The sequence below is a fragment of the Streptomyces sp. NPDC058464 genome, from assembly GCF_042721035.1.
Taxonomy (GTDB): Bacteria; Actinomycetota; Actinomycetes; order Streptomycetales; family Streptomycetaceae; genus Streptomyces.
On the sequence record NZ_JBHXMA010000053.1, the window covers coordinates 1 to 54,679 of the forward strand.

Sequence of the window (54,679 nt, forward strand, 5' to 3'; positions counted from 1 at the left end):
GAACCCCACCCCCAACATCGCCCGCCACCCGCACCCCCACACGGACACGCCGGTGGGGCCGGGGGCCGTGGGCACGCGCCGGGCACACGGTCCTGACCCGAGGGACGGGCCACGGCCCGCGCACGGCAAGGGTCTCGGAGGGCCGCTCCGGCCCCAGGGCGCCGACCAGGGATCCAGGGTGTCGGCCCGGGGTGCGGAGCGTCGGCCCCGGGCACCCGGTGCGGCCGGCAGGGCTCACTCGCCCCGCCGGGCCAGCCACTCCTTCTCCTCGCCCGGTTCGGGCAGGACCAGGCCGCCTTCCACGGCGGAGCGGGCGGGGCCGTCCTGGAGCACGACCATGACGTGGCTCTCCGGTACTCCCGTGACGCGGGCGGCGGCCGAGGACAGCTCCAGCGCCAGCCGCGTCGCCTCCTCCTGGGGGTGTCCGCGCCGGACCCAGCCGGAGACGATCAGCGGGGCTCCGGGCTCTCCTCCGGCGAAGACGCTGTCCGGTGGCGGCTCGGAGAAGATCACGTTGACGTAGGCCGGCGGCACATGGTTGATCGCCACATGGATCCGGGTGATCTCGGAGGCCAGCGCGGCCTTCGACGCACCGGTCAGCGTTCCTTGTGCCGCGGTGCAGGTGTAGACGGGCATTTCGGCTCCTCATCGGGCGGGGGCGGAATCGGAATCGCTCACGGCGACGACGGAAGGGCGGCGAGGGCCGTGATGGAAGCGGTGGTCCTGGGTACGGACCGGAAGATCGTGCTGGAGTCGAGGCCCGAGCCGGGACTCCGGCCCGATCAGGTGATCGTGGAGGTCGACCTGTGCGGCATCTGCGGCAGTGACCTGCACGCGCCGCACCTGCCGCAGGTCTACCGCGGCGGCTTCGTCATGGGCCACGAACCCTCGGGCCGTATCACCCGCGTGGGCGATGAGGTCGAGGACTGGAAGGTGGGCCAGCGGGTCGCCGTCAACCCGAACGGCAACGTGTGCGGCCACTGCGCGTACTGCCTCTCGGGGCGGCCCAACTTCTGCCGACAGGCGACCATGGAGACCGCGCTCGGGCTGCAGACGGACGGCGCCCTCGCCCCCTGGATGGCGGTCTTCCCGGGCACCCTGCGGGCACTGCCCGCGTCGATGGGGCGCCTGGCGGCCGCCTGGGTCGAGCCGACGGCCACCGCGCTGCGGGCCGCGGTCCTCGCCGGTGACTTCGCGGGCGCCACCGTGGCGGTGTTCGGCGGCGGCCCGATCGGCCAGCTGGCCTGCCGGATCTCCGTCCGCCGGGGCGCGGGCCGGGTCGTCCTGGTGGAGCCGGCCCCGGAGCGCCGCCGCTTCGGCCCGGCCTCCGGCGCCGAGCTGACCCTGAGCCCGGCCGAGTCGGGCGCCGGACTCCCCGACTCCACGGTGGACGTGGTGTTCGAGTGCTCGGGCAACGCGGCGGCCCGGGCGGAGGCCCTGCGGCTGCTGGCCCCCGGCGGGGTGCTGGTCAACGTGGGGGCGGGGCCCGGCGGCGGCTTCGACCCCGATGTCGTCCTGCTCAAGGAGATCACCATCCGTGGGTCGTTCGTGTACGGCTCCGAGTTCGACGACGCCGTCGGCCTGCTCGCCCGCGGCGACATCCGCGTCGACGACCTCACCACGGAGATCGTCCCGGTCGGCGAGGCCCTGCGGGCGATCGACACCCTGCGCTCCGCCGAGGTCATGAAGGTGTTGGTCGCACCCAACGGCTGACACCACACTCCGACGGCCCGGGGTGTTCCGGCTTCGGTCATCCGACCGACGCCGGAACCGAGGTGTGCCGTCAGCCGGCCGTCCCCGGCCCGGACCCGTCGTTTCAGCAGGCCCTTCAGTCATCGGACGGAAGGCGTGGCGGCCGAGGTCGGGTCAGGATGGGACGGTTCATCCCGATATCGGGCCCGGCACGACAGCTGGCAGGCCGCCATGACCGCACAAGCCACCGTCCGAAGCGTGACCTACGATCTGCTGCGTTCCCTCGGACTCACCACCGTCTTCGGCAATCCGGGGTCCACCGAACAGCCGTTCCTGCAGGAGTTCCCGGCGGACTTCACCTACGTACTCGCCCTGCAGGAGGCCTCCGTCATCGCGATGGCGGACACCTTCGCCCAGGTCACAGGGCGACCCGCGCTGGTCAACGTGCACTCCTCGGCCGGGCTGGGCAACGCCGTCGGCAACCTGGTCGCCGCCTATCACGGCAACACCCCGCTGATCGTCACCTCCGGCCAGCAGCACCGGGAACTGCTGATCGGCGAGCCCTACCTGGGCAACCGGGAGGCCACCACGCTGCCCAAGCCGTGGGTGAAGTGGTCGTACGAACCCGCACGCGCCGAGGACGTGCCCGAGGCGTTCCTGCGGGCCTACGCGATGGCCCTGCAGCCGCCCGCCGGTCCCGTCTACCTGTCCGTGCCGATGGACGACTGGAAGCGGCCGCTGTCCGGCTTCACCCGTATGCGGACCTTCAGCGACCGGGTGGTGCCCGACCCGGACCGGCTGCGCGCGTTCGCCGACCGCATCTCGGCCAGCAGCCGTCCGGCGCTGGTCTTCGGGCCCGAGGTCGACAAGGCCGGCGGCTGGGACGTGGCCGTCGCGCTCGCGGAGAGGCTGCGCGCGGCCGTCTACGGCTCCCCGCTCCTCGACCGCGCCTCCTTCCCCGAGGACCACCCGCTCTTCCGCGGGCCACTCGGCATGTCGGTCAAGACCATCAGCGACCGTCTGGAGGGGCACGACCTGGTGGTCGTGATCGGCGCGGAGGTCTTCCGCTACTACCCCTACGTCCCGGGCCCCTACCTGCCCGACGGCACCGAGCTCCTCCAGATCACCGGCAACCCCGACGTGGCCGCCGCCGCCCGCGTGGGCGACAGCCTGCTGGGCGACCCCAAGACGGCGATCGAGCTGCTCCTTGCCACCGTCGAGGACGGATCGGCCCGGACCGCCCCGCAGCCGATGGAGCGCCCCCGGGTGCTGCCGGAGGCGCCGAACAGCCCGCTGACCCCGCCGGAGGTGTACGCCGCCCTGAGCAGCGTCAAGCCGGCCGACGCGGTCATCGTCAACGAGTCGACGTCCACGATGGCCCAGCAGATCGAGTGGCTGCCCACCACCCGGACCGGCTCCTTCTTCGCCACCGCGAGCGGCGGCATCGGATGGGGCGCGCCGGCCGCCGTCGGGGTGGCCCTGGCCGACCGGGAACGGGGTGTGCCCCGGCCGGTCGTCGGGCTGATCGGCGACGGCTCCTTCCAGTACTCCGTGCAGTCCGTCTGGACGGCGGCGCAACACCGGCTGCCGATCGTCTACGTCGTGATGCGCAACCAGGAGTACTCGATCCTCAAGTCGTTCGCGGTCCTGGAGGAGACGCCGGGCGTGCCCGGCCTCGACCTGCCCGGCCTGGACATCGCCGGGGTGGCCCGCGGTTTCGGCTGCCGTGCGGTCGACGTCGACACGACCGAGGACCTGCAGCGCGAGTTCAAGGCGGCCCTGACCGCGGACACGACGACCGTCATCGTGGTGGCCACCCAGCCGCAGAAGGCCATGCTGTGACGGGCGCACGGGACTAGCGCGGGAATCGGGGAGCCTCGGGAACCGGGGAGCCTCGGGAACTGGGGAGCAGAGATGGATCTCGGACTGAAGGACCGCGTCTACATCGTCACCGGCGGCACCCGTGGTCTGGGCCTGGCCGCCGCCCGCGAACTGACCTCGGGCGGCGCCAGGGTGGTGGTCAGCGGGCGCAGCACGCACTCGCCGGCCGCGGCCGAGGCGGAGCTGGGCGGCCCCGGGCAGGCCGTCGGGGTGGTCGCGGACAACGCCGACGCCGGGACGCCGGACCGGCTGATCGCTGCGGCGCACCAGGCGTTCGCAAGGCTGGACGGTGTGCTGATCAGCGTCGGCGGCCCGCCGACGGGCACCACCGACAGCATCGACGACGACCAGTGGCGGGCCTCCTTCGAATCGGGCTTCCTGGGCGCGGTACGGCTGTCGCGGGCCGTCGCCGCGCGGCTCGGCGAGGGCGGGGTGATCGGTTTCGTCCTGTCGACCTCGGTGTACGAGCCGATCCCCGGCCTCGTCGTCTCCAACGCCCTGCGGCCGGCGCTGGCCGGCTACGCGAAGACCCTCGCCGGGGAGGTGGGCCCGCGGGGCATCCGGGTGGTCGGGCTGGTGCCGGCCCACATCGGGACCGACCGGACGCTCGAACTCCAGTCGATCACCGGCGACGCCGGCACCACCGCCGCCGGCATCCCGCTGCGCCGCCTCGGCACTCCGGAGGAGTTCGGCCGCACCGCCGCGTTCCTGATGTCGCCGGCCGCGGCCTACGTCACGGGCGCGATGGTGACGGTCGACGGCGGAACACGGGCCAGTTTCTAGCATCCACTGCCTCCGAACTCTCCTTGACAGTCCCCCACTTGACCGTAATGCTTGCCGATAATATTTGCCGAAGAAAGCAACATTCTCAAGCGGGAGACCTCGATGACCACACAGACCCCGGGCGGCGAGGGCGCCGCGCTGCGGACCGTACTGGAGGGGTCCGCGTTCCGGGCGGACCCGCACGCGGTACTGCGGCCGCTGACGGAGTCGGGGGTCGCACACCGCTGTGAACCGGCCGGTGCACCGCGGCAGTTGCTGGTCACGGGATACGAGGCGGCACGCCGGGTGCTCACCGATCCGCGGGTGTCCAAGCGCAGCGAACGCGCGGGCCTGGAGCCCGGCTGGCTGATGAGCGGGGTCCGCGACGAGGTCGGGGTCGACTACATGCTGACCATGGACCCGCCCGACCACACCCGGCTGCGCAAGGTGGTGGCACGCGCCTTCACCCCGCAGCGGGTGGAGGCGCTGCGGCCGCGGACCCGGGAGATCGCGTCCCGGCTGGCGGACGACGTCCTGGCCGCGGAGACACCGGACCTGGTCGACGGCTTCGCCGCCCGCGTGCCCATCTCGGTGATCTGCGAACTGCTCGGTGTGCCGCTGGGCGACTGGGACCGGTTCCGCTGGGCCTCGGAGCAGATCGTGGCCCCGGTCGCCGGTTCGGACCGGGAGGAGGCCTACGTATGGATGAGCGGGTATCTGGCGGAGCTGATCGCCGGCAAGCGGGCCGAGCCCGGACCGGACCTGCTGAGCGCGCTGGCCGGTGACACCGGCGAGGACCGGCTCACCGACCCGGAGCTGGTCGGCATGGCCTTCCTGCTGCTGATCGCCGGGTACGAGACGACCGCGAACCTCATCGGCGCCGTGCTCCTCGGCCTCGCCCGGCAGCCTGACCTCCTCAAGGCGCTCCGCGCCGACCCGGGGCTGATCCCCGCGGCGGTCGAGGAGTTCCTCCGGATCGACGGGCCGGTGGTGACGGCGACCGAGCGTTTCGCCACCGAGGACCTGCTGGTGGGCGAGGTGCCGGTGCGGCGCGGCGACATGCTGCTGGTGTCCCTGGCGGCGGCCAACCGGGACCCGGCCCGGTTCGAGGACCCGGACACCTTCCGCCCGGACCGTCCGGCCGGCGGCCATCTCGCCTTCGGCCACGGCGTCCACCACTGCCTGGGCGCCCCGCTGGCCCGGATGGAGGCCGAGGTCGCGGTCGCCGCGTTCGTACGGCGGGTGGCGGGCCTGAGCCTGACCGTGGCCGAGGCGGACCTGGAGTGGGCGCCGGGCCTGCTGATGCACGGGGTACGGCGACTGCCTGTGTCGCTCGTGGCCGCCGAGAAGGACTCGGGCCATTCCGGGGGCACCGGGGATTCCTGGGGCACCGGGGACACCCGGGATTCCGTCTAGAAGGACACCGGGGATGCCGTCTAAAGGGACACCGCAGGCACCAGCCGGCCCCGGGAGATGAGGGATGCCGCCTTCTTGAGGGGGCGGGCCCGCATGCTGACGCTGTAGCCGTCGATGCCCGAGGTCGCGGCCACGCGCGTGGTCAGGTAGCGGTAGAAGTCGTCGGGGTCCCGGGCGACGACGCTGACCAGCAGGTTGTACTCACCGGTGACGGCCCCGGCGAACGGGACCTCCTCGTGGCGGGCGAACTCCTCGCCGACCCGCTCCAGATGGGCGGGGGCCACGCGCAGCCAGACGGTGGCGTTGAGGGGGTACCCCAGGTGCTCCGGCAGCAGTTCGACCTCGTACTCCAGGGTGCCGGAGCCCTCCAGCGCCTCCAGCCGACGGGCCACCCGGGCCGACGACCAGCCGGTGCGCTCGGCGAGGCGGGTGTGGGTGGTACGGCCGTCCTCGGCGAGGGCGTCGAGCAGCGGGGCGTCCTCCTCCGCGGGAGGCGGCGGGGGCACGGCGGCGGGCGGTGGCCGTTCCGCCGTGAGCAGCCGTACCTGCTCGGCGTCGAGACTGTGGCCGTAGCCGGTCCACTCGGCGGTGCCGGGGGCGCCGTACTCGTGCAGGAGCAGGTCGACGCTGACGTCCAGGACCGAGGCGGACTTCGGCAGCTGCCGGAACAGGGCGTCGTCGCGCTCGGTGTCGAGCGGCGAGCGGATCACGCAGAAGATCTCCGAACCGCCCGAGGCCAGATGGGCGTAGGAGATGTCGGGGCGCCGGGCCAGGGCGTCGGCGAGCGGGGCGACGCGGTCGGGGCGGCAGCGGACCCGGGCCACCCACTGCGCGGAGCCGTACACCCGGGGGTTGACGAGTCCCAGCACGCGCAACGTGCCGCTGCGGCGCAGCGCCTGGTAGCGGCGGGCCGCGGTCTGCTCGGAGACACCGGCCACCTCGCCGATCCGGCGGAAGGGCAGCCGGGGCGCGCACTGCAGGGCGCGGAGGATCTTTCTGTCCACGATGTCGAGCATGGCGGAAGTCTGTCACGGAGGCGCGGGGTGAATGGAGGTTTCTGCAGCCGCAGGGCCCCTTGGTTGGTGGTTGCGGGGGTGCAGACCGGATGCTGTGGCGGCGGGTTTCCCCTCGGACACCCGTACGACACAGGTCGCCGGACCCGCCGGTGGCCCTCGACCGCGGTGCGGTGCGCCGCGAAGGAGTATCTCCGTGAACGTCACGACACCGGCGAGCGGGCCGGTCGAGCGACGGGCGGCCACCATCGTGATGGCCTGCCTGGGCGTCTTCGTCGCCTATCTTCCGGTCACCACCGTCGCCGTGAGCCTGCCCGCCCTGCAGGCCGCGCTCAATGCCTCGACCGCCCAACTGTCGTGGGTGCAGGACGCGTTCGTGCTGCCGATGGCCGCCTTCATCCTGACCGCCGGCGTCTTCGGGGACGTCCACGGGCGCAAGAAGGTCTTCCTGGCGGGCCTGCTGTTCTCGGCGGCGGGCGCGGTCACCGCCCTGTGCGCGCACTCGATCGAGGTCGTCTGGGCCGGACAGGCCCTGGCCGGCGTCGGCGCGGCCGCGCTGCTGCCGACCACGCTCGCGCTGATCAGCCACGCCGTGCCGGACCACCGGGAGCGCGGCAAGTTCATCGGTATCTGGGCCACCTGCCTGATGGCGGCCCTGGCCGTCGGTCCGCTGATCGCCGGGGTGATCGTCCAGCACTTCTCCTGGCGCTGGGTCTATCTGCCGAGCGTTCCCGTCGCGCTGCTGGCCGTCGCCGTCGCGGCCCTGCGGCTGCCCGACTCACGGGCGCCGCACGGGCGCCGCCTGGACTGGCCCGGCCAGCTCACCGCCACGCTCGCGGTCACGGCGCTGGTGTACGGCGTGATCGAGGGCGGGGCGGGCTCGTTCACCGACGTCAAGGTGATGGTGGCGCTGTTCACGGCCGTGGTCGCCGGCGCCGGGTTCGTGCTGGCGGAGCGGCGCAGCGACAGCCCGATGCTGGACCTGAGCCTGTTCCGCAGCCCCGCCTTCACCGCCACCACGCTGGTCGCGATGACCAGCTTCCTGGCGCTCATCGGGTTCTTCTTCGTGCTCAGCCTCTACTTCGGCATGGTGCAGCGGCTCGACACCATGGACGCCGCCTGGCGGCTGCTGACGGTCACCGGGGCGGCCCTGCTGGTCGGCGGGCCGGCCGGGCGGCTGATGCACCGGATATCGGCGCGGGTGATGATCACCGGCGGTCTGCTGCTGGTTGCCGCCGCCCAGTTCGCGCTGACCGGTCTGGCGGCCGACACCTCGTTCGGCTCGGCGGCCTGGCGGCTCGCCCTGCTGGGCCTCGGCATCGGCTTCGTCATGACGCCGATGACCGCGACCGCGGTGGCCGCCGTGCCGTACCACCTGGCCGGCATGGCCGCCGCGGGCAACAACGCCTTCCGGCAGGTCGGCGGCGCCCTCGGCCCGGCCGTCCTGGGCGCGCTGCTCACCACCCGGGCCCTCGACGCGCTGCCGGGTCACCTCACCGACGCGGGGATCACCGGCGCGGCGCAGGACCGGATCGTCACGACCGCGCAGTCGGAGGGTCTCGGCGCGGTCGCCGGGCTGGACCTGGGCGCGCGGACCGGGCAGACGATGGGTGCGCTCGGCGACTCCTTCCTGGACGGCATGCGCCTGTGCCTGATCACGGCGGGCAGCCTGACGCTGCTGGCCGCCCTGGTCTCGGTCGTCCTGCTGCGTACGCCCCGGCAGCAGGGAACGCTCAGGGCGGCGGGACACACCACGGCCCCGGCCGAGCAGGCCCCGGCGGCGCGGGGCGCCTGACGGCGGGACAGCCGGGGACCGCGGGGACGGTTCTACCGGCGCTGACGGCGCTGACGGCGCTGACGGCTCACCGCACCAGGCAGGGCCGTTTGGCGTCGAAGGTCCAGTCCTCCACCAGGTAGCGCATCCCGGCCGCGTCGTCCCGGCCCGCGCCGAGGTTCTGCTCCTCGTGGAGGGCGTGGGCCGCGAGCAGCCGGTCCATGTCGAGCCGGACGCCGAGGCCGGGGGCGTCGGTGACGGCGACCTCCCCGCCGGTGATCGTCGGCGGTTCCTCGGTGAGGCGCTCCTGTCCCTCCTGCCAGATCCAGTGCGTGTCCAGGGCGTTGTAGTCGCCGGGGGCCGCGGCACCGCAGTGGGCCATCATGGCCAGTGAGATGTCGAAGTGGTTGTTGGAGTGGCAGCCCCAGGTCAGCCCCGTCTCGTGGCAGAGCTGGGCCACCCGGACCGACCCGCGCATGGTCCAGAAGTGCGGGTCCGCGAGGGGGATCGACACCGACTGCAGGGCGAGGGCGTGGGTGAGCTGCCGCCAGTCGGTGGCGATCATGTTGGTCGCGGTGGGCAACCCGGTGGCCCGGCGGAACTCGGCGAGGATCTCGCGCCCGGAGTAGCCGCCCTCGGCACCGCAGGGGTCCTCGGCGTAGGCGAGCGTGCCGAGCAGCGGACGGCACAGCTCGACGGCCTCGCGCAGGGACCAGGCGCCGTTGGGGTCGAGGGTGATGCGGGCCTCGGGGAAGCGCTGCTTGAGCGCCTGTACGGCCTTGACCTCCTCGGCGCCGGCCAGGACTCCGCCCTTGAGCTTGAAGTCGCGGAAGCCGTAGCGGTCGTAGGCCGCCTCGGCCTGCCGGACGATGGACTCCGGGGTGAGGGCCTCCTCACGGCGGATCCGGTACCACTCCACGTCGGCGTCGGGTTCGCGGAGGTAGTCCAGGTCGGTGCGGTCGGGGTCGCCCACGTAGAAGAGGTAGCCGAGGACGCGTACCGAGTCGCGCTGCTTGCCGTCGCCGAGCAGGGCGGCGACCGGCACCTCCAGGTGCTGGCCGAGCAGGTCGAGCAGGGCGGACTCGACGGCGGTGACGGCGTGCACGGTGGTGCGCAGGTCGAAGGTCTGCTCCCCGCGGCCGCCGGCGTCCCGCCCCGCGAACCGCTCCCCCATGACCCGCAGCACCCGCTGGTGGTCGCCCAGCCGGGAGCCGACGACCAGCGGCTCGGCATCCCGCAGGGTCCGGGTGATCGCCTCCCCGCCGGGCACCTCGCCGAGCCCGGTCCGGCCCTCGGAGTCCTCGACGACCACGATGTTGCGGGTGAAGTACGGGGCGTGCGCACCGGAGAGGTTGAGCAGCATGGAGTCCCGGCCGGCCACCGGATACACGGAGAAACGAGTGACGAAGGGCTGTCTCATACAGAGACAGTATCTACATATGAAGACGCGCACCAGGGACGTGGGCCCGCCGGACAGAGCCCCTCAGCGGCCGCCCGGGGTGACCAGTCCCGTCTCGTAGGCGACGACCACCGCCTGGGCGCGGTCGCGCAGGGAGAGTTTGCCGAGGACGCGGGAGACGTGGGTCTTGACGGTGGCCTCGGAGAGGTGGAGGCGGGCTGCCAGGCCGGCGTTGGACAGGCCCTCGGCCAGCAGGCGCAGGACGTCGAGTTCCCGGGGGGTGAGGTGGGCGAGGTCGCGGTGCAGGGCGGCGCCGTCGGTACCGGCCCGGGCGAACCGTTCGACGAGGCGGCGGGTGATGGCGGGTGCCAGCAGCGCGTCGCCGGACCGGACCGTGCGGACGGCGGCCGTCAGGTGCTCGGGCGTGACGTCCTTGAGCAGAAAGCCGCTGGCTCCGGCGGACAGCGCCGCGTACACGTACCGGTCGAGGTCGAAGGTGGTCAGCATGAGGATGCGCGGCGGGTCGGGGGTGGCGAGGATCCGGCGGGTCGCCTCCAGGCCGTCCAGCTCGGGCATCCGGATGTCCATCAGGACGACGTCCGGCCGGGTGCGCCGTACCGCGTCCACGGCCTCGTGGCCGTCGGTGGCCTCGGCGACGACCTCGATGCCGTCGGCCGCGAGGATCAGCCGGAAGCCGGTGCGCACCAGTGCCTGGTCGTCCGCGACGACGACCCGCGGCGGGTTCGCCGGCGAACTCACGCGCGCTCCAGGGGTATCCGGGCCCGAACCCGGTAACCGCCCAGCGGACGCGGTCCGTTGCTCAGGGTGCCGCCGTGCACGGCGAGCCGCTCGCGCAGCCCGATCAGTCCGCGTCCGTTGCCCGTCGCGGCGGCCGGTCCGGGGGTGCCGCCGGAGTCGGCGACCTCGACGCGCAGTTCGTCCTCGCCGTAGTCCACGCGCACGACGGCCCGCGAACCGGACGCGTGCTTCAGGGCGTTGGTCAGCGCTTCCTGGACCACACGGTAGGCGGCCAGCTCGACCCCGCCGGGCAGCGGCCGGACCGTTCCGGAGACGGACAGCTCGACGGGGGTGCCGGTGCCCCGGGTCCGGTCGACCAGCGGGCCGAGCCGCTCCAGACCGGGCTGCGGCTCCAGTTCCGTCTCCTCGGGGTCGTCCATCGTGAGCAGCCCCATCACCTGCCGCAGCTCCCCCATCGCCGTACGGCCGCCCGCCTCCACCGCGAGCAGCGCCTCGCGTGCCTGCTCGGGCGAACTGTCCATGATCTTACGGGCGGCGCCGGCCTGGATGACCATCACGCTGACGTTGTGCGTCACGACGTCGTGCAACTCCCGGGCGATCCGGGCCCGTTCGTGCTCGACGGCACTGCGCAGCGCCTCGGCCTGGCGCCGTTCCACCTCCGCAAGCCGCATCCGGCTCTCGGCCGCCCGGATCTTCCACGTGCGCAGTCCGAGGGTGGCCACGACCAGCGGGGCGGCGATGAAGAGGGGCACGTACTGGGTGGGGACGGTGGGTTCGGCGCCGAAGGGGGTGTGCGGGACCGACCGCCCGATCGTGAAGGTCAGCAGCACGGCCAGCGCGAGCGTGCTCGTGGCCGCCACCCGGTGGGGGCTGTACGCGGCCGCGCTGTAGGCGGCGATGACACAGGCGTAGAAGGTGAGCCGGGTGACGTCGTCGGGGGTGAGCACGTTCGCCGCCAGCACGATCCAGAGCACCGCCAGCGGGTAGCGGCGGCGCCAGGCGAGCGGCACGGAGGAGAGGAACGCCAGGCAGACCAGGCCCGCCATGCGGTGCCGCCCGGTCGGCCCGTCCGGGTCCACCGCGTACTGGATCTCGGACACGAGGATCAGCAGGGCGAGGCCGGCGTCGAAGAGCCGGCCTCGCGCGGTGAGCTCGGGCGCGGGACCGCCCGGCCCGGCGAGCGCGCGCAGTCGTGCCAGCGGGCCGGACGCCCGTCTCGTCGTCATCGCCTCATTCTGGGCGGCCTTCGCCCGCCGGGCATCCCTCTTCCGACTACATCTCCAGGATGACCTCGCGCCCCGTACTCCCGACACGGTACGGCGATTACCCCCGGCGGCCGTCGTGCCCGCCCCGGCCCGTTCCCTAGCGTCGGCGGCCACCGAGGGACGGAGGCCCACCGATGACGGCACCGCTGATCGAACTGCGGGACGTGACCCGGCGTTACGACGCCGGACCGCCCGCGCTGCTGGACGTGACCCTGACCGTGGCACCCGGGGAGGCCGTCGCCGTGCTGGGGCCTTCCGGCAGCGGCAAGTCGACGCTGCTCAACCTGATCGCGGGCCTGGACCGGCCGGACGAGGGCACGGTCACCGTGGACGGCGTGCGGGTGGACGGGCTGGGCGAGGCGGGCGCGGCCCGCTACCGGCGGGCGAGCGTCGGGATGGTGTTCCAGTTCTTCAACCTGCTGGACGACCTGACCGTCGCCGACAACGTGGCGCTGGCCGCCCGACTCGCCGGAACGGGACGGCGGGAGGCCGCCCGCCGGGCCGGGGAGCTGCTCGAGTCGCTGGGCATCGCGGCCCAGGCGACCGCCTACCCCGGCCGGCTCTCCGGCGGTCAACGCCAACGCGTCGCGGTGGCCCGGGCGTTGATGAACCGGCCCGCGCTGCTGCTGGCCGACGAACCGACGGGAGCCCTGGACTCCGCGTCCGGTGCCGACGTCGCCCGTCTCCTGCGGGAACTGAACGCCGACGGCCAGACCCTCGTCCTGGTCACCCACGACCAGGACCTGGCCAAGGCCTGCACCCGGCGCACGATCCGGCTGGCCGACGGCCGGATCACCGCCGACGTCGCGGCGGAGACGGTCCGATGAGCGGCCTCGGCCGGGTCGTCCGGTCGGGCATGACCCGGCGCCGTACGCAGACCCTGGTCATCGCCCTTGCCGCGCTGCTGGCGGTGACGGCGTCGGTGCTGGCCGGTGCGCTGCTGATGGCCTCGCGGGCTCCCTTCGACCGGGCGTTCGGGCGCCAGCACGGCGCTCAGCTCACCGCGCAGTTCGACGCGCGCCTGGCCACACCGGCCCGGATCGCCGCCTCCGCCCGGTCCTCCGGGGTGACGGCGTCGTCCGGCCCGTTCCCGACGGCGACCGCCGCACCGGACCACTCGGGCGCGTTGTCGGTCGTCGGCCGCGCGGACCCCGGCGGGGCGGTGGACCGGGTCACGCTGACCGCGGGCCGCTGGGCCCGGCGGACCGGCGAGATCGTGCTCGCGACGGACCCGGACGCGCCGCCCGTGCGCCTCGGGGAGGCGCTGGAGTTCCCCGGAGTGCCCGGCGACCCGACGCTCAGGGTGGTCGGCACGGCCCGCTCGGTGAGCCGTACCGCCGACGCCTGGGTGGTGCCCGCCCAGATCTCGGCCCTCACCGGGTCCGGCCGCCCCGACGGCTATCAGATGCTGTACCGCTTCGCCCACGCGGCCACCGACGCCCAGGTCGCCCGGGACCGCGCGGCGGTGGCGGCGGCCGTACCGAAGGGCGCGCTCACCGACGCCCGGTCCTGGCTCTCCGTCAGGCTGTTCGCGACCCGCGAGACCGCCCTGTACGTGCCGTTCCTGGTCGCCTTCGGGGTGCTGGGCCTGGCCATGTCGGCGCTGGTCGTCGGGAACGTGGTCGCCGGTGCGGTGGGCACCGGGCTGCGGCGGATCGGCGTCCTGAAGGCGGTCGGCTGCACTCCGGCACAGGTCGTCCGCGCCTACGTCGCGCAGGCGCTGCTCCCGGCCGCGACCGGCGCCGGGCTCGGTGTGGTCGTCGGGCAGTTGCTCGCGGCGCCGCTGCTGGCGGACACCGCGGCCGTGTACGGCTCGGTCGGGCTCGGGGTCTCCGCCGGCGTCGATCTGGCCGTCGTGGGCGGGGTACTGGGCGTGGTGTCCGGCACGGCGTGGCTGAGCGCCTGGCGGGCCGGGCGACTGCGCACGGTCGACGCGCTGGCCGTGGGCCGGACCCCGGCGGCGGGCCGGGGCCGTACGGCGGCCCGGCTGGCGGCCCGGCTGCCGGTGCCGCGGCCGGTGGGCCTCGGCCTGGCCCGGCCCTTCCACCGGCCCGCCCGCGCCGCCTCGATGGTCGCGGCGGTCGTCTTCGGCACGGCGGCGGTCACCTTCGCCACCGGGATGGCCGCATCGCTGGGAGAGGTGGTGGCCGCCAAGAACCACAACGCGGCGGACGTGACCGTGGGCGCCGGTCGCACGGCCGGCCCGGTACCCGTAGGGCCGGACGCGCCACGGGTCACGGCCGCACAGGCCGCCGCCGTCGAGGCCGCGATCGCCGCTCAGCCCGGCACCCGCGACCAGTACGGCAGCGTCAGGACCGAGGCCAAGGTCGCCGGGGTGACGGACGGCGTGCCGGTGGTCGCCTACGACGGCGACGCCTCCTGGGGCGGGTTCGTGATGGTGTCCGGGCGCTGGGTCCGGGCGGCCGGTGAGGCGGTGGTGGCGACCCCGTTCCTGACCGCGAGCGGAGCCGAGGTGGGCGACACCGTCACCTTCACCGTGAACGGCTCGCCGGTGCGGATCCGGATCGTCGGCGAGGTCTTCGACATCGGAGAGCAGGGCCTGCGGGTGTTCACGGACCTCGCGACGCTCCGGACCGCCGCCCCGGACCTGCACCCGGCCGACCACGCCGTACGGCTCACCCCGGGCACCGACGCCGACGCCTACGTGAAACACCTGAACGCGGCCCTGAAGCCGCTCGGCGTCTCGGCCACCGACACCAAGTCGGTCAACGGCAGCGACGGCGCGGTCGCCCTCGACACGCTGGCGGCGGCGCTCACCCTGATCCTGATGACGGTGGCCGGACTCGGGGTGCTGGGCGGGGTCGTCCTCGACACCCATGAGCGCATCCGCGACCTGGGCATCCACAAGGCGCTCGGGATGACGCCCCGGCAGACGGTGACGCTGGTGATCGCCTCGGTCGTCCTGCCGGGGCTGGCGGGTGGGGCGCTCGGCGTCCCGCTGGGTCTCGCCGTGCACCGCGTCGTCATGCCCGCCATGGGCGACAGCGCCGGACTGCGCCTGCCCGACGTGGTCCTCGACGTCTACCGGACGTCCGGCCTGCTCCTCCTCGCCCTGAGCGGCACGGCGATCGCGGTCCTCGGCGCGCTGCTCCCGGCGGGCTGGGCGGCCCGGGTCCGGACGGCGACGGCACTGCGCACCGAGTAGATCAACGCCCGGTTCTGGACGCGCCGGTGACACAGCGGTGAGACTGAGGGGTCCGCCGCCCCGGCCCCAGGAGGGTGACCATGGCCGACACGACAGCGACGCCGCCGCGCGTCGAACTCACCCCGCAGGCCGCCGAACTGGTGCGCCGGCTGCACGCCGAGCACGGCCCGCTGATGTTCCACCAGTCCGGCGGCTGCTGCGACGGCAGTGCGCCCATGTGCTACCCGGACGGCGAGTTCCGCACCGGCGGCTCGGACGTACTGCTGGCCGAGCTGGCGGTGGACGGTGTCGAGCAGCCGGTCACCTTCTGGATGTCCCGCAGCCAGTACGAGGTGTGGAGCCACACCCGGCTGATCGTGGACGTGGTACCCGGACGGGGGAGCGGCTTCTCCCTGGAGGCACCCGAGGGGGTGCGTTTCCTCACCCGTTCTCGCGTAGTCGACGCCTAGCAGCCCTGCCGGTCACTCTCGTCTGCTGCACTTCCCCGGAGTCCTGAGGAACTTGACGAGACATCAGGGGGTGCGGTGACGCATCGTCGGAGACGACTTGCAGCGACGACCCGAACTCTGTGCACGCTTCTCACCACGTCCGGCATGCTGGCCGGTGCGGCCCTCGCGGGGGCGGCACCGGCCGGCGCCGTGTCGGGCGCCGGACGCATCGCGTCCGGCGTCACCTACCGGCAGTTCGACCTCCCGGCGGCCAAGGGCACGGTCCACGCCCATCTGCTGACCGTCGACCTGACCGACCCGCACGTCCACGTGGACCTGCTCTCCCCGGGCGCCGTGGCCGCACGGTCGCCGGTGTCCGCGATGGCGGACGCGGCGGGCGCGGTCGCGGGCGTGAACGGCGACTTCTTCAACATCACCGAGGCCCAGCACCCCGGCGTCGAGGCGACCGGCGCGAGCGTCGGACCGGCGATCGCACACGGCAGGGTGCTCAAGGCGGCGGTGCCGACGGCCCAGCGGTTCGGCCCGTCGCTGCCGCCCGGCACCGACACCACCGACGTCTTCGGCGTCGGCGTGGACCGCCGGGCCCGGCTCGACCGGCTGACGCTCGCCGGCACGGTCCGCACCCCCGACGCCACCCTCACCCTGCGCGGCCTCAACCAGTACGCGCTGGCACAGGGGTCCGTCGGGGCCTACACCGCCGCCTGGGGCGCGGCCTCCCGCAAGCGCGCCACCTGCGGCTCGGACACCGACCGGGCCGCCGGGTGCAGCACGGACACCTACGAGGTGAAGATCCGCGCCGGCAAGGTCGTCGCCACGTCCGCCACCCCGGGCAGCGGCGCGATCGCCCCGGGGACGACCGTCCTGGTGGGCCGGGAGGCGGGCGCGGACAAGCTGCGCGCCCTCACCAAGGGCGAACGGGTCACGGTGCGCGAGCGCATGATGGCGTCCGCCACCTGGATCCGGTACCGCTTCGCGGTCGGCGGCTACCCCGTGCTGCGCGACGGCCGACCGCTGGCCGGGCTGAACGACACCACCTCGGCCGTACGCACGGCCGTCGGCCACGCGAACGGCGGACGGAGGCTCCTGCTGCTGGCACTGGACGGCGCGGCGGCCTACCGCAGCGGCATGACCATCGCCGAAGTCGCCGACGAGATGCGGCAGTTGGGAGCGGACGACGCGTTCAGCCTGGACGGCGGCGGCTCCACGACGATGGTGGCCCGCACCCCGGGGGCGAAGACGGTGAGCGTGCTCAACCACCCGACCGACACCCCGGAACGCGCCGTGGCGAACGGGATCGGGGTCTTCTGGAAACCCTGACCGGGTGGCTCAGGGTTTCAGACTGCTGACCAGATCGGCGGTCGCGGTGAGCCCGCTGGTGATGGTCGGCGCCATGCTGGTGCTGGCCAGGAAGAACCCGAACAGCATGCAGACCAGGGCGTGTGAGATCTTCAGCGCGCCCTGGCGCATGAAGATCACGGCCAGCAACAGGAGCAGCAGCACCACAGAGATGGAAACGGCCATCGCGAACCTCCTCCGCCACGCCCGTTTCGGGGCGTTCGGCCGCAAGTGTGGCGTAGCGGAGGGGTGGCCCGTGCCGTTGACACGGCCCCCGTTCGAGTGGTCTTAGGACGCCGCGTGGGCGTCCAGGAAGGCCTCCAGGCCGGCCAGGTCGTCGGTGTTGAAGTAGTCGACACCGGCGGCCAACAGCTCCCCCCACAGCGCGTCGCGGGCGGGCCCGGCCACGTCGGGGGTGTTCCAGAAGCGCACCGTCTGACCGTGCGCGTGCGCCTGGCCGATGATGCCGAGCAGCTTCTGCCGCTCGGCGTCGGGGAACGCGCCCTCGCCGAGCCAGGTGAAGTTGAGCTGCCAGTTGTCGCTGATCAGCGGAACGAAGGAGGCGGGCGCCGAGGTGCCGAGGTCGGTCAGCCGGCCGTCGTAGAAGGCCCGGCGCACGGTCTGCGCCTCCATGGGCGTACGGGCGGCGCGGTCACCGGAGATCACGTTGGTGACCGCGCCGGGGATCACCCGGCCGTGGGCGTACGTCGTGAACAGGTGCGGGTAGCGCCGCAGATGCCGGTCGAGCTCCAGGTACGTCGAGGAGCCCTCGGTCTTGATGTCGATGAGCAGCTGCAGCGGCCTGCGCCAACCGCGGTACACCGAACCGTGGTCGGCCTTGACGATCGCCGCCAGCGGGTCGAGGTAGAGGGATTCGAGGGTGCGGCTCGGGTCGAGGTCGTCCACGGTGTGACCGATGAGGAGCTGGTCGCCGACGAGGAAGATGTCGGCCTCGACGCTGCCGAAGCGGTGGTCGAGGGCGTCGTAGAGGGGGCGGGTGTGCTCGTAGTCGTTGTGCGCGTGGGCACGCCACAGCGGCCGCCGGCCGCGGTGACCACCGCCCGCCCACGCCTGCGCGCCGGGCAACGCGACGCCGCCGACGAGGGCGGCACCGAGGGTGGTGAGGGCTCTGCGGCGGGTGGTGAGGGCCATGCTCTGCCTCCCTTGTAGGGCCATGAGGGACCGAAGGGAGTATGCGTGCGAACAGAGCCCAATTGGTGTATCTGCGCAGGGAGTTGGCTGGACTGCCACCCCTGGTTCACTTCATTCGAGCCGCAACGGCAGCGCCCCGGAAGGGGCGCGGGTCTGTATCGCATTTGCGGCTCCGCCGCGGGTGCGCGACCAGCCCCCACGCACCCGCAGTCGACAACCGAGACTCACGGCGCCTGAAGATCGACCAGTCCGGCCAAGGCTTCTCGATGCACCCCCGCCGTACCGAAGGCGATCGAATCCGCCTTGGCCCGCTTCAGATACAGATGGATCGGATGTTCCCAGGTCATCCCGATCCCCGCATGCAACTGCAGCGCCTCCTCGGCAGCGTGCACCGCGACCGGCGCCGCATAGGCCTGGGCGACGGCCACCAGCACATCGGCGTCCTCGCCGGAGGCCAGCGCGTCGGCCGCCCCGCGCGCCGCCGCGCGGAGGTTGACGACCTCCAGCCACAGCTGCGCCAGCCGGTGCTTGATCGCCTGGAACCCGCCCACCGGCCGGTTGAACTGCTTGCGCTCCTTGAGGTACCGCACGGTCTCGGTCAACGCCCACTCGGCGACGCCGAACTGCTCGGAGGCCAGCAGCCCGGCCCCGGCCCGCAGCGCCCGCCGTACCGCCGGCTCCGCGTCGCCCACGCGGCGCCCGGCCGCCCCGTCCAGGGTCACCGTGCCGAGCGGCCGGGTCAGGTCGAAGGCGACCTGCGGGGTGACCGTCACGGCACCCGCCCCTACCGCGTACAGCCCGCCGTCGTCCCCGGGCACCAGCAGCACGTCCGCGGCGACCGCGTCCGCGATCCCGGTCAACTCGCCGTACAGGCGCCCGTCCTCGACGCGTACGGTCTTGAAACCCGCGCCCGGAGCGACGTGCAGCCCCACGGCCAGTGCCCCGACGGTCCGCCCGGACGCCAGCTTCCCGAGCAGCTCCTCCTCACCGCAGGCCAGCAGCGCCTCGGTCGCCACCACGGCACTGGTCAGATACGGCACCGGCGCCACCGCCCGCCCCAACTCCTCCAGGACGACGGCGACTTCGCGGTGCGAGGCACCCTGGCCGCCGAGCTTCTCCGGTACCAGCAGCCCGGCGAGCCCCATGCCCTCGGTGAGGGCCTTCCAGGCGGCCGCGTCGTGCGGGACGTCCGACTCGGTGCGGGCGATGACGCCCGGCGCGTCGCAGTGGTCGGCGAGCAGATCCCGCACCGCGGCCCGCAGCGCCTCTTCCTCCTCCGAGTACAAAAGGTCGGTCATCGGGCGAGGTCCTTCCAGGCGACGTCCTTGTCGGTGCGCGGCTCCGAGGGCAGGCCCAGGACGCGTTCGGCGACGATGTTCAGCAGGACCTCGCTGGTCCCGCCCTCGATGCTGTTGCCCTTGGCACGGAGGTAGCGGTAGCCGGCGTCGCGGCCGACGAAGTCCACCAGTTCGGGCCGGCGCATGGTCCAGTCGTCGTACAACAGGCCTTCCTCGCCCCGGAGTTCGACCTCTAGGCCGCTGATCTCCTGGTTGAGGCGGGCGAAGGCGAGCTTCATTCCGGCGCCCTCCGGGCCGGGCTGTCCTGCGACCAGCTGCTGGCGCAACCGCTCGGCGGTGAGGCGGGCGACCTCGGACTCGACCCACAGCTTCAGCAGCCGCTGGTGCAGGTCGTGGGTGCGCAGCTCGGGGCGTTCGCGCCAGGTCTTCGCGACCGGGCCGATCATGCCGCCCTCGCGGGGCAGCCGCATGCCGCCGATCGCGACGCGCTCGTTGTTGAGGGTGGTCTGCGCGACCCGCCAGCCGTCGCCGATCTCACCGAGGCGGCGGGAGTCGGGGATGCGCACGTCGGTGAGGAAGACCTCGTTGAACTCGGCCTCGCCGGTGACCTGCCGCAGCGGCCGGACGTCCACGCCCGGGTCGGTCATGTCGCAGATGAAGTAGGTGATGCCCGCGTGCTTGGGCACGTTCGGGTCGGTGCGGGCGATGAGGATGGCCCAGCGGGAGTTGTGCGCGCCGGAGGTCCACACCTTCTGCCCGTTGACGACCCAGTCGTCGCCCTCACGGACGGCCCGGGTGCCCAGCGCGGCCAGGTCGGAGCCGGCGCCCGGCTCGCTGAACAGCTGGCACCAGACCTCCTCGCCGATCCACAGCGGCCGCAGATAGCGCTGCTTCTGCTCCTCCGTGCCGTACTTGAGGATGGTCGGCGCGGCCATGCCGAGCCCGATGCCGTTGCGGCGCGAGTCGTTGTCGGGGGCGCCGGCGGCCTCCAGCTCGGCGTCCACGACGACCTGGAGGGAGCGCGGGGCACCGAGGCCGCCGAGGCCCTCCGGGTAGTGCACCCAGGCCAGCCCCGCGTCGAAGCGGGCCTTGAGGAAGTCGAGCTTCTCGGTCGTGGCGGGCGGGTGTGCGGCCAGCAACTCGGCGGTGCGGCGCGTGAGTTCGGCAGCATCGGTCATGCTGCGGCTCCCTTCGGTACGACGGTGACCCGGCCGGTGGTGACGCCGTCGCCGACCCGCTGCACGGCCGCCGCGGCCTCGGACAGCGGGACCCGCTCGCTCACCAGGGGCTTGATGGCGCCCTTGGCGGCCAGCTCGGTGAGCTGGCGGTGGCAGTCCAGGATCAGCCTGGGGTTCTTGGTGGCGTACAGGCCCCAGTGCAGGCCCAGGATGGAGTAGTTCTTCACCAGGGCGTGGTTGAGCCCCGGGCTCGGGATGGTGCCGCTGGCGAAGCCGACGACCACGATCCGGCCCTCGAAGGCGACCACCTTGGTGGACTGGGTGTATGCGTCGCCGCCGACCGGGTCGTAGATCACGTCGGCGCCGCGGCCACCGGTGGCCTCCTTGACGGCGGCGACGACGTCCTCGGCACGCCGGTCGATGACGACGTCACAGCCCTGCTCGCGGGCCACGGCGGCCTTGTCGGCGCCGCCGACCACGCCGATCACCCGGGCCCCGGCCGCCTTGCCGAGCTGAACGGCGGCACTGCCGACCCCGCCCGCGGCGGCGTGTACGAGCAGCGTCTCGCCCGCCTGCAGGGCCGCCCGGCGGTGCAGGCCGAACCAGCCCGTCTGGTAGCCGATGTGCAGCGCGGCGGCCTCGGAGTCGTCCAGCGCGTCCGGGGCCGGCAGCAGCGCGGCGGCGTCCGCTACCGCGTACTCGGCGAAACCGCCGTGCGGCAGGGTGGGGTTGGCGAGCACCCGGCGGCCGTCCTCGGTCTCGCCGCAGATCTCCACCCCGGGGGTGAACGGCAGCGGCGGGCGCACCTGGTAGTGCCCCCGGCACATCAGGACATCGGGAAAGTTGATGTTGGCGGCACGCACCCTGAGCAGCACCTGGCCGTCGCCGGGCGTGGGCAGCTCCACCTCCTGGAGCCGCATCACCTCGCTCGGCTCGCCGTTCTCGTGCACTTGCCATGCCTGCATGCGGTGCCTCCACGGGACTGCGTCGACTGCGTCGTCCGACCGTCGTCTGACCGGGTCCACCGCATACTAAGCGGTCGCTTGCCATGGAGGGAACAGCCGCCCGGGGGAACGCCGGATTCGTCACGCCCGCTTCGGACGCGCCCGTACATGCATCCGCTCCCCCTGCGGCCCGAACAGGCTGAGGAACTCCACCGGCCCCTCCCCCGTCGACCCGAACCAGTGCGGCACCCGGGTGTCGAACTCGGCCGCCTCCCCCGGCCCCAGCACGACGTCATGGTCGCCGAGCACCAGCCGCAGCTTCCCGGACAGCACGTACAACCACTCGTAGCCCTCATGGGTACGCGGTTCGGGTTCGAGTTTCCGCTTCGGTTCGACCACCTTGAAGGCCTGCAGACCGCCGGGCTGCCGGGTGAGCGGCAGGAAGGTCCGGCCGAACCGCTCCATCGGCTTCGCCCGCACCCGGGGGTCGCCGGCCGGCGGGGCGCCGACCAGTTCGTCCAGGGGCACCTGGTGGGCCTGCGCGATCGGCAGCAGCAGCTCCAGGCTGGGCTTGCGCAGCCCGGACTCCAGCCGGGAGAGGGTGCTGACCGAGATGCCGGTGGTCTCGGAGAGGGCGGCGAGGGTGACCTCCCGCTCCTTGCGGAGCCGGCGCAGCCGGGGTCCCACACCTGCGAGGACGTCGTCCGTAGTCATGCCTGCATTGCAGTTTCGGCAAAGACGTTTGTCAATCCGGCAGCGGCCGGGCAACCCTCGGCGGCGGAGGTGGTCACCATGACCGATACATACGAAGTGGTCGTCGTCGGGGGCGGCGCGGCCGGGCTGTCCGCGGCGCTGGTCCTGGGCCGGGCCCGGCGCCGCACCCTGGTCGTCGACGCGGGCGAGCCGCGCAACGCCCCGGCTGCGCACATGCAGGGCTTCCTGTCCCGGGACGGCATGCCGCCCGCGGAGTTCCTGGCCGTGGGCCGGGAGGAGATCGCCCGGTACGGCGTGGAGCTGGTCCGGGACCGGGCGGTGGACGCGGCGAAGGATGACCCAGACGGCCCGAACGGCCCGAACGGCTCGGACGGCTCGGACGGCTCCGACGGATTCGTGGTGTCGCTGGCGAGCGGCCGTACCGTCCGGGCGCGGCACCTGGTCGTCGCCACCGGCCTCAAGGACGAACTCCCGGCCGTCCCCGGGGTGGCCGAGCGCTTCGGCCGGGACGTGGTGCACTGCCCGTACTGCCACGGCTGGGAGGTACGCGACCAGGCGTTCGGCGTGCTGGCCACGAGCCCGATGAGCGCGCACCAGGCGCTCATGGTCACCCAGTGGTCGAAGGACGTGACCCTCTTCCTGCACCAGGTCGAGGAGGCCGAGCTGGCCGACGAGGACCTGCGCCGGCTGGCCGCGGCCGGGGTCCGGGTGGTGCCGGGCGAGGTCGCGGTGCTGCGCGTCGAGGACGACCGGCTGACCGGGTTGGAGCTCGTCGACGGGAGCGTGCACGCGCGGGAGGCACTGTTCGTCGCCCCGCGCCCGGTCCCGCAGAACGACCTGCTGATCGCGCTGGGCGCGGAGCTGGCGGAGACCCCCTTCGGCGCCTACCCCGTGATCGACGAGCGGGGCCTGACGACCGTGCCCGGGCTGTGGGCGGCCGGCAACGCGAGCGGCTTCGCCGAGCAGGTGGTCAACGCGGCGAGCCGCGGCTACCGGGCGGGCGCGGCCATCAACGGCGAGCTGCTCTTCGCGGACCTGGACGCGGCCGTGCGGGTGTAGTCCGGGCGCGCACGTTGTGGTGTGGTCCGGGCACACCCGTTGCACCATGGCTGCATGCTGCTGACCCGGCTCGCCGAAGTGTCCCGGGAGGTCGCCGCCACCGCGGCCAGGTCCCGCAAGACCGCCCTGCTCGCCCAGCTCTTCCGGGAGACGGCCCCCGACGACGTCCCGGTCGTCATCCCCTTACCTGGCCGGCCGGCTCCCGCAGGGCAGGCTCGGCGTCGGCTGGAAGGTGCTGAGCCGGCCCGTCCCGCCGGCCGCCGCCCCGTCCCTCACCGTGCGCGAGGTCGACGCCCGGCTCAGCGAGCTGGGCAAGGTCTCCGGAACCGGATCTCAGGCCGAACGGGCCCGGATCGTGGGCGAGTTGATGGGCGCGGCGACCGCGGACGAACAGCGCTTCCTGCTGGGGCTGATCACCGGGGAGGTGCGGCAGGGCGCCCTGGACGCGGTCGCCGTCGAAGGGCTCGCGCAGGCGACCGGCGCGGACCCGGCCGCCGTCCGCCGGGCGGTGATGCTCGCCGGTTCCCTCCAGACGGTGGCCGAGTCGCTGTTGGCGGACGGCCCGGCCGCCCTGGACCGCTTCCGGCTCACCGTCGGCCGTCCCGTGCTGCCCATGCTGGCGCACACCGCGTCCTCGGTCGCGGAGGCGGTGGAGAAGCTGGGCGGCTGCGCGGTCGAGGAGAAGCTGGACGGCATCCGGGTCCAGGTCCACCGGGACGGCGACACGGTACGAATCTTCACCAGGACGCTCGACGACATCACCGAACGCCTCCCCGAAGTGGTCTCCGCCGCACGGGAGTTGCGGGGCGACCGGTTCATCCTGGACGGCGAGGTGATCTCCTTCGACACGGACGGGCGGCCCCGCTCCTTCCAGGAGACGGCGGGACGGGTCGGCTCCCGGACGGACGTGGCGAAGGCGGCGCGGGAGGTCCCGGTCTCCCCCGTCTTCTTCGACGTGCTCTCGGCCGACGGCCACGACCTGCTCGACCTCCCCTTCGCCGAACGGCACGCGGAGCTGGCCCGGCTGGTCCCCGAACCGATGCGGGTGCGCCGGGCACTGGTCTCCGGGCCGGACGACGCGACGGCCGCCGAGGAGTTCCTCGCGGCCACCCTCGCCCGCGGCCACGAGGGCGTGGTCGTCAAGGCCCTGGACGCCCCCTACAGCGCCGGCCGCCGGGGCGCCTCCTGGCTGAAGGTGAAGCCCGTCCACACCCTCGACCTGGTCGTCCTGGCCGCCGAATGGGGCCACGGCCGCCGCACCGGCAGGCTCTCCAACCTCCACCTCGGCGCCCGCAACCCGGACGGCACCTTCGCCATGCTCGGCAAGACGTTCAAGGGCCTGACCGATGCCGTGCTGGAGTGGCAGACCGCCCGGCTCAAGGAGCTGGCGGTCTCGGACGACGGCTGGGTGGTGACCGTACGCCCCGAACTCGTCGTCGAGATCGCCTACGACGGACTGCAGCGGTCCACCCGCTACCCGGCCGGTGTCACCCTGCGCTTCGCCCGGGTGGTCCGCTATCGCGAGGACAAGCGGCCGGAGGAGGCCGATACGGTGGAGACCCTGCTGGCCGCGCACCCGGAGGTACGGCGTTGACCGAGCCGAAGCGAAGCGCCGGACTGCTGTTGTTCCGGCATACCGGCGAAGGCCTTGAGGTGTTGCTCGGCCATATGGGCGGCCCGTTCTTCGCGAAGAAGGACGCGGGCGCCTGGACCGTCCCCAAGGGCGAGTACGAGCCCGACGAGACGGCCTGGGCGGCGGCCCGGCGCGAGTTCCAGGAGGAGCTGGGCCTGCCGCCGCCGGACGGCGAGGCGATCGGGCTGGGCGAGGTCCGGCAGACCAACGGCAAGATCGTGACGGCGTGGGCGATCGAGGCGGACCTGGACCCGGCCACGATCGAACCCGGCGTCTTCGTGATGGAGTGGCCGCCGCGGTCGGGCCGGATCCAGGAGTTCCCGGAGCTGGACCGGGTGGCCTGGCTGACCCCCGACCGGGCCCGCGAGGTGATCGTCAAGGCCCAGGCCGCGTTCCTCGACCGGCTGGCGGAGCACACGGGCTGAACAGAGCCCCCTACGTTGCGGTCCGCCCGGCCGCGCGGGAAGGTCGTACCAAGCCCGCTCCCAGGGAGGTCAGCCATGCCCATCGCGACGGTCAACCCGGCGAACGGCGAGACGCTCGAAACGTTCGAAGCCATGGACGAGGACGAGCTCGAACGCCGGCTCGAACTCGCCGAGGCGACGTTCCGCACGTACCGCACGAGCTCCTTCGCCGAGCGCGCCCGGCTGCTGCACCGGGCAGCCGACCTGCTGGACGCGGACCCGGACGAGATCGCGCGCACCATGACCACCGAGATGGGCAAGCCGCTGAAGCAGGCCCGTGCGGAGGCCGCCAAGTGCGCGAAGGCGATGCGCTGGTACGCCGACCACGCGCAGGCCCTGCTGGCCGACGAGGAGCCGGCGGAGACGGACGTGAAGGACTCGGGCGCGTCCCGGGTGCGGGTGCGGTACCGCCCCATCGGTCCGGTGCTCGCCGTGATGCCGTGGAACTTCCCGCTCTGGCAGGTGGTCCGCTTCGCCGCCCCGGCGCTGATGGCGGGCAACGTGGGCCTGCTCAAGCACGCGTCCAACGTCCCGCAGACCGCCCTGTACCTGGAGGACCTGTTCCACCGGGCCGGCTTCACCGAGGGCTGCTTCCAGACCCTGCTGATCGGCTCCGGCGCGGTCGACGACGTCCTGCGCGACGAGCGGGTGAAGGCGGCGACGCTCACCGGCAGCGAGCCCGCGGGCCGCGCGGTCGCCGCCACCGCCGGCGAGATGATCAAGAAGACGGTCCTGGAGCTGGGCGGCAGCGACCCCTACGTGGTGATGCCCTCGGCGGACATCGACCGCGCCGCGCGGATCGCGGTGACGGCGCGCGTCCAGAACAACGGGCAGTCGTGCATCGCCGCGAAGCGGTTCATCGTGCACACGGCCGTCTACGACGCGTTCGCCGAGCGGTTCGTGGCGGGCATGGCGGCCCTGCGCATGGGCGACCCGATGGACGAGGAGACGGACGTCGGGCCACTCGCGAGCGAGCAGGGGCGCAAGGACCTGGAGGAGCTGGTCGAGGACGCCAAGCGGTCGGGTGCCGAGGTGCTGTGCGGCGGGCAGCGGCCGGACGGGCCCGGCTGGTTCTACCCGCCGACCGTGCTGGCCGGGATCCACCGCGACATGCGCATCCACCGCGAGGAGGCGTTCGGGCCGGTGGCCACGCTGTACCGGGCGGGGGACCTGGACGAGGCGATCCTCATCGCCAACGACTCGCCCTTCGGGCTGAGTTCGAACGTGTGGACGCGCGACGAGGCCGAGGTGGACCGGTTCGTACGGGACCTGGAGGCCGGCGGCGTGTTCGTCAACGGCATGACCGCCTCCCACCCGGCGTTCCCCTTCGGCGGGGTGAAGCGGTCCGGATACGGCCGTGAGCTGTCCGGGCACGGAATCCGGGAGTTCTGCAACATCACCACCGTTTGGCAGGGTGCGTGACGGTTGCACGGCTACGATCCCGGGTGTGAACCGCGAAGTGACCCTGCCTCTGATCGTCGACGACCGCGGTACCTTGCAGGTGGCCGCGGCCGACGTGAGTAAGTTGTTGCGGACGTTGGGGGCACGGTGGCTGCGTCTGGTGGAGGCCGACGAGGGTGGGCTGGACGAGGACACGGTGGCTGCGCTGACCATTGAGCTCGCGAAGCTCGCCGATCGGATCGACGTGGCTTGTATCGCCCATAGCAGTGGGGAGTAGCGGCGTTCGGCGGGTGCGGGTGCGTCGTGGCTGGTCGCGCAGTTCCTCGCGCCCCTAAAAGCAATCAGCTGAGCGTCGTCCAGAACATCTCCTCGTATGCCTGGAGCAGGCGGCCGTAGGTGTACACACGCTTCTCGTCCAGGCGGCCCGAGTCCAGTCCCGCCTGCACCGCTGCCGTCGCCTGTACGTCGAGTGCCGGAGCCGGTGTCGCGAAGAAGTCGAAGAAGGCGCAGGCCTTGTCGGTGAAGCCGTAGTGCGTGCGCAGCCCCTCTGCGATGCGGGCGCAATACGTGCCCCACGTCGCGAAGTTGGCCGTGATGGCGAGGACGGCGTCCGTCGGGGTTGCGTTGAGGGCGAGCCAGGAGATGTACGCCTGGCAGCCCGGTAGGGGCTCGTACGCTTGCATGCGCTCTTCATCCACTTCGCACGCCTCGGTGAACGCGCCCAGCCGCTCTGCCGCCAGTTCCTCGCCCTCGGCCAGCATGGTGAAGAACCCGGCGGCCGCAGGCTCCTCGGTGGCGCGCTGCGCCAGATGCAGGAACGCGCGTCGGTCGGCGGGGATCACTTGGTGTTGTTCCAGGGCAAGTGCGGCGAGTGTCTCCAGACTCGCCCGGCCGCTGGCGACGAGGGGGACCAATGGATTGGCGTTCGGGTTCGGGGCAAGCTCTGACCTGGTCGTTTTCATCATTTCCGCGGCCGTGCCGGGCATCGCGTCCTCCACGTGCGGATAGCTCTGTGCTGCTCCGACCCTGACACGGGGTCACCGGTTCGGAGTAGTCCGGCGAGAGATCATCGCCCTCACGGGTGATCGTGAGGGAACCACCTCCTGAGGTGAACCACCTCTCTGACCGGTCGGGCCCAAACCCACCGGAAGGCTGAAAGCAGGCACGGTTCATGGCGACTTTGTGCAAACCCTCAGTGTCGGTCCCGGAGTACGTGATCACGATGGAGGAGACGCTGGAACTGGCGCGCTCCCACCACGAGAACCACCCGCAGCTGCCGCTGGCGCTGAGACTGATCGAGAACACGGGCGTTCGCACCCGGCACATCGTGCAGCCGATCGAGGAAACCCTGAAGCACCCCGGCTTCGAGGAGCGCAACAAGCTCTACGAGGTCGAGGCCAAGGCCCGGGTCCCCGCAGTCATCCAGCGGGCGCTCGACGACGCCGAGCTGCTCACCACCGACATCGACGTGATCATCTACGTCTCGTGCACGGGCTTCATGATGCCCTCGCTCACGGCGTGGCTGATCAACGAGATGGACTTCGACTCCACGACCCGCCAGATCCCCATCGCGCAGCTCGGCTGCGCGGCCGGCGGAGCGGCGATCAACCGGGCGCACGACTTCTGCTCGGCGTACCCGGACGCCAACGCCCTCATCGTGGCCTGCGAGTTCTGCTCGCTGTGCTACCAGCCGACCGACCTCGGCGTCGGCTCGCTGCTCTCCAACGGGCTCTTCGGTGACGGCATCGCCGCCGCCGTGGTCCGCGGCAAGGGCGGCACGGGCGTCGAGCTCGAACGCAACGGCTCGTACCTGATCCCGAAGACCGAGGAGTGGATCATGTACGACGTGCGGGCCACCGGGTTCCACTTCCTGCTGGACAAGCGGGTCCCGGCGACCATGGAGCCGCTGGCACCGGCTCTCCAGGACCTGGCCGGACTGCACGGCTGGGACGCGTCCGACCTGGACTTCTACATAGTCCACGCGGGCGGGCCGCGCATCCTGGACGACCTGAGCAAGTTCCTCCAGGTCGAACCGCACGCCTTCCGGTTCAGCCGGGCCACGCTCACCGAGTACGGCAACATCGCGAGCGCCGTCGTCCTGGACGCACTGCGCCGGATGTTCGACGAGGGCGGTGCCGAACACCAGGCGCGCGGCCTGCTGGCCGGCTTCGGTCCCGGCATCACCGCGGAAATGTCGCTGGGTCGCTGGCGGCGTTCGGACGAAGAGGCGGACTGACCTCGATGACACTCACCGAACCACTCGACCCCGCCGACGAGGCACCCGGCGAGGCACCCGGTGAGGCCGCCTGTCCGGTCCGGCACTGGGAGGTGCCGGACCTGACGGGGGTGGACTTCGACCCCACCCTGGCCGAGCTGATGCGGGAGGGTCCGGTCACCCGGATCCAGCTCCCCAACGGAGAAGGCTGGGCGTGGCTGGTCACCCGGTACGAGGACGTACGGATGGTGGCCAACGACCCCCGGTTCAGCCGCGAGGCGGTGATGGAGCAGCCGGTCACCCGGCTCGCCCCGCACTTCATCCCGGACCGCGGCGCGGTCGGCTTCCTGGACCCGCCCGACCACACGCGGCTGCGCCGCACGGTGGCCTCCGCGCTCACCTCCAAGGGCGTGGAGCGGGTCCGGGAGAAGGCCCGCCGGATGCTGGACGAGATCGTCGACGAGCTCGTCCAGGACGGCCCGCCCGCCGATCTCACGGCGGCGGTCCTGAGCCCGTTCCCCATCGCGGTGATCTGCGAGGTGATGGGGGTGCCGGCCGCCGACCGGCACAGCATGCACGTCTGGACCCAGCTGATCCTGTCCTCCAGTCACGGCAAGGAGGTCAGCGAGAAGGCCAAACGTGAGATGAGCGCCTGCTTCGGCGATCTCATCGCCCTGCGCGAGGGCAGTACGGGCGAGGACGTGGCCTCCCTGCTGGGCGCGGCCGTGGGCCGCGGCGAGGTCACCCTGGAGGAGGCCGTCGGTCTCGCCGTCCTCCTCCAGATCGGCGGCGAGGCGGTCACCAACAACAGCGGGCAGATGTTCTACCTGCTGCTGACCCGCCCCGACCTCCTGGACCGGCTGCGCACCGAGCCGGCGATCCGCCCCCGGGCGATCGACGAGCTCCTGCGCTACATCCCCCATCGCAGCGCGGTCGGCCTGTCCCGGATCGCCCTGCAGGACGTGGACATCAAGGGCGTACGGATCCGCGCGGGCGACCCGATCTACGTCTCGTACCTGGCCGCCAACCGTGACCCGCTGGTCTTCCCGGACCCCGAGACGATCGACTTCACCCGCAGCCCCAACCCGCACGTCTCCTTCGGGTTCGGCCCGCACTACTGTCCCGGCGGCCAGCTCGGCAGGCTGGAGGAGGAGCTGCTGGTGGACGCCCTCCTCGACCGGCTGCCCGGGCTGCGGCTCGCCGTGCCCCCGGAGCAGGTGCCCTTCAGGAAGGGTGCGTTGATCCGGGGACCCGAAGCGCTTCCGGTGACGTGGTGAGTGGCCCATGACGACTACCGAGGGACTCGCGGAGGGACTCGGGGAGGGACTCCTCGTGCCACCAGGCCAGGGACGCGTGGTCCACACGCCGGCTCAGCGCGTCACGTTCAAAGTGACGGGCACACACTCGCGGATCGCCTCCACCTTCGAGGTGGAGGTCCCGCCGGGGTTCGACGTGGGCGCCCATGTGCACACCCGCAGCGAGGAGTTGTTCTACGTCCTCGAAGGCGAGCTGGACGTCCTCGCCTTCGAGCCCCGCATCCGGACCCCCGACAACTGGCAGAAGTGGGAGTCGAGTTCGGGCACGAGGGTGGTGCGGGCGACTCCAGGTACGGTCATCGTCGTACCACCGGGGTGCCCGCACGCTTTCGCCAACCCGACGGAGACTCCGGCGAAGATGTTCTTCCAGGCATCGCCGCCGCCCGATCACGAGCACTACTTCGAGGAGTTGCTGGAGATCCTGGGGAGCGGTGGTCCGACGGACCACGAGGCGATCGAGGAACTCCGCAAGCGCTACGACATCGAGCAACTCACGCCCTTGAAGCACCGGTGACTGTGCCCACCTGTCTGCGGGCGCGGGGAACTGCGCGAGCGACCACGACGCACCCGCGGACCGCGTCGCGCAGCGCCCCGAACGGCGCTACCGAATCGGCATCCCCGACAGAGTGCGAGCGATGACCAACCGCTGGATCTCGCTCGTCCCCTCGAAGATCGTGTAGATCGCCGCATCGCGATGCATCCGCTCCACCGGATACTCCCGCGTGTACCCGTTGCCGCCCAGGATCTGGATCGCCTGGGCGGTCACCTTCTTCGCCGTCTCGCTGGCGAACAGCTTCGACATCGACCCCTCGGCCGCGTCGAACGGCTTCCCGTTGATCGCCATCCAGGACGCCCGCCACACCAGCAGCCGGGCCGCGTCGATGGACGTCCGCATGTCCGCGAGCGCGAAGGCCACCCCCTGGTTGTCGATGATCGGCCGCCCGAACTGCTCACGGGTCATGGCGTAGTCGAGGGCGACCTCGTACGCGGCGCGTGCCGTACCGACGGCCATCGCACCGACGGCGGGCCGCGAGGCCTCGAACGTGGCCATCGCCGCGTTCTTCACCCGCTCTCCGCCCGACTTCGCCCGCTCCCGGGCCCGGGCCAGGCGCTCGTCCAGCTTCTGCTTGCCGCCGAGCAGGCAGGAACCGGGCACCCGGACGCCGTCCAGGACGACCTCGGCGGTGTGCGAGGCGCGGATCCCGTGCTTCTTGAACTTCTGGCCCTGGGAGAGCCCGGGCGTCCCCGGCGGGACGATGAAGGACGCGTGGCCCTTGGAGCCGAGTTCCGGGTCGACGACCGCGACGACGACGTGGACGTTGGCGATGCCGCCGTTGGTCGCCCAGGTCTTCGTGCCGTTGATCACCCACTCGTCCTTGGCCTCGTCGTAGACGGCCCGGGTGCGCATGGAGGCCACGTCGGAGCCGGCGTCGGGCTCGGAGGAGCAGAACGCGGCGACCTTGACGTCGTTGGTGTCGCCGTACATCTGGGGGATCCAGGTGCCGATCTGCTCCTCGGTGCCGTTGGCGAGGACGCCGACGGCGGCGAGGCCCGTGCCCACGATGGACAGGGCGATGCCCGCGTCGCCCCAGAACAGCTCCTCCATGGCCATCGGGATGCCGAGCCCGGTGGGGTCGAAGTACTGCTGGGCGTAGAAGTCGAGGGAGTAGATGCCGACCTTCGCGGCCTCCTGGATGACCGGCCAGGGAGTCTCCTCACGCTCGTCCCATTCGGCGGCCGCGGGACGGATGACGTCGGCGGCGAAACCGTGCAGCCAGTCCCGGACCTCCTTCTGTTCGTCGTTGAGTTCCATGGTGAACTCGGCCATGACTCCTCCAGCGGCGGCGCATAATGTGTTACTAGCGGTAACCCGAGTCTGTTACTCGTCGGTAGGAAAAGTCAACTCCCAAGGTCACCTCGGCAGCCAGTTCGAGAGCGGATGGCCGTCAGGTGTTAGTTTGCGCAGGCGTCACCGAAACAGCACGGGGTGGGGAGAGCACATGGACACCACGCAGCGGACCGAACAGCAGCGGTCCGCCGACCGCCGACGGCGCGAGCTGTTGGAGGCCGCGGACCGGGTGGTGCTACGGGACGGCCCACAGGCTTCCATGAACGCCATCGCGGCGGAGGCGGGCATCACCAAACCCATCCTCTACCGCCACTTCGGCGACAAGAGCGGGCTGTACGCGGCGCTGGCCAAGCGGCACACGGACGCGCTGCTGAACTCGTTGCGGGCTGCGCTGGACGCTCCCGCGGAGCGCCGTGAGCGGGTCGAGGCAACGCTGGACACCTACCTCACGGCGATCGAGGCGCGGCCTCAGGTGTACCGGTTCCTGATGCATCCCGCGGAGGGCGGCACGGGGGCCGACCAGGGGTTCGACGTCGGGTTGCACTCGGCTCCGCTGTTGCGGCGGATGGGTGAGGAGCTGGCGCAGGTCATCGAGGACCGGCTGGATCTGGGGCCGAACAGTCAGCAGCTGGCGCGGGTGTGGGGGCACGGGATCGTCGGGATGATGCATGCCGCAGGGGACTGGTGGCTGGGGGAACGGCCCTGTTCTCGTGCGGAACTGGTGAAGAGTTTGGCCGACCTGCTGTGGGGTCGCTTGGCGGCTGCGGGGGACAAAGTGGGGGGTCCGGGGTTCTGAGGGGTTCGGTTTCGGCTACCCGCCCGGTGGGGCTTCTCGCGCCCGCGCGGCGGCAGCCGCAAATCAGACACAGCCCCGCGCCCCTTTGGGGCGCGTCCGCTCACCGGTGCCAAGAAGATTTCGCCACCTGGCGCATCAGCTTGCGCCTGCGCCAGCCTGTGACGTGGTCGGCGTAGACGTGACCTTCCAGGTGGTCGGTCTCGTGCTGGAGGCATCGCGCGAAGAAGCCGGTGCCGTGGATCGTGATCGGCTCCCCCGTCGCCGTGAAGCCCTCGACCACCGCGTGGTCGTACCGTTCCGTGCCCGCCTCCAGGCCCGGCAGGGACAGGCAGCCCTCGGGGCCGCGGAGTGTGATGCCGTCCGCCGCCACCAGGCGCGGGTTCACCACATGGCCCAGGTGGCGGACGTCCTCGTCGTCGGGGCAGTCGAAGACGAACACCCGCAGCGGCTCCCCCACCTGGTTCGCCGCCAGGCCCACGCCCTCCGCCGCGTACATCGTCGCGAACAAGTCCTCCACCAGCCGGGAGAGTTCGGGGCCGAAGTCGGTGACCTCCGCACAACGGGCGTGCAGAACGGGGTCGCCGAGCAGGGTGAGAGGCCGGACCCGCCCGTGGGCGCCCGGAATGGAACCGTGTCGCATGGCCGCAAGGGTACGGTTCGGATCGGCCCCTGCTCGCCGCGCAGGCACGGGCCGGAATTCGGGTGTGCGAATGGATCTCGATAGGCTGACCTCACACCACGTTGCCGGATGGCTCAGGCGCGGCGCGTACGCAAGGAGGATCGAGAACTGATGGCAGGCAACTCGGACCCGCTCACGCCGCGGGCCAAGCTGGCCGTGACCGCGGGCAAGGCGGTCGCGGCGGCGTCCCGGGCGGCGGGTCGCGGCAGCGGCTCCGTGATCGGTGGCCGGGTCGCGCTCAAACTCGACCCCGACCTTCTCGCCCGGCTCGCCCAGAATCTGGACGTCACCCTGGTCTCGGCGACCAACGGCAAGACGACGACCACCCGGCTCATCGCCGAGGCGCTGAAGGCCGCCGGGCCGGTCGTGTCCAACGCGCTCGGGGCCAACATGCCGGCCGGCATCACGTCGGCGCTGGCGGGCGGCTCGGAGTCCAAGTTCGGCGTCATCGAGGTCGACGAGAAGTACCTGGCCGGGGTGGCCCGGGACACCGACCCCAAGTGCATCGCACTGCTCAACCTCTCCCGCGACCAGCTCGACCGCGCCGCCGAGACCCGGATGCTCGCCGAGAACTGGCGGGAGGGCCTGGCCGGCACCAAGGCCGTCATCGTGGCGAACTGCGACGACCCGCTGGTGGTGTGGGCCGCGTCCTCCTCCCCCAACGTGATCTGGGTCGCCGCGGGCCAGATGTGGAAGGACGACGCCTGGTCCTGCCCGTCCTGCGGTGGCGTGATGCAGCGGCCCGGCGACGACTGGTTCTGCGGTGAGTGCGGGTTCCGCCGCCCGACGCCGAGCTGGGTGCTCTCCGGGGACCACGTCCTCGACCCGCACGGGTCCGCCTGGCCGATCCACCTGCAGCTGCCGGGGCGCGCCAACAAGGCGAACGCCGCCTCCTCGGCCGCCGTCGCCGCCGTCTTCGGGGTGCCGCCGCAGGTCGCCCTGGAGCGGATGTACCAGGTGCAGGCCGTCGCGGGACGCTACGACGTCGTCCAGTTCCAGAACCGCGACCTGCGTCTGCTCCTGGCCAAGAACCCGGCCGGCTGGCTGGAGACGTTCTCGCTCATCGACCCGCCGCCGGCGCCGGTGATCCTCTCGGTGAACGCGCGCGGCGCGGACGGCACCGACACCTCCTGGCTGTGGGACGTGGACTACACGCGCCTGACCGGCCACCCGATCTTCGTGCTGGGCGACCGCAAGCTGGACCTCGCGGTGCGCCTGGAGGTCGCGAACCAGCACTTCCAGGTCTGCGACTCCCTCGACCAGGCCGTGCAGATGTGCCCGCCGGGCCGGATCGAGGTCATCGCGAACTACACCGCGTTCCAGGACCTGCGCCGCCGCGTCGGCAACTGACCACGAAGGACGAAGAGTTCATGAGCGACAACCAACTGCGGCTGGTGTGGATCTACCCCGACCTGCTCAGCACCTACGGCGACCAGGGCAACGCGCTCGTCGTGGAGCGGCGGGCCCGGCAGCGCGGTCTCGACGTGGCCCGGCTCGACGTGCGCAGCGACCAGCCGATCCCGACCTCCGGCGACATCTACCTGATCGGCGGCGGTGAGGACCGTCCGCAGCGACTCGCCGCCGAGCGGCTGCGCCGAGACGGGCACCTGTACCGGGCGGTGGAGAACGGCGCGATCGTGTTCTCCGTCTGCGCCGGCTACCAGATCCTCGGGCACGAGTTCATCAACGACCTCGGGCAGCGGGAGCCGGGTCTCGGCCTGCTCGACGTGACGACCGTGCGCGGCACCGGCGAGCGGTGTGTCGGTGACGTCCTCGCCGACATCGACCCGCGCCTCGGGCTGCCCCCGCTCACCGGGTTCGAGAACCACCAGGGCGTCACCCAGCTCGGCCCGACCGCCCGCCCGCTCGCCCGGGTCCAGCTGGGCAAGGGCAACGGCACCGGGGACGGCACGGAGGGCGCGTACAACGACACCGTCTTCGGCACGTACATGCACGGGCCCGTCCTCGCCCGCAACCCGCTCATCGCGGACCTGCTGCTGAAGCTGGCGCTCGACGTGAACGCGCTGCCGCCGATCGACGACCGCTGGTACGAGGCGCTCCGCAACGAGCGCATCGCCGCCGCTCAGCAGCCCGCGTAGACCTTCTGGAACGGCCGGTTCCGGGGCCCGCCTGACAGGCTGTCCGCTCACATGTGCGGGCACGTCCAGCAGGCGGACGCCCGGTGCGGAATGACCCCCTTGCGCCGGTAGGGTGGCCGCGATGTCAGCCGGACAGCGTGGTCCGGTCTCCGGCCCACGTGGAGAAGGTTGTTTCGGGCTATGCGCATTGGTGTCCTCACGTCCGGCGGCGACTGCCCCGGCCTGAACGCCGTCATCCGGTCCGTCGTGCACCGTGCCGTCGCCGACCACGGCGACGAGGTCATCGGCTTCCGGGACGGCTGGAAGGGCCTCCTGGAGTGCGACTACCTCAAGCTCGACCTCGACGCCGTGGCCGGCATCCTGGCCCGCGGCGGCACCATCCTCGGATCGTCCCGGGTCCAGCCCTCCCATCTGCGGGACGGTGTGGAGCGGGCCAGGGGCCATGTCGCCGAGCTCGGGCTCGACGCGATCATCCCGATCGGCGGCGAGGGCACCCTCAAGGCGGCCCGGCTGATGTCGGACGCCGGCCTGCCGATCGTGGGCGTCCCGAAGACCATCGACAACGACATCGCCGTCACTGACGTCACCTTCGGCTTCGACACGGCCGTGGGCGTGGCCACCGAAGCGCTCGACCGGCTGAAGACCACCGCCGAGTCCCACCAGCGGGTGCTCGTCGTCGAGGTCATGGGCCGGCACACCGGCTGGATCGCCCTCCACTCCGGCATGGCGGCCGGCGCCCACGCCATCGTCGTACCGGAACGGCCCTTCGACATCGAGGAGCTGGCCCGCCGGGTCGGCGAGCGGTTCGAGGCGGGCAAGCGGTTCGCGATCGTCGTCGCGGCGGAGGGGGCCAAGCCGAAGGCGGGCACGATGGCCTTCGACGAGGGCGGCAAGGACATCTACGGCCATGAGCGGTTCGCCGGGATCGCCCGGCAGCTCTCCGTCGAGCTGGAGCAGCGGCTCGGCAAGGAGGCGCGGCCGGTCATCCTCGGGCATGTACAGCGGGGTGGCACGCCGACCGCGTACGACCGCGTCCTGGCGACGCGGTTCGGGTGGCATGCGGTGGAGGCGGTGCACCGGGGGGAGTTCGGCCACATGACCGCGCTGCGGGGGACCGACATCGTGATGGTGCCGCTGGCGGAGGCGGTGGAGACGTTGAAGACGGTTCCTGCGGAGCGGTACGACGAGGCGGAGACGGTTCTCTAGGGGTTGTGCGGTTGTGTGTTGTCCGCGGGTGCGTGGGGGCTGGTCGCGCAGTTCCCCGCGCCTCTGGGTGGGGATCGTGGGCCCCAGTCACAAGTGCGGTCGGGGGCGGTTCTAGGCTGGGGGCGGCTGTAAACGTACAACCCCCCACGAATCAGGAGCCGGCGGATGGATCACAGCGGGCATGGCATGACCATGGATCTGCCGCCGTTCACGCTGGGGCGCGGACTGGAGTGGTCGGCTGATCCCTTCTTCCTCGTCGCCTGTGTCGCCGGGCTCGCCCTGTACGGGTGGGGTGTGGTGCGGTTGCGGCGGCGCGGGGACTCGTGGTCCGTGGGGCGGACCGTGTCGTTCGTCATCGGCGTGCTGACCATCATGCTCGTGATGTGCACCAGGCTGAACGAGTACGGGATGGTCATGTTCAGCGTGCACATGGTGCAGCACATGATCATCAGCATGCTGTCGCCCATCCTGATCCTGCTGGGCGCCCCGGTGACCCTGGCGCTGCGCGCACTGCCCGTCGCCGGGCGGGGCCGGAAGGGGCCGCGTGAGCTGCTGCTGGCCCTGCTGCACAGCCGGTACATGCGGATCATCACCCATCCCGCCTTCACCATCCCGCTGTTCATCGCCAGCCTGTACGCGCTCTACTTCACCCCGCTGTTCGACTTCCTGATGGGCTCGAAGGCCGGGCACATCGCGATGATGGTGCACTTCCTCGCCGTCGGTGTCGTCTTCTTCTGGCCGATCATCGGCGTCGACCCGGGACCGCACCGGCCGGGGTACCTCATGCGCATGCTGGAGCTGTTCGCGGGCATGCCGTTCCACGCGTTCTTCGGCATCGCGTTGATGATGGCGTCGGAGCCGATGGTCGAGACGTTCAAGCATCCGCCCGCCTCGCTCGGCATCGACGCGCTCTCCGACCAGACCGCGGCCGGCGGCATCGCCTGGGCGTTCAGTGAGGTCCCGTCCGTACTGGTGCTGATCGCCCTGCTGTTCCAGTGGTACGGCTCCGAGCAGCGCCAGGCCCGGCGCCTGGACCGGGCCGCCGACCGGGACGGCGACAAGGAACTCGAGGCATACAACGCCTATTTGGCCTCACTGCACGCACGCAAGGGCTGAAAGGCTTTTCATTCAGTAGCATAAAGCGCGACGGAATAACCGCCGGGGGGAGCGGTCATGGCACTGCGCGCTTTCTTGCACCGGGCATGCGTACTCGTGGTTCTGGTTCCGGTACTGATACTCAGCGGTTGCGGGCGGGGCCCGATCGCCGTCAAGGCGGTCGCCGCCGGTGTACCGGCACTCGACCCGTTCTTCGACGAGGACCAGGGGCTCGGCCACGACGAACAGGTCCGTTCACTGCCGGTGCGCGGCAACCTGCAGCAAGGGAACTCGCCCGGCCTCTACGGGGGCACCCGGCAGCCGACCATCTGCGACGTCGAGAAACTCAGGAAATTCCTCACCGATCCCGCGAATCACCGCAAGGCACAGGCATGGGCCAGTGTCTTCGGCATCTCGACCGAACATATTCCTGATTTCCTCGACCGGCTCACTCCCGTATTGCTGCGTCACGACACCCTCGTGAAAAACCACGATTACAAAAAGGGAAGTGCCGTCCCCTACGACTCCCTGCTCCAGGCCGGAATCGCCGTTCTCGTCGATCGGCAGGGACAGCCCGCCGTGAAGTGCTCGTGCGGAAATCCCCTGCGGCCCTTCGAGGGCGATGCCGGCCGTGTCAAGGTCGGGTTCGAGCACGGCAACAAGGAGTGGCCGGGGTACGACCGGACCGAGGTGACGGCCGTACGACCCGCCGCGCGGCCGCTGAAGCGACTCACGCTCGTCGATGTCACCGACCCCGACCGGGGCTTCGAGCGGCCGGTGGGGACGACGGGCACGCACGACACCGTGTTCCGTACCGGCGAGCTGCACTCTGTGCCCGACGTCATCGGCATGTCCTTCGGGGCGGCGAGCGGACGGCTCTCCGACGCGGGGCTGGCCGTCGCCTCCGACGGTGCCGAGCTGCCGTCCGACGACGCCCGGGTGGTGGGCTCGGACCCGGTGGCGGGGACGGAGCTGGCGTTCGGGGAGTACGTCACCCTGCGGGTGGGCGGCGAGTCCGGGGCGGAGAACCAGTCCCCGGGTGGGGACTCGGGCTCGGACTCGTCTCCGTCGGCGTCTTCGTCACCGTCCGCCTCCTCCTCTTCCGCTTCCTCGTCCTACTCCTCGTCCTCGTCCTCGTCCTCGGGGGATTCCGGTACGGCCGTGTCGCCCTCGTCCGGCGATCCCGCGTCGGGGTCCGCGTCGCCTTCGTCGTCCGCCCCGGACGCGTCGTGGGACGCCGGTTCGCCGTCCGTCGGGTCCACACCGCCCGTCTCCTCCTTCGAGCCGGTCCCGAGTACCCACGCGGCGGACACCACCCCGCCGGCATCATCCGCCTCTCCCCCGCCGGTCACCGCATCCGTCCCGGCCGACACCCCGGCCGACAGCGATCCCCCGGCCTCCGACGTACCGGAGGACGGCGCGCCGGCGTCGGGCGGCGAGTCCAGCGCGAGTACGACGTGACACCGAACCCGGGAGTGGCCGGATGCCTCAAGATTCGCCGTCGTCGGGAGCGGGCCGGGTCATCGCCGACCGGTATGTGCTGCTGAGCCGGCTGGGCAGCGGCGGTATGGGCCATGTCTGGCTCGCCCACGACCCGAAGCTCACGTGCCGGGTCGCGCTGAAGGAGCTGGTGCTGTGGGGTACGGACGAGGAGGAACGGGCCGGCCGGGCGGCCCGCGCCCTGGCCGAGGCGCGGCACGCGGCCGGGTTGCGCGGGCATCCGCATGTGGTGACCGTGCACGACGTGCTGGAGCACGAGGGGCTGCCGTGGATCGTCATGGAGTACGTGCAGGGCGCGGTCGATCTGCGGGCACTGGTGGAGCGGGCCGGGCCGCTACCGCCCGCGGAGTGCGCCCGGATCGGCCTCGCCGTCCTCGACGCGCTGACCGCCGGACATGAGCAGGGCGTGCTGCACCGGGACGTGAAACCGGCGAACATCCTGCTCGCGCCCGACCGCATGGGCGCGCCGTACGGCCGGGTACTGCTGACGGACTACGGCATCTCGGTGCAGCCGGACGGCGGGGAGCCCCGGTACACGCAGTCCGGGGCGCTGGTGGGGACGGCCGGATATCTGGCGCCGGAGCGGATCTCCGGCCGACCACCGACACCGGCCGCCGATCTCTTCTCCCTGGGGTGCACGCTGTACCACGCGGTGGAGGGGCGACGGCCGTTCGAACGGGGTTCGGACACCGCGGAGATCTCCGCCACGGTCACGGACGAGCCCGGTCCGCCGGTGCTGGCGGGTGCCCTGGCGCCCGCGGTGCTCGCGCTGCTCGTCAAGGATCCGGCGCTTCGGATGTCGGCGGTGGCCGCCGAGGCCGCGCTGTCGCTGGTCGTGTCGTCGCGGGCGGAGGCGTACGTCCGTCCCCGCACCGATCCCGGTTCCGTACCGCCCTGGGGCGCTCCCCCGGTGGTGCCCGACTTCGGAGCCCCCGTCGTCGTGTCGGGCCCGGACCCGTCGCCCGCTCCCCCGCCCGGACACCGGCGCGGTCCGCTTCCGCACGCCCTGCGGGCCGCTGTCGCCGCCGCCCTGGGGCTGGTGCTGGCCCTGACCGGAGTCTGGTGGGCGGTCGCGCATCAGAGCGGTGGCTCCGCGGCCGGGCCGTACGGCAGCGTGGTCGGCCTGGCGCAGCCCCTCGATGGTGGTGACTGTGTCGTCGCCGAGTGGTCCAGCGGGACGCGATTCGTGGGCACCCCCACGCTCACCGTCGACCCGACCTGCGCGGACAAGGCGCCGGACGGCCAGGTGATGACGTTCGTGCCGGTGGCGTCCGCCTCGGAGGCGCGGGCGAAGGGGCCCGCCGGGTGCGCGGAGCGGACCGAGGACCTGCGCGGGACACTCCCGGATGTGCGGTCCGTCGCCGTCGTGCCGAGCGGGGACGGGTTCGAGGTGACCGGGGGCCGGGTCGCCTGTCTGGTGCTGGGGGCGCACGGTCCCGTCTACGGGCCGCTCGACGGGTATCGCAGGTTGGGGTCCGCGTTCGTGGGCAACGCCACCATGCAGAAGCGGGACTGTCTCAGGCTGCCGCCCGCGCGGACCGTGCTGCTCGTCTCCTGCTCGGGGCCCCACGACGAGGAGGTGCTCGGATTCACCCGGCTGGCGGCCGACCTGACGCTGGCCGAGGCGGCGAAACAGCAGGACAGGGCGTGTGCCCGGGACGTACCGCCGGAGCAGTTCGGATTCGATCCTTCCGTGTACGAGGCGGACTCCTGGACCAGTGAGGCCACATGGACGGCCGGCTTTCATTTCGCCGTGTGCGCCGTCAGGAAGCAGAACGGGGGCACCATGGAGGGAGACGGACCATGAGGAGGGTGTCGCGATGCCCGGTTCTGCGAACGGCTCGAACGGTGCCACCAAGGCGATGGGGGTGCTCACCGTCGGCGGACTCGTCGTGGTGACGGCCTACACGGTGGCGCTCGGCAGCAACGGCTGGCTCTGGTTCGGCTGGGTGGTGCTGGGCCTGCTGACACTGGCGATGGTGGTGACCCAGAGCAATTGACGCCGGTCGGCTGAAGCGCCGCAGACGACGGCGCACCTCAGAGCGCTAGTGCACTCCGGCCTGGTACTTGGGCAACCGCGCGGTGATCTTCATCCCCGCACCAGGCGCGGTCTCGATGACGAGCCCGTGGTCGTCCCCGTACACCTGGCGGAGCCGGTCGTCGACGTTGGACAGGCCGATGCCCCCGGAGGGACTGGTCTCGCCGGCGAGGATGCGGCGCAGCAGGACCGGGTCCATGCCTGCGCCGTCGTCCTCGATGACGACCAGGGCCTCGGCGCCCTCGTCCTGGGCGGTGATCTGGATGTGGCAGGTGCCGGTCTTGCCCTCCAGACCGTGCTTGACGGCGTTCTCGACCAGGGGCTGGAGGCAGAGGAAGGGCAGGGTGACCGGGAGTACCTCGGGGGCGATCTGCAGGGTGACCGTGAGGCGGTCGCCGAAGCGGGCCCGGACCAGCGCCAGGTAGTGGTCGATGGCGTGGAGTTCGTCGGCGAGGGTGGTGAAGTCGCCGTGCCTGCGGAACGAGTAGCGGGTGAAGTCGGCGAATTCGAGGAGCAGTTCGCGGGCGCGCTCGGGGTCGGTGCGGACGAACGAGGCGATCACCGCGAGCGAGTTGAAGATGAAGTGCGGGGAGATCTGGGCGCGCAGGGCGCGGATCTCGGCCTCGATGAGGCGGGTCCGGGAGCGGTCCAGGTCGGCCAGTTCCAGCTGGACGCTGACCCAGCGGGCGACCTCGCCGGCCGCCCGGACCAGGACGGCGGACTCGCGCGGGGCGCAGGCGACCAGGGTGCCGTGGACGCGGTCGTCGACGGTGAGGGGCGCGACCACCGCCCAGCGGACCGGGCAGTCGGGATACTCGCAGTGCAGGCGGAAGGCCTCGCCCCGGCCGGACTCCAGCGGCCCGGCGAGCCGTTCCGTGATCTCGGTGCGGTGGTGGTCGCCGACGCCGTCCCAGACGAGCAGGTTCTCGTGGTCGGTGAGGCACAGCGCGTCGGTGCCGAGCAGGGTGCGCAGCCGGCGGGCCGAGCGGCGGGCGGTCTCCTCGGTCAGGCCCGCGCGCAGCGGGGGTGCGGCGAGGGAGGCGGTGTGCAGGGTCTCGAAGGTGGCGTGCTCGACGGGGGTGCCGAGGCCGCCGAGGCTCTCGGGGCGTGCGGTGCGGCGGCCGAGCCAGAAGCCGGCGGCGAGGAGCGGGAGGACGGCCACGAGGAGGCCCGCGAGGAACCCGGTCACGCCTTGACCTCCGTGCGCAGCTCTTCCGGCAGGTGGAAGCGGGCCAGGATCGCGGCCGTTCCGGGCGGTACCCGGCCGGGGGTCGCCAGGGACACCAGGATCATGGTGAGGAAGCCCAGCGGGACCGACCAGAGCGCGGGCCAGGCCAGCAGGGCGTGCAGCTCACCGGTGCCGGGCAGGTCGGCCATCGTCGCGGCCACCGCGCAGAACGCCGAGCCGCCTCCGGTCAGCATCCCGGCGGCCGCGCCGGGCGGGGTCAGCCGCCGCCACCAGATGCCGAGGACCAGCAGCGGGCAGAAGGAGGACGCGGACACGGCGAAGGCCAGTCCGACGGCGTCGGCGACCGGCAGGCCGCCCACCAGGACGCTCGCGGCGAGCGGCACGGCCATGGCGAGGACCGTCCCGAGTCTGAAGTGCCGTACACCGCGGGACGGGAGGACGTCCTGGGTGAGGACGCCGGCGACCGCCATGGTGAGGCCGGAGGCCGTGGAGAGGAACGCGGCGAAGGCGCCGCCCGCCACCAGCGCGCCGAGCAGGTCGCCGCCGAGGCCGCCGACGACCCGGTCGGGCAGCAGCAGGACGGCGGCGTCCGTCTCGCCGGTGAGGGTGAGTTCGGGGGTGTAGAGGCGGCCGAGGGCGCCGTAGACGGGCGGCAGGAGGTAGAAGAGGCCGATCAGGGCGAGGACGGCGACGGTGGTGCGGCGGGCGGCGACGCCGTGCGGGCTGGTGTAGAAGCGGACCACGACGTGCGGCAGGCCCATGGTGCCGAGGAAGGTGGCGAGGATCAGGCCGTAGGTGGCGTACAGCGGGCGTTCCTCGCGGCTCTCGGCGAGCGAGGTGGACATGCCGCCGTTGGTGCCGCGGTCGGTGGCGGGGACGCGGGTGCCCTTGGCGAAGGTCAGGCGGGTGCCGCCGGTGATGCGGTGGGTGCCCTCGGGGAGGGTGACCCGGGTGTCCCGGAGCGGGCGGCCGTCGACCGCGCCGGTGACGGTGACCGTGAGCGGGCGGTCGAGCCGGAGGGAGAGGGTGTCCTGGACGTCCACGACGCGCTGGGTGCGGAAGGTGGCCGGTTCGTCGAAGGCGTGGACGGGGGCACCGGCGCGCTGCCAGGCGAGGATCAGGAAGAGGGCGGGGACGAGCAGGGCGGTGAGCTTCAGCCAGTACTGGAAGGCCTGCACGAAGGTGATGCTGCGCATGCCGCCGGCGGCCACGGTGGCGACGACGACCACGGCGACGATGAGTCCGCCGAGCGCGTCGGGGGCGCCGGTGAGGACCGCCAATGTGAGCCCGGCGCCCTGGAGTTGGGGCAGCAGGTAGAGCCATCCGACGCCGACGACGAACGCCCCGGCGAGCCGTCGTACCGGCTGCGAGGCGAGCCTGGCCTCGGCGAAGTCGGGGAGGGTGTAGGCGCCGGAGCGGCGCAGCGGGGCGGCGACGAAGAGGAGGAGCACGAGGTAGCCGGCGGTGTAGCCGACGGGGTACCAGAGCATGTCGGGGCCCTGGACGAGGACCAGGCCCGCGATGCCCAGGAAGGAGGCGGCGGAGAGGTACTCGCCGCTGATCGCGGCCGCGTTGAGGCGGGGGCCGACGGTGCGGGAGGCGACGTAGAAGTCGGAGGTGGTCCGGGAGATGCGCAGGCCGAAGGCGCCGACGAGGACGGTCGCGACGACCACGAGGGCGACGGCCGGGACGGCGTAGCTGGAGTTCATCGAGCCTCGTCGGGGCGGGAGTTCATCGGTCCTGTCGGTCCTCGACGAGGCGGACGAAGTCCTCCTCGTTGCGCTCGGCACGGCGCACGTACCAGCGGGCGAGCAGGATGAGCGGGGCGTAGAGGCAGAAGCCGAGCACCAGCCACTCCAGGCGGCGCGCCTCGGGGGCGGCGGCGAAGACCAGCGGGAGCGGGCCGACGAGCAGCACCAGGACGGCGAACACGGCGAGGGCGACGCGCAGTTGGCTGCGCATGAGGGAGCGGACGTAGGTGTGGCCGAGGGTGGTCTGCTCGTCGATCTCGGTGCGCGGCCGGTAGTAGCCGGAGGTACGGCGGCTGCGGCGGGGCGGGCCGGTGACGGTGACCCGGCGCTCGGCGGGGTCCGCGGCCATCGTCAGGCCCTCCTCATCAGCAGGTCCCGCAGCTCGCGGGCGTGGCGCCGGCTGACCTGGAGCTCCTCGGCGCCGACCAGGACGCTCACCGTGCCCGCGTCCAGGCGGAGTTCGCCGATGTGGTGGAGGGCGACCAGGTGGCGGCGGTGGATGCGGACGAAGCCGCGGGAGCGCCAGCGGTCCTCCAGGGTGGAGAGCGGGATGCGGACGAGGTGGCTGCCGCGGTCGGTGTGCAGGCGGGCGTAGTCGCCCTGGGCCTCGACGTGGGTGATGTCGTCCACCGCCACGAACCGTGTCACGCCGCCGAGTTCGACGGGTATGTGGTCGGGGTCGGGTTCGTGCACGGGTATCCGGGGTGCGGTGCCGCGCAGTTCGGCGGCCCGGCGTACCGCCTCCGCGAGGCGTTCCTTGCGTACCGGCTTCAGCACGTAGTCGACTGCCTTGAGGTCGAAGGCCCTTACCGCGAAGTCCTCGTGCGCGGTGACGAACACGACCAGCGGGGGCCGGGCGAAGCCGGTGAGCAGCCGGGCCAGGTCCAGACCGTCCAGGCCGGGCATCTGGACGTCGAGGAAGACGACGTCGATGGCCTCGGGCCCCTGCGGTCCGGACTCCAGGGCCCGGGTGATGCGGCGCAGCGCCTCGGTGGCGTCCCCGGCGCCCTCGACGCTGCCGATGCGCGGATCGGCCTGCAGCAGATAGAGCAACTCCTCCAGCGAGGGGCGTTCGTCGTCGACGGCGAGGGCGCGCAGCATGAACGGAGTGTAGGCGGCGGAACGCGGCACTGGACACGTGCCGGACGTGGACGTTCGCGGCGGACGAAGTGGCGCTCCCGAACCGTCCTCGCCCGTGGTTACAGTGCGGGCATGAACAGCGGCACCGTCCCCTTCGACGATCTCGACCGGAAGATCACCACCGCGTTGATGGCGAACGCGCGGACCAGTTTCGCCGAGATCGGCGCGGCCGTCGGGCTCTCCGCGACGGCCGTGAAGCGGCGGGTCGACCGGCTGCGCGAGACCGGTGTGATCACCGGGTTCACGGCCACCGTGACACCGGCGGCCCTCGGCTGGCGTACGGAGGCGTACGTCGAGGTGTACTGCGAGGGCGCGGCCCCGCCGCGGCGGCTCGCGGAGGTGGTCCGCAACCATCCGGAGATCACCGCGGCCATGACGGTGACCGGCGGCGCGGACGCCCTGCTGCATGTGCGGGCCCGGGACGTGGACCACTTCGAGGAGGTGCTGGAGCGAATCCGGGTGGAGCCGTTCATCCGGAAGACGATCAGCGTGATGGTGCTGTCGCATCTGCTGCCGGAGAGCCCGGAGGCCGGGGCCACGCACCCCGTGCCGGAGTAAACGCACCGATGCTGCGTTTGTACGACCGGAGACGCAGCGTTCCTGCGCAGACGCGCAACATTCGTTTCTTGTCGTCCGTATCCGACGCTTTCTACCGTGGTGTCAACCCTCAGTCGACACCGCGGGAAAGCGGAGGAACCCCTCTGTGTCCGAAAGCCGTGTGCCGCGCCTCAGGCGCTTCCTCGTCTGCGAACCCAGACACTTCGGCGTGCAGTACGCGATCAATCCCTGGATGAACCCCGACACCAGGGTCGACGTCGACCTGGCCCAGGAGCAGTGGACCGCGCTGATCAGCGCCTACCGCACCCACGGCCACAGCATCGACCGGCTGGATCCGGTCCCGGGCCTGCCCGACATGGTGTTCGCCGCGAACTCGGCGGTCGTCGTCGGCGGCCGCGTCTTCGGCTCGCTCTTCCACGCGCCCGAGCGGCGCCCCGAGTCCACCCACTACGACCTCTGGTTCAAGACCGCGGGCTATGACGTGCACCGTCCGGGCTCGGTGGTCGAGGGCGAGGGCGACCTGGTCTGGACGGGCCGGTACCTGCTGGCCGGCACCGGCTTCCGCACCAGCCGCGAGGCGCACCGGGAGGCCCAGGAGTTCTTCGGCCACCCGGTGATCAGCCTGACCCTGGTGGACCCGTACTTCTACCACCTGGACACCGCGCTCTTCGTCCTGGACGGCGGGCACGACGGAAATATCGTGTACTACCCCGAGGCCTTCTCCCCCGGCAGCCGCGAGGTGCTCCGCCGACTGTTCCCGGAGGCGGTCCTCGCCACCCGCGACGACGCCATGGCATGGGGCCTGAACTCCGTCTCCGACGGCCGCCACGTCTTCATCGCGCCGCAGGCCGAGGCGCTCGCCGCCCGGCTCGCCGACCAGGGCTACGAGCCCGTCCCCGTCGACCTGTCGGAGTTCCACAAGGCAGGCGGCGGCATCAAGTGCTGCACCCAGGAAATCCGCTGAGGACCAGGAGATCCCCCTGATGACCGCACCCGCACGCGCACGCACCTCCGCCGAGCTGATCGAGGCGGAGGGCCCGGTCCTCGCGCACAACTACCACCCGCTGCCCGTCGTCGTCGCCCGCGCCGAGGGCACCTGGGTGGAGGACGTCGAGGGCCGCCGTTACCTCGACATGCTGGCCGGCTACTCGGCCCTCAACTTCGGCCACCGCCACCCGGCGCTGATCGAGGCGGCCCACCGCCAGCTGGACCGCCTCACCCTCACCTCGCGTGCCTTCCACAACGACAGGCTCGCCGAATTCGCCGAACGGCTGGCGGAGTTGACCGGCCTGGACATGGTGCTGCCGATGAACACGGGCGCCGAGGCCGTCGAGTCCGGCATCAAGGTGGCCCGTAAATGGGCGTACGACGTGAAGGGCGTCCCGGCCGACCGGGCCACGATCGTGGTCGCCGCGGACAACTTCCACGGCCGTACGACCACGATCGTCAGCTTCTCCACCGACGAGACGGCCCGGGCGGGCTTCGGCCCGTTCACGCCGGGTTTCCGGATCGTGCCGTACAACGACCTGGCCGCGCTGGAGGCGGCGGTCGACGAGACCACGGCGGCGGTGCTGATCGAGCCGATCCAGGGCGAGGCCGGGGTGCTCATCCCCGACGACGGCTATCTGACCGGCGTCCGCGAGCTGACCCGCCGCAAGGGCTGCCTGTTCATCGCCGACGAGATCCAGTCCGGCCTCGGCCGCACCGGCCGCACCCTGGCCGTCGACCACGAGGACGTCGTCCCCGACATGCTGCTGCTCGGCAAGGCGCTGGGCGGCGGGATCGTACCGGTGTCCGCGGTGGTGGCCCGGCGGGAGGTGCTGCAGGTGCTGCACCCCGGCGAGCACGGCTCCACGTTCGGCGGCAACCCGCTCGCGGCGGCGGTCGGCACGGCGGTGGTCGAGCTGCTGGAGAGCGGCGAGTTCCAGCGCCGGGCCGCCGAGCTGGGCGTGGTCCTGCGGGACGGGCTGACGGAGCTGGTCGGCAGGGGCGTGGTCGGCTTCCGCTCGCGCGGGCTGTGGGCGGGCGTCGACGTGGACCCGGCGATCGGCAGCGGGCGGGAGATCGGCGAGCGCCTGATGCGCGAGGGCGTCCTGGTCAAGGACACCCACGGCTCCACGATCCGGCTGGCCCCGCCGCTGACCGTCACCGCTGAGGAACTGCGGTCGGCGCTGGGCTCGCTGGAGAAGGTGCTCGCGGCCTGAGCCGGGGAGGAGCAGGGCGGGGCGGCCGTGCCCGTGGGCGCGGCCACCCCGCCCCGATCGGTGATCAGCCCTTGCCGAGGAGCTTGTTCATCTCCTTGATCTCGGCGTTCTGGGCGGTGACGATGCCCGCGGCCATGCTCGTGGCCGGACCGTAGGCGCCCTTGGCCTTCTCCGTGCCGGCCATCTCGACGGCGCCCTGGTGGTGTTCGACCATCATGGTCAGGAACATCGTGTCGAAGTCCGTCCCCTTGGCCTGCTTGAGCATGGTCATGTCCTTGTCGGACATCATCCCGGCCATGCCGGCGTGACCGCTGTGGTCCATGCCGGCCATGGGCACGTCCTCGCCCCAGGCCTTGAGCCAGCCGGTCATGGTGTTGATCTCCGGGTCCTGGGCCTTCTCGATCCGGGCGGCGAGGTCCTTCACCTGGGCGGAGGAGGCACGGTCGGCGGCGAGCCCGGCCATCTCCACGGCCTGCTGGTGGTGCGGGATCATGGTCTGCGCGAAGGACACGTCCTGCGCGTTGTGGGCACCGTCGGTGGCGGTGGCGCCGGATGCCGCCGAGTGCGACGCGTGTGCGGCGCCGGCGGTGTCGGTGCTGTCGTCGCCGCTGCCGCACGCGGTGAGGGCGAGGGCGGCGGTCGCGGTGAGCGCGACGAGGACGGCACGGGTACGCGTGGTGGTCATGCTGGATCTCCTGCGACAGGTCCGAGTGGGCACGCGGGAGCACGACCGCTGCGCTGTGCGCGCGGCCGGCTCGGGTGCCTCTAGATCCGCAGGAGCTGGAGTTCGGCCAGGTCGGGGGGTGCCCGTGCGCCTTCCGGGGCCGTGACCGGGCCGGCGGGCAGCGGGCAGGCGGCCGCGAGCACGGGGACCGGGTCCGGGACCAGCGCGGGCAGCCCGGGACCGCCGCTCACCGCACCGGAGGCGCAGGTCACGTCAGCGTGATGCACGTGGTGGTCGCCGCAGTGGCCGTCGTCGTCGGAGCAGCTGTCGTACGCGGTGACCGTGACCGCCGCACGGGAGACGGCCTGCTCATGCCCGCCGTGCATCCCCAGGGCGCCGCCAGGTGCCAGCGCGTGCATGCCGAGCAGCCCGGCCAGCAGCCCCAGTACGAGCAGGGCGCGCCAACGCCGGTACGGCGGTCGCGGGTCGGGCTGCTCGGTGGGGCGCATCGGGGCCATCCTATGCATGCCCTGAGAGCCGGCCGCCACCGGCACACCTCGGGGCGGCCCGGTCCGAGGGTGCCTGCTCCTTGACGCCCTGCGCCCGCCGGGAGACGTGGGCCCAGTCGTCCCAGGTCTTCAGGCGGTCGGCGTAGACGTTCGCGGCGATCTCCAGGACGTCCGTGCCGAAGAAGACGCGCAGCGGCGGGTTCTCCGCGTCGACGATCCGCAGCAGGGCGGTGCCTGCGTCGCTCGGGTCGGCGTAGCCGACGTCGCCCGTCTGCGAGTTCGTGCGGGAGGGACTCGCTCAGCGCCTCGAGGTGGCCGCTGCCCTGAGCACGCAGGATCGGCAGGACGGCCTGGGTCACCCGGAGCCCTTCGGGGGCCTAGGGCTTGAGGACGATCTTGCCGTGGGTGTGGCGGCGTTCGAGTTCGGTGCCGCTCCTGATCCATGTCGCCGAGCCTACCCGGGGCCCTTGGCAGGCACCGTCGGCCGATTCCCCGCCCGCTCTCGATGACCGGCAGGGTTCATCGGGCGGCCGCGCGCAGGCCTGTTTCGAGGTCGGCGATCAGGTCGTCGACGCCTTCGATGCCGACCGACAGCCGCACCAGGCCGGGGGTGACCCCGGCCGCGGCCTGCTGGGCGGGGTCCAGCTGGGCGTGGGTGGTGGAGGCGGGGTGGATGACGAGGCTGCGGACGTCGCCGATGTTCGCGAGGTGGCTGAAGAGCCGGACCCCTTCGACGAAGCGCCGGCCCGCCTCCAGGCCGCCCGCGAGTTCGAAGGTGAGCACCGCTCCGGCGCCGCGCGGCAGATAGCGCTTGGCCTGTGCCTGCCAGGGGCTGGAGGGCAGTGCCGCGTAGTGGACCCGCGTCACCTGGGGCTGGTCCTCCAGCCAGGTGGCGAGCGCCTGTGCGTTGGCGACGTGCCGTTCGATGCGCAGGCTCAGCGTCTCCAGGCCCTGCAGGAGCAGGAAGCTGGTGAAGGGGGAGACGGCCGGACCGAGGTCCCGCACCAGCCGGGTGCGCAGCCGCAGTGCGTAGGCGAGTCCGCGGTCCGCGAAGGAGTCCCAGAAGGACAGGCCGTCGTACGTCGGGTCCGGGCCGGTCAGTCCGGGCCAGCGGCCGGGGTCCGCGCCGAAGTCGAAGCGCCCGCCGTCCACGACGACCCCGCCGATGCCGGTGCCGTGCCCGGAGAGGAACTTGGTGGTGGAGTGCACGACGATGTCGGCGCCGTGTTCGAGGGGGCGCAACAGGTAGGGAGTGAGCACGGTGTTGTCGACGACGAGCGGGACACCGGCCTCGTGGGCGACACGGGCGACCGCCTCGGTGTCGAGGACGTTGCCGCGCGGGTTGCCGAGGGTCTCGCCGAAGAACGCCTTGGTGGTGGGCCGTACGGCCGTGTACCAGGCGGCCAGGTCGTCCGGGTCGTCGACGAAGGTGACGTCGATGCCGAAGTCGGCGAACGTGTGCTCGAGGAGGGTGCGGGTACCGCCGTAAAGGGACGACGAGGCGACGATGTGGTCGCCCGCACGGGCCAGGTTGAGCAGGGCGAGGCTGGTCGCGGCCTGGCCGCTGGCCACGGCGACCGCGGCCGAACCGCCTTCCAGCGCGGCGATCCGCTCCTCCGCCACCGCGGTGGTCGGGTTCGACAGCCTGGTGTAGGCGTGGGTGGCGAGGTCGGCCAGTTCGAAGGCCGCGGCGGCGTGCCCGGTGTCCCGGAAGACATAGCCGGCGGTCGCGTGGATCGGTACCGCCCGTGCGCCGGTGCCCGGGTCGGGGACCGCGCCGGCGTGCACCTGCCGGGTCTCGAAGGCCCAGTCGGCGCTGCTCATCGGCCGCCCTCCTTCCTGGCCAGCACATCGGACCACCAGCGTTCGGCGACCCGTGGATGGGAGCGGAGCCAGCCGACGACGGCGTTCTCGCCGAACGCGGCGAGCAGCGGGTTGCCCGGGTCGTCGGTGACGCCCCGGCTCAACGCGGCCAGTTCGGAGGGGAGTTCCAGTGGCTTGACGACCGCGTCGAGGCGCGGGCCGAGGAAGAACGGGATCGAGTAGCGGTCGACGCCCGGCTGCGGGCTGACGACCCGGTGCTGCGTGGCCTTCAGATAGCCCTGGGTGGCGATCTCCAGCATCTCGCCGATGTTGAACACGAAGGCGTCGGGCACCGGCACCGCGTCGATCCAGCCGCCGTCCTCCCGCTGCACCTGGAGCCCCCCGACGTCGTCCTGCTGGAGGAGGGCGAGGTAGCCGTAGTCCTTGTGCGCGCCCACTCCCTGGTCGGCGTCCAACGCGGCCCGCGGCGGATAGTGCACGATCTTCACATGGACGGCCGCTTCGTCGTCGAACCACTGGTCGAAGTAGCCCTCGTCCTGTCCGAGCGCGGCCGCCAGGGCGCGCAGCACCTCACGGCTGACCCGCAGCGCCTCCGCCTGCCAGCGCAGCACGATGTCCTTCAGCTCCGGGAGGGCGGCAGACCATTGGTTGGGGCCGGCCAGGCGCAGGTAGTCGGGGTCGTCCGGGCCGGTGTCCAGCGCCGGACGCTCCGGGCCGATGTCGATCTGCTCCCGCCAGTCGGCGCTGCCCGCCGTGTACTCCGTACCGGTGCGCGTATAGCCGCGGAACTGGGGCGAGTTGAGGTTCTCGATCTCCAGTCGCTGCTGCTCGGGCAGGGCGAAGAAGGCGCGTGCCGCGGTCAGCGCCTCGTCCCGCAGGGCTGCGGGGACACCGTGTCCGGTGACGTAGAAGAAGCCCACCTCGTGGGCCGCGGACCGGAGTTCGGCGAGAAAGGCGGCCCGGTCCGTGTCCGGGGCGCGGAAGCGGGAGATGTCGATGACGGGCAGGGCTGTGGGCTGGGCCATGGGGGTTCCTTCGCGGCTACGGCAGCCGACCGCCCCTCACGACCCGCCCTGGACAGGGGCTGGTCGGAGACAGGCGGAACGAGCGGACGGGAAGAGGGGAAACGAGGTCGCGAGCCGTGGGACGGCGGTCAGCAACAGACCTGGTCGAACTGGTCGGCGCGGCGGCTCACCCAGAACGGGTCGAGCAGCACCGTGTGTGCCGGTCCAGTGGTCTTCATGGCCGGATGAAAGCACACCCGGGATCGATGCGTCCAGCACGCGTCCCGGCGGGCGGGACAGGACCGCTCCGCCGGGGCGCCGCGTCCGCGCGGGACGCCGGCGCGCCGCGTCCGCGCGGAGTTCAGCCGCGCTGTCGCTCCGAGAGCGCCTTGGTGAAGTGGGTGACGGGACGCTCCACCCGTTCGCCGTCGAGGGTGATGTCCACCGCCTCGTTGTAGAAGGCGAGGAGCCCCTGGACGGCGCCGACCGCGGGCAGCGGGTCCGGGTAGCTCCAGACGAGGTTGGGCGGGACGTCGGCCTCCCCTCGCCACGACCAGTACTCGGCGGTGCCCTTGTAGGGGCAGCCGGTGTGGTGGCCGGTGGCTTCGAGCAGGTCGAGCCGGACGTCCTCGCGCGGGATGTAGTAACGCGTGGGCAGACCGGTCTCGAACAACAGCACGGGACGGTCGGTGTCCGCGACGACCGTGCCGTCGATCTCGACCACCAGGTGGCGGCTGCTCGGGATGGCGTCGACCCGCTTGTGCGGGTCACGGGGGTGGACGAAGATCTCTTCCTCCTCCTCGAACCAGTGGTCCAGACCCCGCCCCGCGCGCCGGAACCACTCGAAGGCGATGTGGCCGGCCAGGTCGGCGGCCGGGAAGGTCCAGGCGGCGTTCTCCAGCAGCTCGCCGTCGACCTCGACGTCGTAGAAGATCCGCGAGCCGGTGTGCGTGCCAGTCGGGGGGTTCTTCGCCGGCCGGAGCAGGTCCTCGCGCACCTCCGCGCGCGGGAACGCGTACAGCGGTACGGGAACGCCCGGCTCCCAGACCAGGACGGGGTGGCGGCTGTCGACGACGGTGACGTCGCCGTGGCGGCCGCGCACCCAGCGCTCGCTGGGCTCCCACAGGAGCCCCTCGGGAGTGGTCCGCACGGCCTGTGCGGTGGGGAACATGCTCATGCGCGACTCTCCTCCGACTGGTTCACGCCAGGGCGTCCGCTCGTAGTGACGCGCCCTCATATCGCTGGGACACTGACCGAAGATCCAGAAGTACTCGACCGTGCATGTCCCCGGTACATTGAAGCCCTTCGAGCACAGCCGCCGCCGAAGTCCCACGCATGGCGCACCTGGGCCGACTGCCGTGAAACCGATACTGACCTGGGATGACACCGGCTCGCAGGGGAGCTGGTGAAGTGAGGGGCGAGGCGTGTTCTACTACCTGCTCAAGTACGTACTGCTCGGGCCGCTGCTGAGAGTGGTGTTCCGGCCTCGGATCGAGGGCCTGGAACATGTGCCGCCGTCGGGACCGGCCATCGTCGCCGGCAACCACCTCTCCTTCTCCGACCACTTCCTGATGCCGGCCGTCCTCAAACGGCGCATCACCTTCCTCGCCAAGGCCGAGTACTTCACGGGGCCCGGGGTCAGGGGCCGGCTGACCGCCTTCTTCTTCCGCAGTGCCGGGCAGATCCCGGTGGACCGCTCCGGCAAGGAGGCGGGCCAGGCCGCGATCCGGGAGGGGCTCGGGGTGCTGAGCAAGGGCGAGCTGCTCGGTATCTACCCGGAGGGCACGCGCTCGCACGACGGCCGCCTGTACAAGGGCAAGGTCGGGGTCGCCGTGATGGCGCTGCGGGCCGGTGTCCCGGTGGTCCCCTGCGCGATGATCGGCACGTTCGAGGCGCAGCCGCCCGGCAAGGTCATCCCGAACATCCACCCCGTCGTGATCCGCTTCGGCAAGCCCCTGGAGTTCTCCCGCTACGCCGGTATGGAGCACGAGAAGGCCGTCCTGCGTGCCATCACCGACGAGATCATGTACGCCATCCTGACCCTGTCCGAGCAGGAGTACGTCGACGAGTACGCGGCCGTCGTCAAGGCCGGGCAGGCGGCTGCGAAGGGGGAGAAGGAGCGCAAGTTCCCGCGGGCACCGCTCAGTTGAGGTCCCACGAGTGAGAGGAGGGGCGGCCGGGGTGTTCCGGCCGCCCCTCGTCGTCGTGCAGGGAGCTGTTACGGCTGCGGGGTGGCGTGCGGGGTGCAGGTGACGTCCGCGCTGTCCAGCTGCCCGGTGAGCAGGTAGG

The 54,679-nt window shown here is 72.1% G+C and carries 52 protein-coding genes and 1 pseudogene (1 of these 53 cut by a window edge); 29 read left to right on the forward strand and 24 right to left on the reverse strand.

What is annotated here, in order from left to right; all coding sequences use genetic code 11:
- Positions 1-234: 234 nt before the first annotated feature.
- On the reverse strand, positions 235-636 hold the full coding sequence (locus ACFWPQ_RS44280; protein ID WP_384048585.1) for a tautomerase family protein: 402 nt from the start codon (positions 634-636) through the stop codon (positions 235-237).
- A 72-nt stretch (positions 637-708) separates the two neighbouring features.
- Between ACFWPQ_RS44280 and ACFWPQ_RS44285 the strand changes: the two genes are divergently transcribed.
- The 4 genes from ACFWPQ_RS44285 to ACFWPQ_RS44300 all read left to right on the forward strand — a co-directional run bounded on the left by ACFWPQ_RS44285 (position 709) and on the right by ACFWPQ_RS44300 (position 5,751).
- Positions 709-1,713, forward strand: a complete 1,005-nt coding sequence (locus tag ACFWPQ_RS44285) for a zinc-binding dehydrogenase (protein ID WP_384048588.1) — start codon at positions 709-711, stop codon at positions 1,711-1,713.
- A 237-nt stretch (positions 1,714-1,950) separates the two neighbouring features.
- Entirely contained in the window at positions 1,951-3,534 is a 1,584-nt protein-coding gene (gene mdlC, locus ACFWPQ_RS44290; RefSeq protein ID WP_384048591.1) for a benzoylformate decarboxylase, read from the forward strand.
- Positions 3,535-3,606: 72 nt separating this feature from the next.
- Positions 3,607-4,356, forward strand: coding sequence for an SDR family NAD(P)-dependent oxidoreductase (locus ACFWPQ_RS44295; RefSeq protein WP_384048594.1), 750 nt, complete (start codon positions 3,607-3,609; stop codon positions 4,354-4,356).
- Between the two features lie 102 nt (positions 4,357-4,458).
- Complete coding sequence (locus tag ACFWPQ_RS44300; protein ID WP_384048597.1) at positions 4,459-5,751, forward strand: cytochrome P450; 1,293 nt, start codon at positions 4,459-4,461, stop codon at positions 5,749-5,751.
- 20 nt (positions 5,752-5,771) lie between these two features.
- Here ACFWPQ_RS44300 and ACFWPQ_RS44305 read toward each other — a convergent pair whose 3' ends face one another.
- Positions 5,772-6,767: an Lrp/AsnC family transcriptional regulator gene (locus ACFWPQ_RS44305; RefSeq protein ID WP_384048600.1), complete on the reverse strand. Its 996-nt coding sequence runs from the start codon at positions 6,765-6,767 to the stop codon at positions 5,772-5,774.
- Between the two features lie 193 nt (positions 6,768-6,960).
- On the opposite strand from ACFWPQ_RS44305, the gene ACFWPQ_RS44310 reads away from it, so the two are divergent.
- The gene (locus ACFWPQ_RS44310; protein ID WP_384048604.1) at positions 6,961-8,559 is read left to right on the forward strand and encodes an MFS transporter; all 1,599 of its coding nucleotides are present in this window, start codon (positions 6,961-6,963) and stop codon (positions 8,557-8,559) included.
- 67 nt (positions 8,560-8,626) lie between these two features.
- Here the strand turns inward: ACFWPQ_RS44310 and ACFWPQ_RS44315 are convergent, their stop codons facing one another.
- The 3 genes from ACFWPQ_RS44315 to ACFWPQ_RS44325 all read right to left on the reverse strand — a co-directional run bounded on the left by ACFWPQ_RS44315 (position 8,627) and on the right by ACFWPQ_RS44325 (position 11,922).
- A complete protein-coding gene (locus ACFWPQ_RS44315; protein WP_384048607.1) occupies positions 8,627-9,958 on the reverse strand; it encodes an enolase C-terminal domain-like protein in 1,332 nt (443 codons plus the stop codon).
- A 63-nt stretch (positions 9,959-10,021) separates the two neighbouring features.
- Positions 10,022-10,696: a response regulator gene (locus ACFWPQ_RS44320; RefSeq protein WP_384048610.1), complete on the reverse strand. Its 675-nt coding sequence runs from the start codon at positions 10,694-10,696 to the stop codon at positions 10,022-10,024.
- Positions 10,693-11,922 carry a sensor histidine kinase gene (locus ACFWPQ_RS44325; RefSeq protein WP_384048612.1) on the reverse strand — a complete coding sequence of 410 codons (1,230 nt, stop codon included), beginning with the start codon at positions 11,920-11,922 and terminating at the stop codon, positions 10,693-10,695. Before ACFWPQ_RS44325 ends, ACFWPQ_RS44320 begins: the two co-directional genes overlap by 4 nt.
- Before the next feature lie 173 nt (positions 11,923-12,095).
- Here ACFWPQ_RS44325 and ACFWPQ_RS44330 point away from each other — a divergent pair, with 173 nt between their 5' ends.
- From ACFWPQ_RS44330 to ACFWPQ_RS44345, 4 genes are all read left to right on the forward strand, one after another.
- Positions 12,096-12,788, forward strand: a complete 693-nt coding sequence (locus tag ACFWPQ_RS44330; protein WP_384048615.1) for an ABC transporter ATP-binding protein — start codon at positions 12,096-12,098, stop codon at positions 12,786-12,788.
- Positions 12,785-15,127, forward strand: a complete 2,343-nt coding sequence (locus ACFWPQ_RS44335; protein WP_384048618.1) for an FtsX-like permease family protein — start codon at positions 12,785-12,787, stop codon at positions 15,125-15,127. The genes ACFWPQ_RS44330 and ACFWPQ_RS44335 overlap by 4 nt, the downstream gene beginning before the upstream one ends.
- Before the next feature lie 80 nt (positions 15,128-15,207).
- The gene (locus ACFWPQ_RS44340) at positions 15,208-15,576 is read left to right on the forward strand and encodes a DUF779 domain-containing protein (protein ID WP_350789064.1); all 369 of its coding nucleotides are present in this window, start codon (positions 15,208-15,210) and stop codon (positions 15,574-15,576) included.
- Positions 15,577-15,720: 144 nt separating this feature from the next.
- A complete protein-coding gene (locus tag ACFWPQ_RS44345) occupies positions 15,721-16,893 on the forward strand; it encodes a phosphodiester glycosidase family protein (protein ID WP_384048621.1) in 1,173 nt (390 codons plus the stop codon).
- Between the two features lie 9 nt (positions 16,894-16,902).
- Here the strand turns inward: ACFWPQ_RS44345 and ACFWPQ_RS44350 are convergent, their stop codons facing one another.
- The 6 genes from ACFWPQ_RS44350 to ACFWPQ_RS44375 all read right to left on the reverse strand — a co-directional run bounded on the left by ACFWPQ_RS44350 (position 16,903) and on the right by ACFWPQ_RS44375 (position 22,197).
- The gene (locus ACFWPQ_RS44350; RefSeq protein ID WP_089105410.1) at positions 16,903-17,097 is read right to left on the reverse strand and encodes a hypothetical protein; all 195 of its coding nucleotides are present in this window, start codon (positions 17,095-17,097) and stop codon (positions 16,903-16,905) included.
- Positions 17,098-17,199: 102 nt separating this feature from the next.
- On the reverse strand, positions 17,200-18,063 hold the full coding sequence (locus tag ACFWPQ_RS44355) for a phosphatidylinositol-specific phospholipase C/glycerophosphodiester phosphodiesterase family protein (RefSeq protein ID WP_384048624.1): 864 nt from the start codon (positions 18,061-18,063) through the stop codon (positions 17,200-17,202).
- 224 nt (positions 18,064-18,287) lie between these two features.
- On the reverse strand, positions 18,288-19,361 hold the full coding sequence (locus ACFWPQ_RS44360; protein ID WP_384048627.1) for an acyl-CoA dehydrogenase family protein: 1,074 nt from the start codon (positions 19,359-19,361) through the stop codon (positions 18,288-18,290).
- Positions 19,358-20,539: an acyl-CoA dehydrogenase family protein gene (locus ACFWPQ_RS44365; RefSeq protein WP_384048629.1), complete on the reverse strand. Its 1,182-nt coding sequence runs from the start codon at positions 20,537-20,539 to the stop codon at positions 19,358-19,360. The genes ACFWPQ_RS44360 and ACFWPQ_RS44365 overlap by 4 nt, the downstream gene beginning before the upstream one ends.
- Positions 20,536-21,504 carry an NADPH:quinone oxidoreductase family protein gene (locus ACFWPQ_RS44370; protein WP_384048632.1) on the reverse strand — a complete coding sequence of 323 codons (969 nt, stop codon included), beginning with the start codon at positions 21,502-21,504 and terminating at the stop codon, positions 20,536-20,538. The genes ACFWPQ_RS44365 and ACFWPQ_RS44370 overlap by 4 nt, the downstream gene beginning before the upstream one ends.
- Positions 21,505-21,624: 120 nt before the next feature.
- The gene (locus ACFWPQ_RS44375; protein ID WP_384048635.1) at positions 21,625-22,197 is read right to left on the reverse strand and encodes a helix-turn-helix domain-containing protein; all 573 of its coding nucleotides are present in this window, start codon (positions 22,195-22,197) and stop codon (positions 21,625-21,627) included.
- A gap of 78 nt (positions 22,198-22,275) precedes the next feature.
- Here ACFWPQ_RS44375 and ACFWPQ_RS44380 point away from each other — a divergent pair, with 78 nt between their 5' ends.
- The 5 genes and pseudogenes from ACFWPQ_RS44380 to ACFWPQ_RS44400 all read left to right on the forward strand — a co-directional run bounded on the left by ACFWPQ_RS44380 (position 22,276) and on the right by ACFWPQ_RS44400 (position 27,031).
- Complete coding sequence (locus ACFWPQ_RS44380) at positions 22,276-23,256, forward strand: NAD(P)/FAD-dependent oxidoreductase (RefSeq protein WP_384048638.1); 981 nt, start codon at positions 22,276-22,278, stop codon at positions 23,254-23,256.
- 54 nt (positions 23,257-23,310) lie between these two features.
- Positions 23,311-24,850 (forward strand): annotated as a pseudogene (locus tag ACFWPQ_RS44385) (ATP-dependent DNA ligase).
- Positions 24,847-25,314, forward strand: coding sequence for an NUDIX domain-containing protein (locus tag ACFWPQ_RS44390; RefSeq protein WP_384048641.1), 468 nt, complete (start codon positions 24,847-24,849; stop codon positions 25,312-25,314). The pseudogene ACFWPQ_RS44385 and the gene ACFWPQ_RS44390 overlap by 4 nt, the downstream one beginning before the upstream one ends.
- Positions 25,315-25,389: 75 nt before the next feature.
- A complete protein-coding gene (locus ACFWPQ_RS44395) occupies positions 25,390-26,775 on the forward strand; it encodes an NADP-dependent succinic semialdehyde dehydrogenase (protein ID WP_384048644.1) in 1,386 nt (461 codons plus the stop codon).
- A 25-nt stretch (positions 26,776-26,800) separates the two neighbouring features.
- Complete coding sequence (locus ACFWPQ_RS44400) at positions 26,801-27,031, forward strand: DUF6213 family protein (RefSeq protein WP_089105419.1); 231 nt, start codon at positions 26,801-26,803, stop codon at positions 27,029-27,031.
- A 64-nt stretch (positions 27,032-27,095) separates the two neighbouring features.
- On the opposite strand, the gene ACFWPQ_RS44405 is transcribed toward ACFWPQ_RS44400, so the two are convergent.
- The gene (locus ACFWPQ_RS44405) at positions 27,096-27,740 is read right to left on the reverse strand and encodes a transcriptional regulator (RefSeq protein ID WP_384048647.1); all 645 of its coding nucleotides are present in this window, start codon (positions 27,738-27,740) and stop codon (positions 27,096-27,098) included.
- 185 nt (positions 27,741-27,925) lie between these two features.
- On the opposite strand from ACFWPQ_RS44405, the gene ACFWPQ_RS44410 reads away from it, so the two are divergent.
- The 3 genes from ACFWPQ_RS44410 to ACFWPQ_RS44420 are packed head-to-tail and all read left to right on the forward strand — an operon-like array spanning position 27,926 to position 30,799.
- Positions 27,926-28,990, forward strand: coding sequence for a type III polyketide synthase (locus ACFWPQ_RS44410; RefSeq protein ID WP_384048650.1), 1,065 nt, complete (start codon positions 27,926-27,928; stop codon positions 28,988-28,990).
- Between the two features lie 5 nt (positions 28,991-28,995).
- Positions 28,996-30,246, forward strand: a complete 1,251-nt coding sequence (locus tag ACFWPQ_RS44415) for a cytochrome P450 (RefSeq protein ID WP_384048653.1) — start codon at positions 28,996-28,998, stop codon at positions 30,244-30,246.
- Positions 30,247-30,253: 7 nt separating this feature from the next.
- Positions 30,254-30,799: a cupin domain-containing protein gene (locus ACFWPQ_RS44420; RefSeq protein ID WP_384048656.1), complete on the forward strand. Its 546-nt coding sequence runs from the start codon at positions 30,254-30,256 to the stop codon at positions 30,797-30,799.
- Between the two features lie 87 nt (positions 30,800-30,886).
- Here ACFWPQ_RS44420 and ACFWPQ_RS44425 read toward each other — a convergent pair whose 3' ends face one another.
- Positions 30,887-32,113, reverse strand: coding sequence for an acyl-CoA dehydrogenase family protein (locus tag ACFWPQ_RS44425; protein ID WP_384048659.1), 1,227 nt, complete (start codon positions 32,111-32,113; stop codon positions 30,887-30,889).
- 172 nt (positions 32,114-32,285) lie between these two features.
- On the opposite strand from ACFWPQ_RS44425, the gene ACFWPQ_RS44430 reads away from it, so the two are divergent.
- A complete protein-coding gene (locus ACFWPQ_RS44430) occupies positions 32,286-32,930 on the forward strand; it encodes a TetR family transcriptional regulator (RefSeq protein ID WP_384048662.1) in 645 nt (214 codons plus the stop codon).
- A 100-nt stretch (positions 32,931-33,030) separates the two neighbouring features.
- Here the strand turns inward: ACFWPQ_RS44430 and def are convergent, their stop codons facing one another.
- Positions 33,031-33,570, reverse strand: a complete 540-nt coding sequence (def, locus tag ACFWPQ_RS44435; protein ID WP_384048665.1) for a peptide deformylase — start codon at positions 33,568-33,570, stop codon at positions 33,031-33,033.
- Between the two features lie 150 nt (positions 33,571-33,720).
- Between def and ACFWPQ_RS44440 the strand changes: the two genes are divergently transcribed.
- The 7 genes from ACFWPQ_RS44440 (at position 33,721) to ACFWPQ_RS44470 (ending at position 41,509) form a co-directional block, all read left to right on the forward strand.
- Positions 33,721-34,959, forward strand: coding sequence for a MurT ligase domain-containing protein (locus tag ACFWPQ_RS44440; protein WP_361298160.1), 1,239 nt, complete (start codon positions 33,721-33,723; stop codon positions 34,957-34,959).
- Between the two features lie 20 nt (positions 34,960-34,979).
- A complete protein-coding gene (locus ACFWPQ_RS44445) occupies positions 34,980-35,708 on the forward strand; it encodes a type 1 glutamine amidotransferase (RefSeq protein ID WP_093505915.1) in 729 nt (242 codons plus the stop codon).
- 180 nt (positions 35,709-35,888) lie between these two features.
- On the forward strand, positions 35,889-36,914 hold the full coding sequence (locus ACFWPQ_RS44450) for a 6-phosphofructokinase (RefSeq protein ID WP_384048668.1): 1,026 nt from the start codon (positions 35,889-35,891) through the stop codon (positions 36,912-36,914).
- 165 nt (positions 36,915-37,079) lie between these two features.
- Complete coding sequence (locus ACFWPQ_RS44455; RefSeq protein ID WP_384048670.1) at positions 37,080-38,030, forward strand: cytochrome c oxidase assembly protein; 951 nt, start codon at positions 37,080-37,082, stop codon at positions 38,028-38,030.
- 57 nt (positions 38,031-38,087) lie between these two features.
- Positions 38,088-39,470 carry a DUF6777 domain-containing protein gene (locus ACFWPQ_RS44460; protein WP_384048673.1) on the forward strand — a complete coding sequence of 461 codons (1,383 nt, stop codon included), beginning with the start codon at positions 38,088-38,090 and terminating at the stop codon, positions 39,468-39,470.
- Between the two features lie 22 nt (positions 39,471-39,492).
- A complete protein-coding gene (locus tag ACFWPQ_RS44465) occupies positions 39,493-41,316 on the forward strand; it encodes a protein kinase (protein ID WP_384048676.1) in 1,824 nt (607 codons plus the stop codon).
- Positions 41,317-41,329: 13 nt separating this feature from the next.
- The gene (locus ACFWPQ_RS44470; RefSeq protein ID WP_293996352.1) at positions 41,330-41,509 is read left to right on the forward strand and encodes a hypothetical protein; all 180 of its coding nucleotides are present in this window, start codon (positions 41,330-41,332) and stop codon (positions 41,507-41,509) included.
- Positions 41,510-41,554: 45 nt separating this feature from the next.
- Here ACFWPQ_RS44470 and ACFWPQ_RS44475 read toward each other — a convergent pair whose 3' ends face one another.
- The 4 genes from ACFWPQ_RS44475 to ACFWPQ_RS44490 are packed head-to-tail and all read right to left on the reverse strand — an operon-like array spanning position 41,555 to position 45,588.
- Complete coding sequence (locus tag ACFWPQ_RS44475) at positions 41,555-42,736, reverse strand: sensor histidine kinase (protein WP_384048680.1); 1,182 nt, start codon at positions 42,734-42,736, stop codon at positions 41,555-41,557.
- Entirely contained in the window at positions 42,733-44,445 is a 1,713-nt protein-coding gene (locus tag ACFWPQ_RS44480) for a cation acetate symporter (protein WP_384048683.1), read from the reverse strand. The genes ACFWPQ_RS44475 and ACFWPQ_RS44480 overlap by 4 nt, the downstream gene beginning before the upstream one ends.
- A 22-nt stretch (positions 44,446-44,467) precedes the next feature.
- A complete protein-coding gene (locus tag ACFWPQ_RS44485) occupies positions 44,468-44,836 on the reverse strand; it encodes a hypothetical protein (protein WP_361298185.1) in 369 nt (122 codons plus the stop codon).
- Between the two features lie 2 nt (positions 44,837-44,838).
- Positions 44,839-45,588, reverse strand: a complete 750-nt coding sequence (locus ACFWPQ_RS44490) for a LytR/AlgR family response regulator transcription factor (RefSeq protein WP_384048686.1) — start codon at positions 45,586-45,588, stop codon at positions 44,839-44,841.
- Positions 45,589-45,699: 111 nt separating this feature from the next.
- Between ACFWPQ_RS44490 and ACFWPQ_RS44495 the strand changes: the two genes are divergently transcribed.
- The 3 genes from ACFWPQ_RS44495 (at position 45,700) to rocD (ending at position 48,389) form a co-directional block, all read left to right on the forward strand.
- On the forward strand, positions 45,700-46,185 hold the full coding sequence (locus tag ACFWPQ_RS44495) for an Lrp/AsnC family transcriptional regulator (protein WP_361298191.1): 486 nt from the start codon (positions 45,700-45,702) through the stop codon (positions 46,183-46,185).
- A 145-nt stretch (positions 46,186-46,330) separates the two neighbouring features.
- Positions 46,331-47,149 (forward strand): dimethylargininase, encoded by an 819-nt coding sequence (ddaH, locus tag ACFWPQ_RS44500; protein ID WP_361298194.1) that lies wholly within the window; start codon positions 46,331-46,333, stop codon positions 47,147-47,149.
- A 19-nt stretch (positions 47,150-47,168) separates the two neighbouring features.
- Positions 47,169-48,389, forward strand: coding sequence for an ornithine--oxo-acid transaminase (rocD, locus tag ACFWPQ_RS44505; RefSeq protein ID WP_384048689.1), 1,221 nt, complete (start codon positions 47,169-47,171; stop codon positions 48,387-48,389).
- 64 nt (positions 48,390-48,453) lie between these two features.
- On the opposite strand, the gene ACFWPQ_RS44510 is transcribed toward rocD, so the two are convergent.
- The 5 genes from ACFWPQ_RS44510 to ACFWPQ_RS44530 all read right to left on the reverse strand — a co-directional run bounded on the left by ACFWPQ_RS44510 (position 48,454) and on the right by ACFWPQ_RS44530 (position 53,567).
- Positions 48,454-49,074, reverse strand: a complete 621-nt coding sequence (locus ACFWPQ_RS44510) for a DUF305 domain-containing protein (RefSeq protein WP_384048692.1) — start codon at positions 49,072-49,074, stop codon at positions 48,454-48,456.
- 80 nt (positions 49,075-49,154) lie between these two features.
- The gene (locus ACFWPQ_RS44515) at positions 49,155-49,562 is read right to left on the reverse strand and encodes a DUF6153 family protein (RefSeq protein WP_384048695.1); all 408 of its coding nucleotides are present in this window, start codon (positions 49,560-49,562) and stop codon (positions 49,155-49,157) included.
- Between the two features lie 519 nt (positions 49,563-50,081).
- Positions 50,082-51,386 (reverse strand): O-acetylhomoserine aminocarboxypropyltransferase/cysteine synthase family protein, encoded by a 1,305-nt coding sequence (locus ACFWPQ_RS44520; protein ID WP_384048698.1) that lies wholly within the window; start codon positions 51,384-51,386, stop codon positions 50,082-50,084.
- The gene (locus ACFWPQ_RS44525; RefSeq protein ID WP_384048701.1) at positions 51,383-52,411 is read right to left on the reverse strand and encodes an isopenicillin N synthase family dioxygenase; all 1,029 of its coding nucleotides are present in this window, start codon (positions 52,409-52,411) and stop codon (positions 51,383-51,385) included. The genes ACFWPQ_RS44520 and ACFWPQ_RS44525 overlap by 4 nt, the downstream gene beginning before the upstream one ends.
- Before the next feature lie 340 nt (positions 52,412-52,751).
- On the reverse strand, positions 52,752-53,567 hold the full coding sequence (locus ACFWPQ_RS44530) for a DUF427 domain-containing protein (RefSeq protein ID WP_384048704.1): 816 nt from the start codon (positions 53,565-53,567) through the stop codon (positions 52,752-52,754).
- Positions 53,568-53,814: 247 nt separating this feature from the next.
- On the opposite strand from ACFWPQ_RS44530, the gene ACFWPQ_RS44535 reads away from it, so the two are divergent.
- A complete protein-coding gene (locus ACFWPQ_RS44535; protein WP_384048707.1) occupies positions 53,815-54,540 on the forward strand; it encodes a lysophospholipid acyltransferase family protein in 726 nt (241 codons plus the stop codon).
- Between the two features lie 68 nt (positions 54,541-54,608).
- Here ACFWPQ_RS44535 and ACFWPQ_RS44540 read toward each other — a convergent pair whose 3' ends face one another.
- Positions 54,609-54,679, reverse strand: the final stretch of a protein-coding gene (locus ACFWPQ_RS44540) for an alpha/beta hydrolase (RefSeq protein WP_384048710.1). Its footprint extends 1,534 nt past the window's final position; only the last 71 of its 1,605 coding nucleotides appear in the window; its start codon lies off the right edge, out of view — the gene reads right to left on this strand; it ends in the stop codon at positions 54,609-54,611.

What these genes read in the sequence shown, in the direction of transcription:
- ACFWPQ_RS44280 (WP_384048585.1), bottom strand. Translation starts at nt 636, where the DNA reads ATGCCCGTCTACACCTGCACCGCGGCACAAGGAACGCTGACCGGTGCG.
- ACFWPQ_RS44285 (WP_384048588.1), top strand. Translation starts at nt 709, where the DNA reads ATGGAAGCGGTGGTCCTGGGTACGGACCGGAAGATCGTGCTGGAGTCG.
- ACFWPQ_RS44295 (WP_384048594.1), top strand. Translation starts at nt 3,607, where the DNA reads ATGGATCTCGGACTGAAGGACCGCGTCTACATCGTCACCGGCGGCACC.
- ACFWPQ_RS44300 (WP_384048597.1), top strand. Translation starts at nt 4,459, where the DNA reads ATGACCACACAGACCCCGGGCGGCGAGGGCGCCGCGCTGCGGACCGTA.
- ACFWPQ_RS44305 (WP_384048600.1), bottom strand. Translation starts at nt 6,767, where the DNA reads ATGCTCGACATCGTGGACAGAAAGATCCTCCGCGCCCTGCAGTGCGCG.
- ACFWPQ_RS44315 (WP_384048607.1), bottom strand. Translation starts at nt 9,958, where the DNA reads ATGAGACAGCCCTTCGTCACTCGTTTCTCCGTGTATCCGGTGGCCGGC.
- ACFWPQ_RS44325 (WP_384048612.1), bottom strand. Translation starts at nt 11,922, where the DNA reads ATGACGACGAGACGGGCGTCCGGCCCGCTGGCACGACTGCGCGCGCTC.
- ACFWPQ_RS44330 (WP_384048615.1), top strand. Translation starts at nt 12,096, where the DNA reads ATGACGGCACCGCTGATCGAACTGCGGGACGTGACCCGGCGTTACGAC.
- ACFWPQ_RS44335 (WP_384048618.1), top strand. Translation starts at nt 12,785, where the DNA reads ATGAGCGGCCTCGGCCGGGTCGTCCGGTCGGGCATGACCCGGCGCCGT.
- ACFWPQ_RS44340 (WP_350789064.1), top strand. Translation starts at nt 15,208, where the DNA reads ATGGCCGACACGACAGCGACGCCGCCGCGCGTCGAACTCACCCCGCAG.
- ACFWPQ_RS44345 (WP_384048621.1), top strand. Translation starts at nt 15,721, where the DNA reads ATGCTGGCCGGTGCGGCCCTCGCGGGGGCGGCACCGGCCGGCGCCGTG.
- ACFWPQ_RS44350 (WP_089105410.1), bottom strand. Translation starts at nt 17,097, where the DNA reads ATGGCCGTTTCCATCTCTGTGGTGCTGCTGCTCCTGTTGCTGGCCGTG.
- ACFWPQ_RS44355 (WP_384048624.1), bottom strand. Translation starts at nt 18,063, where the DNA reads ATGGCCCTCACCACCCGCCGCAGAGCCCTCACCACCCTCGGTGCCGCC.
- ACFWPQ_RS44360 (WP_384048627.1), bottom strand. Translation starts at nt 19,361, where the DNA reads ATGACCGACCTTTTGTACTCGGAGGAGGAAGAGGCGCTGCGGGCCGCG.
- ACFWPQ_RS44365 (WP_384048629.1), bottom strand. Translation starts at nt 20,539, where the DNA reads ATGACCGATGCTGCCGAACTCACGCGCCGCACCGCCGAGTTGCTGGCC.
- ACFWPQ_RS44370 (WP_384048632.1), bottom strand. Translation starts at nt 21,504, where the DNA reads ATGCAGGCATGGCAAGTGCACGAGAACGGCGAGCCGAGCGAGGTGATG.
- ACFWPQ_RS44375 (WP_384048635.1), bottom strand. Translation starts at nt 22,197, where the DNA reads ATGACTACGGACGACGTCCTCGCAGGTGTGGGACCCCGGCTGCGCCGG.
- ACFWPQ_RS44380 (WP_384048638.1), top strand. Translation starts at nt 22,276, where the DNA reads ATGACCGATACATACGAAGTGGTCGTCGTCGGGGGCGGCGCGGCCGGG.
- ACFWPQ_RS44395 (WP_384048644.1), top strand. Translation starts at nt 25,390, where the DNA reads ATGCCCATCGCGACGGTCAACCCGGCGAACGGCGAGACGCTCGAAACG.
- ACFWPQ_RS44405 (WP_384048647.1), bottom strand. Translation starts at nt 27,740, where the DNA reads ATGCCCGGCACGGCCGCGGAAATGATGAAAACGACCAGGTCAGAGCTT.
- ACFWPQ_RS44410 (WP_384048650.1), top strand. Translation starts at nt 27,926, where the DNA reads ATGGCGACTTTGTGCAAACCCTCAGTGTCGGTCCCGGAGTACGTGATC.
- ACFWPQ_RS44415 (WP_384048653.1), top strand. Translation starts at nt 28,996, where the DNA reads ATGACACTCACCGAACCACTCGACCCCGCCGACGAGGCACCCGGCGAG.
- ACFWPQ_RS44420 (WP_384048656.1), top strand. Translation starts at nt 30,254, where the DNA reads ATGACGACTACCGAGGGACTCGCGGAGGGACTCGGGGAGGGACTCCTC.
- ACFWPQ_RS44425 (WP_384048659.1), bottom strand. Translation starts at nt 32,113, where the DNA reads ATGGCCGAGTTCACCATGGAACTCAACGACGAACAGAAGGAGGTCCGG.
- ACFWPQ_RS44430 (WP_384048662.1), top strand. Translation starts at nt 32,286, where the DNA reads ATGGACACCACGCAGCGGACCGAACAGCAGCGGTCCGCCGACCGCCGA.
- def (WP_384048665.1), bottom strand. Translation starts at nt 33,570, where the DNA reads ATGCGACACGGTTCCATTCCGGGCGCCCACGGGCGGGTCCGGCCTCTC.
- ACFWPQ_RS44440 (WP_361298160.1), top strand. Translation starts at nt 33,721, where the DNA reads ATGGCAGGCAACTCGGACCCGCTCACGCCGCGGGCCAAGCTGGCCGTG.
- ACFWPQ_RS44445 (WP_093505915.1), top strand. Translation starts at nt 34,980, where the DNA reads ATGAGCGACAACCAACTGCGGCTGGTGTGGATCTACCCCGACCTGCTC.
- ACFWPQ_RS44450 (WP_384048668.1), top strand. Translation starts at nt 35,889, where the DNA reads ATGCGCATTGGTGTCCTCACGTCCGGCGGCGACTGCCCCGGCCTGAAC.
- ACFWPQ_RS44455 (WP_384048670.1), top strand. Translation starts at nt 37,080, where the DNA reads ATGGATCACAGCGGGCATGGCATGACCATGGATCTGCCGCCGTTCACG.
- ACFWPQ_RS44460 (WP_384048673.1), top strand. Translation starts at nt 38,088, where the DNA reads ATGGCACTGCGCGCTTTCTTGCACCGGGCATGCGTACTCGTGGTTCTG.
- ACFWPQ_RS44465 (WP_384048676.1), top strand. Translation starts at nt 39,493, where the DNA reads ATGCCTCAAGATTCGCCGTCGTCGGGAGCGGGCCGGGTCATCGCCGAC.
- ACFWPQ_RS44470 (WP_293996352.1), top strand. Translation starts at nt 41,330, where the DNA reads ATGCCCGGTTCTGCGAACGGCTCGAACGGTGCCACCAAGGCGATGGGG.
- ACFWPQ_RS44480 (WP_384048683.1), bottom strand. Translation starts at nt 44,445, where the DNA reads ATGAACTCCAGCTACGCCGTCCCGGCCGTCGCCCTCGTGGTCGTCGCG.
- ACFWPQ_RS44485 (WP_361298185.1), bottom strand. Translation starts at nt 44,836, where the DNA reads ATGGCCGCGGACCCCGCCGAGCGCCGGGTCACCGTCACCGGCCCGCCC.
- ACFWPQ_RS44490 (WP_384048686.1), bottom strand. Translation starts at nt 45,588, where the DNA reads ATGCTGCGCGCCCTCGCCGTCGACGACGAACGCCCCTCGCTGGAGGAG.
- ACFWPQ_RS44495 (WP_361298191.1), top strand. Translation starts at nt 45,700, where the DNA reads ATGAACAGCGGCACCGTCCCCTTCGACGATCTCGACCGGAAGATCACC.
- rocD (WP_384048689.1), top strand. Translation starts at nt 47,169, where the DNA reads ATGACCGCACCCGCACGCGCACGCACCTCCGCCGAGCTGATCGAGGCG.
- ACFWPQ_RS44510 (WP_384048692.1), bottom strand. Translation starts at nt 49,074, where the DNA reads ATGACCACCACGCGTACCCGTGCCGTCCTCGTCGCGCTCACCGCGACC.
- ACFWPQ_RS44515 (WP_384048695.1), bottom strand. Translation starts at nt 49,562, where the DNA reads ATGCGCCCCACCGAGCAGCCCGACCCGCGACCGCCGTACCGGCGTTGG.
- ACFWPQ_RS44520 (WP_384048698.1), bottom strand. Translation starts at nt 51,386, where the DNA reads ATGAGCAGCGCCGACTGGGCCTTCGAGACCCGGCAGGTGCACGCCGGC.
- ACFWPQ_RS44525 (WP_384048701.1), bottom strand. Translation starts at nt 52,411, where the DNA reads ATGGCCCAGCCCACAGCCCTGCCCGTCATCGACATCTCCCGCTTCCGC.
- ACFWPQ_RS44530 (WP_384048704.1), bottom strand. Translation starts at nt 53,567, where the DNA reads ATGAGCATGTTCCCCACCGCACAGGCCGTGCGGACCACTCCCGAGGGG.